General features: G+C 68.4%; 60 protein-coding genes and 14 pseudogenes (1 of these 74 running past the window's edge). 20 read left to right on the forward strand and 54 right to left on the reverse strand.

The genetic code is table 11. The features are described from left to right. The first annotated feature begins 74 nt into the window (after positions 1-74). Positions 75-401: a hypothetical protein gene (locus G7085_RS24375; protein WP_231979256.1), complete on the forward strand. Its 327-nt coding sequence runs from the start codon at positions 75-77 to the stop codon at positions 399-401. A 1-nt stretch (position 402) separates the two neighbouring features. Here the strand turns inward: G7085_RS24375 and G7085_RS05555 are convergent, their stop codons facing one another. The 16 genes from G7085_RS05555 to G7085_RS05615 form a co-directional block, all read right to left on the reverse strand. Then, positions 403-609, reverse strand: a complete 207-nt coding sequence (locus G7085_RS05555) for a hypothetical protein (protein WP_197510215.1) — start codon at positions 607-609, stop codon at positions 403-405. After that, positions 609-1,475 carry a glycosyltransferase gene (locus G7085_RS05560; RefSeq protein WP_197510216.1) on the reverse strand — a complete coding sequence of 289 codons (867 nt, stop codon included), beginning with the start codon at positions 1,473-1,475 and terminating at the stop codon, positions 609-611. The genes G7085_RS05555 and G7085_RS05560 overlap by 1 nt, the downstream gene beginning before the upstream one ends. Before the next feature lie 52 nt (positions 1,476-1,527). Next, positions 1,528-1,824: a hypothetical protein gene (locus tag G7085_RS05565; protein ID WP_197510217.1), complete on the reverse strand. Its 297-nt coding sequence runs from the start codon at positions 1,822-1,824 to the stop codon at positions 1,528-1,530. Between the two features lie 8 nt (positions 1,825-1,832). Beyond that, positions 1,833-1,955, reverse strand: coding sequence for a hypothetical protein (locus tag G7085_RS29555; protein ID WP_269451781.1), 123 nt, complete (start codon positions 1,953-1,955; stop codon positions 1,833-1,835). Beyond that, positions 1,952-2,392: a hypothetical protein gene (locus G7085_RS05570; protein ID WP_197510218.1), complete on the reverse strand. Its 441-nt coding sequence runs from the start codon at positions 2,390-2,392 to the stop codon at positions 1,952-1,954. Before G7085_RS05570 ends, G7085_RS29555 begins: the two co-directional genes overlap by 4 nt. After that, positions 2,392-2,913, reverse strand: coding sequence for a hypothetical protein (locus G7085_RS05575; protein ID WP_197510219.1), 522 nt, complete (start codon positions 2,911-2,913; stop codon positions 2,392-2,394). The genes G7085_RS05570 and G7085_RS05575 overlap by 1 nt, the downstream gene beginning before the upstream one ends. 58 nt (positions 2,914-2,971) lie before the next feature. Continuing rightward, positions 2,972-3,091 (reverse strand): hypothetical protein, encoded by a 120-nt coding sequence (locus tag G7085_RS34225; RefSeq protein ID WP_408647061.1) that lies wholly within the window; start codon positions 3,089-3,091, stop codon positions 2,972-2,974. Beyond that, a complete protein-coding gene (locus G7085_RS05580; RefSeq protein ID WP_269451782.1) occupies positions 3,088-3,516 on the reverse strand; it encodes a Gfo/Idh/MocA family protein in 429 nt (142 codons plus the stop codon). The genes G7085_RS34225 and G7085_RS05580 overlap by 4 nt, the downstream gene beginning before the upstream one ends. 179 nt (positions 3,517-3,695) lie before the next feature. Beyond that, positions 3,696-4,706 carry a DUF1972 domain-containing protein gene (locus G7085_RS05590; RefSeq protein ID WP_197510222.1) on the reverse strand — a complete coding sequence of 337 codons (1,011 nt, stop codon included), beginning with the start codon at positions 4,704-4,706 and terminating at the stop codon, positions 3,696-3,698. A 23-nt stretch (positions 4,707-4,729) separates the two neighbouring features. Further along, positions 4,730-5,251: an adenylyltransferase/cytidyltransferase family protein gene (locus G7085_RS05595; RefSeq protein WP_331715491.1), complete on the reverse strand. Its 522-nt coding sequence runs from the start codon at positions 5,249-5,251 to the stop codon at positions 4,730-4,732. 415 nt (positions 5,252-5,666) lie between these two features. Then, the gene (locus tag G7085_RS24380; RefSeq protein ID WP_331715492.1) at positions 5,667-6,059 is read right to left on the reverse strand and encodes an ABC transporter permease subunit; all 393 of its coding nucleotides are present in this window, start codon (positions 6,057-6,059) and stop codon (positions 5,667-5,669) included. Positions 6,060-6,182: 123 nt separating this feature from the next. Then, a complete protein-coding gene (locus G7085_RS24385) occupies positions 6,183-6,551 on the reverse strand; it encodes a hypothetical protein (RefSeq protein WP_231979257.1) in 369 nt (122 codons plus the stop codon). After that, entirely contained in the window at positions 6,551-7,183 is a 633-nt protein-coding gene (locus G7085_RS24390) for an ABC transporter permease subunit (RefSeq protein WP_331715493.1), read from the reverse strand. Before G7085_RS24390 ends, G7085_RS24385 begins: the two co-directional genes overlap by 1 nt. Continuing rightward, entirely contained in the window at positions 7,072-8,118 is a 1,047-nt protein-coding gene (locus G7085_RS32105) for a hypothetical protein (protein ID WP_331715494.1), read from the reverse strand. The genes G7085_RS24390 and G7085_RS32105 overlap by 112 nt, the downstream gene beginning before the upstream one ends. 85 nt (positions 8,119-8,203) lie before the next feature. After that, positions 8,204-8,905, reverse strand: a complete 702-nt coding sequence (locus G7085_RS05610) for a sugar ABC transporter substrate-binding protein (RefSeq protein WP_197510223.1) — start codon at positions 8,903-8,905, stop codon at positions 8,204-8,206. After that, positions 8,878-9,459, reverse strand: coding sequence for a sugar ABC transporter substrate-binding protein (locus tag G7085_RS05615; RefSeq protein WP_197510224.1), 582 nt, complete (start codon positions 9,457-9,459; stop codon positions 8,878-8,880). Before G7085_RS05615 ends, G7085_RS05610 begins: the two co-directional genes overlap by 28 nt. A 246-nt stretch (positions 9,460-9,705) precedes the next feature. On the opposite strand from G7085_RS05615, the gene G7085_RS24400 reads away from it, so the two are divergent. From G7085_RS24400 to G7085_RS05630, 3 genes are all read left to right on the forward strand, one after another. Next, on the forward strand, positions 9,706-9,867 hold the full coding sequence (locus G7085_RS24400) for a LacI family DNA-binding transcriptional regulator (RefSeq protein WP_231979259.1): 162 nt from the start codon (positions 9,706-9,708) through the stop codon (positions 9,865-9,867). A gap of 243 nt (positions 9,868-10,110) precedes the next feature. Next, positions 10,111-10,680, forward strand: a complete 570-nt coding sequence (locus G7085_RS24405; protein ID WP_331715495.1) for a substrate-binding domain-containing protein — start codon at positions 10,111-10,113, stop codon at positions 10,678-10,680. Positions 10,681-10,875: 195 nt separating this feature from the next. Then, the gene (locus G7085_RS05630) at positions 10,876-11,139 is read left to right on the forward strand and encodes an HPr family phosphocarrier protein (RefSeq protein ID WP_197510226.1); all 264 of its coding nucleotides are present in this window, start codon (positions 10,876-10,878) and stop codon (positions 11,137-11,139) included. A 31-nt stretch (positions 11,140-11,170) separates the two neighbouring features. Here the strand turns inward: G7085_RS05630 and G7085_RS24410 are convergent, their stop codons facing one another. From G7085_RS24410 to G7085_RS34230, 3 genes and pseudogenes are all read right to left on the reverse strand, one after another. Then, on the reverse strand, positions 11,171-11,653 hold the full coding sequence (locus G7085_RS24410; RefSeq protein ID WP_331716050.1) for a hypothetical protein: 483 nt from the start codon (positions 11,651-11,653) through the stop codon (positions 11,171-11,173). A 6-nt stretch (positions 11,654-11,659) separates the two neighbouring features. Then, positions 11,660-11,891: pseudogene (locus G7085_RS32110) on the reverse strand (lyase family protein); the annotation flags it as partial. Positions 11,892-12,000: 109 nt separating this feature from the next. Then, positions 12,001-12,620, reverse strand: a pseudogene (locus G7085_RS34230) (lyase family protein); the annotation flags it as partial. 52 nt (positions 12,621-12,672) lie between these two features. On the opposite strand from G7085_RS34230, the gene G7085_RS05640 reads away from it, so the two are divergent. Further along, positions 12,673-12,933 (forward strand): NUDIX domain-containing protein, encoded by a 261-nt coding sequence (locus G7085_RS05640; protein ID WP_197510227.1) that lies wholly within the window; start codon positions 12,673-12,675, stop codon positions 12,931-12,933. 157 nt (positions 12,934-13,090) lie between these two features. On the opposite strand, the gene G7085_RS29560 is transcribed toward G7085_RS05640, so the two are convergent. The 6 genes and pseudogenes from G7085_RS29560 to G7085_RS24455 all read right to left on the reverse strand — a co-directional run bounded on the left by G7085_RS29560 (position 13,091) and on the right by G7085_RS24455 (position 16,899). Next, a complete protein-coding gene (locus G7085_RS29560) occupies positions 13,091-13,909 on the reverse strand; it encodes a glycoside hydrolase family 76 protein (protein ID WP_197510228.1) in 819 nt (272 codons plus the stop codon). 187 nt (positions 13,910-14,096) lie between these two features. After that, positions 14,097-15,421: pseudogene (locus G7085_RS34235) on the reverse strand (M20/M25/M40 family metallo-hydrolase). 31 nt (positions 15,422-15,452) lie between these two features. After that, complete coding sequence (locus G7085_RS29565; protein ID WP_269451784.1) at positions 15,453-15,797, reverse strand: sugar transferase; 345 nt, start codon at positions 15,795-15,797, stop codon at positions 15,453-15,455. 163 nt (positions 15,798-15,960) lie between these two features. Then, positions 15,961-16,080, reverse strand: a pseudogene (locus tag G7085_RS32125) (hypothetical protein); the annotation flags it as partial. Continuing rightward, positions 16,053-16,292 carry a nucleoside-diphosphate sugar epimerase/dehydratase gene (locus tag G7085_RS24450; RefSeq protein ID WP_231979265.1) on the reverse strand — a complete coding sequence of 80 codons (240 nt, stop codon included), beginning with the start codon at positions 16,290-16,292 and terminating at the stop codon, positions 16,053-16,055. The gene G7085_RS24450 and the pseudogene G7085_RS32125, both read right to left, overlap by 28 nt. Positions 16,293-16,329: 37 nt before the next feature. Further along, complete coding sequence (locus tag G7085_RS24455) at positions 16,330-16,899, reverse strand: hypothetical protein (protein ID WP_231979266.1); 570 nt, start codon at positions 16,897-16,899, stop codon at positions 16,330-16,332. A gap of 706 nt (positions 16,900-17,605) precedes the next feature. Between G7085_RS24455 and G7085_RS34240 the strand changes: the two genes are divergently transcribed. Together G7085_RS34240 and G7085_RS24465 are read left to right on the forward strand one after the other, a co-directional pair. Then, positions 17,606-17,977 carry an FIG domain-containing protein gene (locus G7085_RS34240; RefSeq protein ID WP_231979267.1) on the forward strand — a complete coding sequence of 124 codons (372 nt, stop codon included), beginning with the start codon at positions 17,606-17,608 and terminating at the stop codon, positions 17,975-17,977. Next, the gene (locus tag G7085_RS24465) at positions 17,908-18,201 is read left to right on the forward strand and encodes an inositol monophosphatase family protein (protein ID WP_269452042.1); all 294 of its coding nucleotides are present in this window, start codon (positions 17,908-17,910) and stop codon (positions 18,199-18,201) included. Before G7085_RS34240 ends, G7085_RS24465 begins: the two co-directional genes overlap by 70 nt. Positions 18,202-18,228: 27 nt before the next feature. On the opposite strand, the pseudogene purL reads toward G7085_RS24465, so the two are convergent. Next, positions 18,229-20,482 (reverse strand): annotated as a pseudogene (gene purL, locus G7085_RS05665) (phosphoribosylformylglycinamidine synthase subunit PurL). Between the two features lie 340 nt (positions 20,483-20,822). On the opposite strand from purL, the gene G7085_RS05670 reads away from it, so the two are divergent. The 3 genes and pseudogenes from G7085_RS05670 to G7085_RS05680 all read left to right on the forward strand — a co-directional run bounded on the left by G7085_RS05670 (position 20,823) and on the right by G7085_RS05680 (position 24,226). After that, positions 20,823-21,437: a hypothetical protein gene (locus G7085_RS05670; protein ID WP_197510229.1), complete on the forward strand. Its 615-nt coding sequence runs from the start codon at positions 20,823-20,825 to the stop codon at positions 21,435-21,437. Beyond that, positions 21,370-23,370, forward strand: a pseudogene (locus G7085_RS34245) (S8 family serine peptidase); the annotation flags it as partial. The gene G7085_RS05670 and the pseudogene G7085_RS34245, both read left to right, overlap by 68 nt. 79 nt (positions 23,371-23,449) lie before the next feature. After that, on the forward strand, positions 23,450-24,226 hold the full coding sequence (locus G7085_RS05680) for an HAD-IIA family hydrolase (protein ID WP_197510231.1): 777 nt from the start codon (positions 23,450-23,452) through the stop codon (positions 24,224-24,226). Positions 24,227-24,233: 7 nt separating this feature from the next. On the opposite strand, the gene G7085_RS34250 is transcribed toward G7085_RS05680, so the two are convergent. The 7 genes and pseudogenes from G7085_RS34250 to purS all read right to left on the reverse strand — a co-directional run bounded on the left by G7085_RS34250 (position 24,234) and on the right by purS (position 28,931). Then, on the reverse strand, positions 24,234-24,935 hold the full coding sequence (locus G7085_RS34250) for an ERAP1-like C-terminal domain-containing protein (RefSeq protein WP_408647179.1): 702 nt from the start codon (positions 24,933-24,935) through the stop codon (positions 24,234-24,236). Then, positions 24,869-26,716 (reverse strand): annotated as a pseudogene (gene pepN, locus G7085_RS05690) (aminopeptidase N); the annotation flags it as partial. The pseudogene pepN and the gene G7085_RS34250, both read right to left, overlap by 67 nt. Before the next feature lie 196 nt (positions 26,717-26,912). After that, positions 26,913-27,044: a sunset domain-containing protein gene (locus G7085_RS36215; protein ID WP_456300410.1), complete on the reverse strand. Its 132-nt coding sequence runs from the start codon at positions 27,042-27,044 to the stop codon at positions 26,913-26,915. Positions 27,045-27,162: 118 nt separating this feature from the next. Continuing rightward, positions 27,163-27,366 (reverse strand): hypothetical protein, encoded by a 204-nt coding sequence (locus G7085_RS05695; RefSeq protein WP_197510233.1) that lies wholly within the window; start codon positions 27,364-27,366, stop codon positions 27,163-27,165. Positions 27,367-27,459: 93 nt separating this feature from the next. Beyond that, on the reverse strand, positions 27,460-27,714 hold the full coding sequence (locus tag G7085_RS05700) for a hypothetical protein (protein ID WP_197510234.1): 255 nt from the start codon (positions 27,712-27,714) through the stop codon (positions 27,460-27,462). A gap of 312 nt (positions 27,715-28,026) precedes the next feature. Further along, positions 28,027-28,692, reverse strand: a pseudogene (gene purQ / locus G7085_RS05705) (phosphoribosylformylglycinamidine synthase subunit PurQ). Beyond that, positions 28,692-28,931, reverse strand: a complete 240-nt coding sequence (gene purS, locus G7085_RS05710) for a phosphoribosylformylglycinamidine synthase subunit PurS (RefSeq protein ID WP_197510235.1) — start codon at positions 28,929-28,931, stop codon at positions 28,692-28,694. The pseudogene purQ and the gene purS overlap by 1 nt, the downstream one beginning before the upstream one ends. Before the next feature lie 137 nt (positions 28,932-29,068). Between purS and G7085_RS05715 the strand changes: the two genes are divergently transcribed. Beyond that, positions 29,069-30,130 (forward strand): pyridoxal phosphate-dependent aminotransferase, encoded by a 1,062-nt coding sequence (locus tag G7085_RS05715; protein ID WP_231979269.1) that lies wholly within the window; start codon positions 29,069-29,071, stop codon positions 30,128-30,130. 45 nt (positions 30,131-30,175) lie between these two features. Here G7085_RS05715 and G7085_RS05720 read toward each other — a convergent pair whose 3' ends face one another. The 3 genes from G7085_RS05720 to G7085_RS05730 all read right to left on the reverse strand — a co-directional run bounded on the left by G7085_RS05720 (position 30,176) and on the right by G7085_RS05730 (position 32,652). After that, positions 30,176-31,123, reverse strand: coding sequence for a hypothetical protein (locus G7085_RS05720; protein ID WP_197510236.1), 948 nt, complete (start codon positions 31,121-31,123; stop codon positions 30,176-30,178). Positions 31,124-31,188: 65 nt separating this feature from the next. Continuing rightward, positions 31,189-31,779 (reverse strand): DNA-3-methyladenine glycosylase, encoded by a 591-nt coding sequence (locus G7085_RS05725; protein WP_197510237.1) that lies wholly within the window; start codon positions 31,777-31,779, stop codon positions 31,189-31,191. A gap of 24 nt (positions 31,780-31,803) precedes the next feature. Continuing rightward, positions 31,804-32,652, reverse strand: a complete 849-nt coding sequence (locus G7085_RS05730; protein WP_231979270.1) for an aminotransferase class IV — start codon at positions 32,650-32,652, stop codon at positions 31,804-31,806. 90 nt (positions 32,653-32,742) lie between these two features. On the opposite strand from G7085_RS05730, the gene G7085_RS05735 reads away from it, so the two are divergent. The 3 genes from G7085_RS05735 (at position 32,743) to G7085_RS05745 (ending at position 34,144) form a co-directional block, all read left to right on the forward strand. Further along, on the forward strand, positions 32,743-33,009 hold the full coding sequence (locus G7085_RS05735) for a hypothetical protein (RefSeq protein ID WP_197510239.1): 267 nt from the start codon (positions 32,743-32,745) through the stop codon (positions 33,007-33,009). An 8-nt stretch (positions 33,010-33,017) separates the two neighbouring features. Then, complete coding sequence (locus tag G7085_RS05740; RefSeq protein WP_197510240.1) at positions 33,018-33,323, forward strand: hypothetical protein; 306 nt, start codon at positions 33,018-33,020, stop codon at positions 33,321-33,323. 191 nt (positions 33,324-33,514) lie between these two features. After that, positions 33,515-34,144, forward strand: coding sequence for a glutamine amidotransferase (locus tag G7085_RS05745; RefSeq protein WP_331715497.1), 630 nt, complete (start codon positions 33,515-33,517; stop codon positions 34,142-34,144). Positions 34,145-34,196: 52 nt separating this feature from the next. On the opposite strand, the gene G7085_RS05750 is transcribed toward G7085_RS05745, so the two are convergent. From G7085_RS05750 to G7085_RS05775, 6 genes and pseudogenes are all read right to left on the reverse strand, one after another. Further along, complete coding sequence (locus tag G7085_RS05750; protein WP_231979272.1) at positions 34,197-34,622, reverse strand: RpiB/LacA/LacB family sugar-phosphate isomerase; 426 nt, start codon at positions 34,620-34,622, stop codon at positions 34,197-34,199. A 142-nt stretch (positions 34,623-34,764) separates the two neighbouring features. After that, positions 34,765-35,808, reverse strand: coding sequence for an ABC transporter permease (locus tag G7085_RS05755; protein ID WP_197510241.1), 1,044 nt, complete (start codon positions 35,806-35,808; stop codon positions 34,765-34,767). Between the two features lie 11 nt (positions 35,809-35,819). After that, positions 35,820-36,779 carry an ABC transporter permease gene (locus G7085_RS05760; RefSeq protein WP_331715498.1) on the reverse strand — a complete coding sequence of 320 codons (960 nt, stop codon included), beginning with the start codon at positions 36,777-36,779 and terminating at the stop codon, positions 35,820-35,822. Further along, entirely contained in the window at positions 36,776-37,216 is a 441-nt protein-coding gene (locus G7085_RS05765) for an ATP-binding cassette domain-containing protein (RefSeq protein ID WP_197510242.1), read from the reverse strand. The genes G7085_RS05760 and G7085_RS05765 overlap by 4 nt, the downstream gene beginning before the upstream one ends. Further along, entirely contained in the window at positions 37,192-38,340 is a 1,149-nt protein-coding gene (locus G7085_RS36220) for an ATP-binding cassette domain-containing protein (RefSeq protein WP_197510243.1), read from the reverse strand. Before G7085_RS36220 ends, G7085_RS05765 begins: the two co-directional genes overlap by 25 nt. Before the next feature lie 70 nt (positions 38,341-38,410). Beyond that, positions 38,411-39,465, reverse strand: a pseudogene (locus G7085_RS05775) (substrate-binding domain-containing protein). A gap of 196 nt (positions 39,466-39,661) precedes the next feature. On the opposite strand from G7085_RS05775, the gene G7085_RS05780 reads away from it, so the two are divergent. The 3 genes and pseudogenes from G7085_RS05780 to G7085_RS05795 all read left to right on the forward strand — a co-directional run bounded on the left by G7085_RS05780 (position 39,662) and on the right by G7085_RS05795 (position 42,643). Next, entirely contained in the window at positions 39,662-39,925 is a 264-nt protein-coding gene (locus G7085_RS05780; RefSeq protein WP_197510245.1) for a LacI family DNA-binding transcriptional regulator, read from the forward strand. Positions 39,926-39,969: 44 nt separating this feature from the next. Next, positions 39,970-40,637, forward strand: a pseudogene (locus G7085_RS32130) (LacI family DNA-binding transcriptional regulator). Between the two features lie 338 nt (positions 40,638-40,975). Next, the gene (locus tag G7085_RS05795) at positions 40,976-42,643 is read left to right on the forward strand and encodes an HNH endonuclease signature motif containing protein (RefSeq protein WP_197510248.1); all 1,668 of its coding nucleotides are present in this window, start codon (positions 40,976-40,978) and stop codon (positions 42,641-42,643) included. A 789-nt stretch (positions 42,644-43,432) separates the two neighbouring features. Here G7085_RS05795 and G7085_RS05800 read toward each other — a convergent pair. The 12 genes and pseudogenes from G7085_RS05800 to G7085_RS05840 form a co-directional block, all read right to left on the reverse strand. Then, positions 43,433-44,289: pseudogene (locus tag G7085_RS05800) on the reverse strand (phosphoribosylaminoimidazolesuccinocarboxamide synthase); the annotation flags it as partial. 4 nt (positions 44,290-44,293) lie between these two features. After that, positions 44,294-44,980, reverse strand: coding sequence for a sirohydrochlorin chelatase (locus G7085_RS05805; RefSeq protein WP_231979274.1), 687 nt, complete (start codon positions 44,978-44,980; stop codon positions 44,294-44,296). A gap of 299 nt (positions 44,981-45,279) precedes the next feature. Then, on the reverse strand, positions 45,280-46,839 hold the full coding sequence (locus G7085_RS05810) for a GTP-binding protein (RefSeq protein ID WP_197510250.1): 1,560 nt from the start codon (positions 46,837-46,839) through the stop codon (positions 45,280-45,282). Continuing rightward, positions 46,839-47,741, reverse strand: coding sequence for a sulfate adenylyltransferase subunit CysD (cysD, locus tag G7085_RS05815; RefSeq protein WP_231979275.1), 903 nt, complete (start codon positions 47,739-47,741; stop codon positions 46,839-46,841). Before cysD ends, G7085_RS05810 begins: the two co-directional genes overlap by 1 nt. Next, a complete protein-coding gene (locus G7085_RS05820; protein WP_331715499.1) occupies positions 47,738-48,241 on the reverse strand; it encodes a phosphoadenylyl-sulfate reductase in 504 nt (167 codons plus the stop codon). Before G7085_RS05820 ends, cysD begins: the two co-directional genes overlap by 4 nt. Next, entirely contained in the window at positions 48,142-48,453 is a 312-nt protein-coding gene (locus G7085_RS32135; RefSeq protein ID WP_331715500.1) for an adenine nucleotide alpha hydrolase family protein, read from the reverse strand. The genes G7085_RS05820 and G7085_RS32135 overlap by 100 nt, the downstream gene beginning before the upstream one ends. After that, complete coding sequence (locus tag G7085_RS05825) at positions 48,450-48,626, reverse strand: hypothetical protein (RefSeq protein ID WP_197510252.1); 177 nt, start codon at positions 48,624-48,626, stop codon at positions 48,450-48,452. The genes G7085_RS32135 and G7085_RS05825 overlap by 4 nt, the downstream gene beginning before the upstream one ends. After that, positions 48,623-49,396: a nitrite/sulfite reductase gene (locus tag G7085_RS32140; protein WP_331715933.1), complete on the reverse strand. Its 774-nt coding sequence runs from the start codon at positions 49,394-49,396 to the stop codon at positions 48,623-48,625. The genes G7085_RS05825 and G7085_RS32140 overlap by 4 nt, the downstream gene beginning before the upstream one ends. Beyond that, positions 49,397-49,650, reverse strand: a pseudogene (locus G7085_RS32145) (nitrite/sulfite reductase); the annotation flags it as partial. 239 nt (positions 49,651-49,889) lie between these two features. Continuing rightward, positions 49,890-50,087 (reverse strand): annotated as a pseudogene (locus tag G7085_RS32150) (hypothetical protein); the annotation flags it as partial. A gap of 337 nt (positions 50,088-50,424) precedes the next feature. After that, on the reverse strand, positions 50,425-50,799 hold the full coding sequence (locus tag G7085_RS05835) for a pilus assembly protein TadG-related protein (protein WP_197510253.1): 375 nt from the start codon (positions 50,797-50,799) through the stop codon (positions 50,425-50,427). Positions 50,800-50,956: 157 nt separating this feature from the next. Then, complete coding sequence (locus G7085_RS05840; protein WP_197510254.1) at positions 50,957-51,496, reverse strand: hypothetical protein; 540 nt, start codon at positions 51,494-51,496, stop codon at positions 50,957-50,959. A gap of 1,223 nt (positions 51,497-52,719) precedes the next feature. Between G7085_RS05840 and G7085_RS05845 the strand changes: the two are divergent. From G7085_RS05845 to G7085_RS05860, 3 genes and pseudogenes are all read left to right on the forward strand, one after another. Further along, positions 52,720-53,443, forward strand: a pseudogene (locus G7085_RS05845) (amino acid ABC transporter ATP-binding protein). A gap of 298 nt (positions 53,444-53,741) precedes the next feature. Beyond that, the gene (locus tag G7085_RS24490) at positions 53,742-54,323 is read left to right on the forward strand and encodes a transporter substrate-binding domain-containing protein (protein ID WP_331715501.1); all 582 of its coding nucleotides are present in this window, start codon (positions 53,742-53,744) and stop codon (positions 54,321-54,323) included. Between the two features lie 22 nt (positions 54,324-54,345). Further along, positions 54,346-54,605, forward strand: the 5' end (the start) of a protein-coding gene (locus tag G7085_RS05860; protein ID WP_197510257.1) for an ABC transporter permease subunit. It continues 772 nt past the right edge of the window; only the first 260 of its 1,032 coding nucleotides appear in the window; it begins with the start codon at positions 54,346-54,348; the stop codon falls past the right edge of the window.

A 54,605-nucleotide genomic window follows, 5' to 3' on the forward strand; every position in this document is an offset into this window, starting at 1 on the left:
ATCGACTCGTTCAAGATCGCGACGCTGCACCTGGCGGTGCTGATCGGCATGTACCGCTTCACCGACCTGGCGCAATGGTGGTACCTCGTGCCGCTGCTGTTCGCCGCCGTCTATGTGGTGCACTTCTTCGGTTTCCTCCTCACGGAGTTGCTGACCCGCATCGCAGGCCTGCGCCTCGGCCGGCCGCATGCGGCGGCCCGCGGGGCTCGACGCTGGCCTCCCTGCTCAAGCTGCCGACCGACTACGGCATCCTCGCCGTCTCGTTCCTCCTGCTGGCCTGGCCCGGCGTGTTCGCCTGGGTCTACCTGTTCCTCGCCGTCGCGAACGCCGGCTACACGCTGCTCGTGCTGCCCGTGTGGATGCGTCGACTCCGCGCGTTGGACGCCGACCTGGCGCGCTGACTCACGGTTCGCTCAGACCCAACGCCTCAACCAGGTCGCTGCGGTAGCGCCGCCGCGAGTAGAGCTCTGCCACCCGCGTCGCATCTCCGGCCGCGCGGGACGTGTACTCCGCCCAGTCGTCCAGGATGCTCACGATCCCATCGGCGACGGCCGTCGCGTCACCTGGCGGCACCACGATGCGGCTCGTGACCGACTCGGTCGCCTCCATCAGCCCCGGATCCCGCTCACAATCAGCGGCCTGGCGCTGAGCGCTGCCTCCACCGCGGTGTTGCCGAACGACTCGTCCAGCACGGAGGGGACGATGACCAGGTCCGCATCCTCCAGGAAGCCCCAGACGTCGGCCTGGAATCCGTGGAAGCGGACCTTCCCGTCGAGGCCGGACTCCGCGACCTGCTGTCTCAGGGTCGACTCGTAGCCCTCGTTACCCGGAAAGACCGCACCCACGAGGTCCACCGAGACGTCGCGCCCACGTTCGGAGAGGATCCGCGCCGCCTCCAGCACCACGTGTGGCCCCTTCCTGTGGGAGAGCCGGCCCACGTAGAGCACCCGGGCCGGTGGCGCCGGAACGACACGGGCCGGGGCGAGGGCGGGTGGGCCCACCACCGCGTTGTGGACCACACTCGTGCGTCGCGCAACCGAGGGCGCCGCCCCACGCAGGACGTCGAGCGTCACCCGCGAGTTGGCCACCACCCGCTGGCAGAGCATCAGGGGTCGATAGAGCGCCGCCCGGAGGACGCGTGAGGTCATGGCCTCAGCCTCGTGCACGTGGCACACGACCCGCCGCCGGGCGACGCGGGCCAGTACGAACCACAACGGCGCGGTGACCGTGTTGACCAGGATCACCGCGGGCGAGACCTTCCTCACGAGGCGCCACATCGGCCCCAACCCGCCAACGACTCCCCAACCAACTGGACAAGTCCCTGGGGAGAGCAGCCCCCGGCGCACCACGGGAACCGGCAGTTCGATGACCGTCGCCCCACATGGGTCATCTCCCGGATGAGGGCCCGGGCCCGGGACGGTCACCACAACCCGGAAACCAGCGTCCACCAGCGCGCGTGCGCTCTCGAGCGCCATCCGGTCGGAGCCGTACAGGTCGGCCCCGGGTTGGCGATCAGGACCGTAGTGGTCATCGGTCCACCCAGTACCTGTCGACCAGTTCGCGCGTGCTGCGGATGTTCCTGCGCGACGAGGCGCCGAACACGATGGCCTCGATGTTCGGCTGCTCGCACACCCAGGAGATGGCCTCGTCGGGCGGGATGGCGCCGGACGCGAAGACGGACATCGCCACGGCCCGGAAGTCGTGGGTCTCCAGCGCCTTCCGGTACGCGTCCATGCCGCCGGACATCCGGAACCCGATCCTGTTGATGTTGGAGCAGATCAGCGGACTCTCCAGTCCGCGCCGCGCAAGCACCCCGGCGAGCATCGGAAGGTTCATCGTGATGAAACCCGGCTCCGCCCGTACTTCGACCGGACATGGTCGGCGAAGATCGTGAAGGCCTCGTCGAACCCCATCCCGAGGAGCAGGTCCGTGACGACGTTCTGCAGCCAGATCACCGGGGTCGGGAGCCCTCGAACATCTTCATCTCGGCGTCGATGAGAAGCGTGACGACACCCTCGATGTCCTTGCCGACCAGGGAGGAGGTGCCACGCATGGCGGCATCCACGAAGCCCGATCCCGGCAGGAAGCGCTTGAGCGCGCCCATCATTCCGTCGGTGGTCACGGCATTTGCGTACTTGTGCGCATACGGCATGCCGGGGAACAGTGTGAACTCCGGGTACTCGTCACGGTGGTCGAGGAAGTACCTGGCCACCTCGCCGATGCGGTCATGGGTGGTGCACATGAACGTCCTGACGCCCTCGTCGTAGGCGTCGCGCAGGACGTCGATGACGGCGTCGTTGCGCTGGAACCTCATCTGCTGGTGCCGCGCCTTCTCCTCCGACATGTGGTTGACACCGAAGAACTGATTGTCACCGAAGAGCAGCCGATCCATCACCCGGCCTCCTTCCCGCTGAAGGCCCGCGCCGCGTCGCGGACGCGGGAGCCGAGTGTGCGTTTCGTCGGTGCCGCCACGGGTTGCGCCCCTGCCAGGTGGACCGCCGGGCCGCGTCGCGAATCCTCGATCATGGTCTCGATGAGTTTGTCCGTCTCGACCGCCGACTCGAACGTGTTGATCCCGTCAGGCCTGCCCGAACCGACCCGCTCGACGAAGTGCGCCAGTTGGGCCGTGTACTCCTCGCCCCGCAGGTAGAAGTCCACCGGTTCGGTCAGCTCGGTGGTGTACCGGACGTTCCAGCCGCTCTGGTAGCCGGGAGGAAGGGTGGCGTCGTCGCGCAGGTAGACCTGGATCTCCTGGCGGTCGGCGAAGATCCGGCCGCGGGTGCCCCACAGCGTGATCCTGGTGGTCATCTTCCGGACGGACTCGTCCGACCAGTTGACCGACACGGACACCGTCTTCCCTCCCGGGTAGTAGAGGGTGGAGCTGACCTCGTCGTCGATCTCGGCCGAGAACACCCGGTTCAGCACCGTCCCCCGACGCCCTCGGGCTGCCCCAGATACCAGTTGATCAGGTTCAGGGGTGTGCGGCGTAGTCGTAGAGGCAGCCACCGCCCTCAGCGCTCCTACTGCGCCACGTTCCACCCTGCGGCTTCAGCACCACGGGGCCGTAGGCCTCTGCAAGGCCGTGGGTCACCTCACCGATGGCTCCAGCGGCCAGGAGCCGCTTGACCTCGGCGAACGCCCCGACGAACCGGTTGTGGTAGCCGACCTGCGTGACGAGTCCCGCGACCGCGCCAGATCCACCAGCTCGTCCCCGTCCACCGCGCGCAGCGTGAACGGTTTCTCGCAGAAGACGGAGACATCCGCCTCCAGCAACTGCCTGACCATCGGGTAGTGCAGCCTCGAAGGCGTGGCGACGACGGCGGCGTCGGGTCGCTCCTTCTCCAACAGCTTCCCGATCGACGGGTAGGTGTTGAGTCCGGTGTACTTCTTCAGCACACCGAGCAGATACCCGGTCGAGTCCACGATGCCGACCACTTCGACGCCGGGCAATGCCCGCACCATCGACAGATGGGAGATCCCCATCTTCCCAAGGCCTACCACTGCCACCTTCACCATGATTGCCCCCTCCAAGGCAGATGATCCCCCGATTCACCGACCGCGGACCCTGTCCAGCAGTTCGCGGTACTGCTCGCCGACCTGCTCCCAGGTCAGTCCTGACCGGTAGCGGCTCCGCGCGGCCTCGCTCATCGCGGCCAGGCCGCGCCGTGACCCGAGGATCGCGTCAAGTCTGTCAGCTACGTCATCGGCCGTTGCGAAGAACGCCTGATCGGGTCCGGCTGTCCACCGGTTGTAGGCGTTGTCGTGGGCGAGCACGGGATTACCAGCCCCGAGCGCCTCCACCAGGGACGGGTTGGTGCCCCCGACCGTGTGACCGTGCAGATACAGCGCGCTGTGGAACCGCAGCGGCTGCACCACGTCGGGGTCGAAGATGGCGCCGAGGAAGACGACCTCGTCCGAGGCGGCCTCCACCACCGCCCGGTGGTAGCCGTCCTCCTCCGGGCGGTAGTCACCGAGCAGCGCCAGACGGTAGCCGCGTGGCCTGCGGGAGAACCCTCCACGATCTCGAGGATCGAGTTCTCGGGGATGGGCCGACAGATCAACGTGAGATAACCACCGGGTTCGAGCCCGAGGGCCCGCACCGGGGCCTCGTCGGCCTCGAGCACCTCGTCGGCACCGTAGGCGATCATCGTGATCTTGCGGCGCGGCGCCCGCGACCACAGGTACTTCTCGATCTCGGGATGGTCGGCGATGAGGTGGTTCCCGAAGAGCGCCGCGAAGCGCTCGTTGATGTAGAGGATCGCCTGCCTGGTGAAGCCCCACCTCGAGCGTGACCACTCGATGCCGTCCATGTTGATGACCATGGGGATGCGACGCAGCCGCTGCCAGATGTTGAAGATCCCGGTGTTGTACCCGAACACGAGGTTCACGTCACGGTGCCGGCCTGCGTGCCGCACGCAGATCAGGTCGAACAGGGAGGTTCCCCGCCATCCGGGCAGGTCCACCGCCACATTGACCCGTTCGATGCCGCGCCACACGTCGTAGGTGATGGGGCCCCTGCCCGGCACCTGACAGTAGATGACCACCCGCCATCCCCGTTCCAGCAGGTGCAGCCCCACCTTCTCGGCCGCCGTCTCGAAACCGCCGTAGTTCGCGGGCACCCCGTGGGTGCCGAGGATCCGGACGGTGGGTCGGGAGTCTGCGACCCCGGGATCGGGCCGTGCGGCCACGGGGTGCTCGGTTGTCATGCAGTGGTGCCCTTCGGTGAGACTCAGCGGCCCGCGAGGATCTGCCGGAGCGCGGTCGAGGAGGTGTGTTTCGTGTACGGGAAGTAGCGCACGGACGCACCGACGCTGGCCATCTCCTGCTCGAGCAGGTTCCCCTTGTCCGTGCCCATCCAGTCGTCGCCCTTGAAGAGGACGTCGAACCGGACGCGGTCCCAGACGTCGAGCTTGCTGGTCGAGAAGTCGACCACGACGGCGTCGACGATGCCGACGGCCGCCACCACCTGTACCCGTTCCTCGAGGCTGACCATCGGCAGGTGACCCTTCGCGGTGAACAGTTCCTCATCCGTGACGACGCCCACCACGAGCCGGTCGCACAGCTGGCGCGCCCGCTTCAGGATGTTCAGGTGCCCGATGTGGAACCTGTCCCACGCCCCCGGCACGTAGCCGAGCACCCCGCCGGAGGCCGTGGGCACCGTCTGCACCCAGTCTCCCAGCGGCACGGCGTGCGGCGTGAGGAGCCGGTCGACCCGTGCCGGCCCCACGCCGATGTCCGACCTCGCGAACACGACGTCCCTCGGACCGCGCCGCAACGCGTCGCGGGGATCGAAGATGGCGGCGTCCGCGACCTCACGCAGCGCGCCGGCGATCTCGAGTCGCTCATGCGCCGGGACAACGGGCTCCGCCCCGAGTGCTCACGGACCGCCTCGTCCGAGAGGACCCTGACCTCCAGGCGCTCGGACGCCGCGGCGGCCTGCCGGACGACATCCACGTCGCCGCCGTTGACAAGGTCGAAGGTTGACAGCAGAAATGCAGTACCCACTTGCACGATTCCCCTAAGGTGCAACGAGTTACCGATCCCGAGGGATCTATCGGGTCACTCTGGCACACCCCACCCGACGGTGAAAGGGGTTCGCGATATTGCCGCGGAGACGCGGCGGCGGTCGGGACCGAATGGCCCCGACCGCCGCCGGTTCGCCCCGGCTACCCCTTCACGCCGCCCGCGGTCAGCCCCGAGACGATGTACTTCTGCAGGTACATGAACAGCAGGATGATCGGGATCGCGGCGATCACCGCACCCGCGGCGAAGAGTGCCCACGGGGCGTTGCGCTCGTCCGAGCCCCATACGTACAGGCCGACCGCGAGGGTGTAGTCCTCGGGGCGCGGCAGCACGATCCTCGCGAGGATGAACTCCCCGTAGGAACTGACGAAGCTCAGCAGGCCCACCACGGCGAGGATCGGCGTCACCAGCCGCATCACGATGCCCCAGAAGATCTGGGCGTGCGTCGCGCCGTCGATCCGGGCGGCCTCGTCGATCTCCATCGGAATGGTGTTGAAGAACCCGTACATGAGGAACGTGTTCGCCCGAGGGCCCACCGAGGTAGACGCAGATCAGCGCGAGGTTCGATCCAAGCCCGAGCGCCGGGAAGATCTTGCCCAGCGTCAGCACCAGGAGGAAGATCGCGACGAACGCCAGCATCTGCGGGAACATCTGGATGATCAGCAGCGCGGTGAGGCCACCGCGGCGCCCCGTGAACCGGAACCGGCTGAACGCGTAGGCGGCCCCGCCGCCATCAGGACGGTGCCGATCGCGGTGGTTGTGCTGACGATGAAGGAGTTGAGCATCCACCGCGGGAAGTTGGATGCCATCAGGGACGCGTAGTGCTCCCCTGTGAAGGCGCTGAACAGTTCGGTGGAGCCGGTCAGCGTCCCCACCGGATTGACCGAGGCGGACAGCACGTAGAGCAGCGGGAAGACCGCGAACACGATGACCACGATCGCAAACACGTGCTTCCAGCCGACCTCGCTCCACCAGCGCGTCCCGCGCAGCCGGGTGTCGTTCTGACCATTTCCGGGTTTCCTGGCCATCACATGATCTCCTCTAGCTTGCGGGTCTGCCGGAAGCCGATCCACGAGATCAGGCCGACGATGACGAAGATGAGGATCGACATGGCGCTCGCCAGGCCGTACTGCTTGTTGCCTCCCTCGAACGCAACCGCGTAGACGATCGAGATGAGGATGTCGGTCTCACCGACGGGAACGGGGGCGCCCGGATAGTTGGGGCCACCACCGGTGAGCATGTAGATCAGGGAGAAGTTGTTGAAGTTGAACGCGAAGCTCGAGATCAGCAGCGGTGCCACCGAGACGAGCAGCAACGGCAGCGTGATGGAGAAGAAGCGGCGCAGCGGCCCCGCTCCGTCCATGATGGCCGCCTCCGTCAGCTCGCCCGGGATCGACTGCAGGGCCCCGGTGCACACGAGGAACATGTACGGGAACCCGAGCCACAGGTTGACCAGCAGGATGGAGATCTTGGCGAGGTTGCCGTCACCCAGCCAGTTGATGTCCGCCCCGCCGAGGATCACCTGGTTGAGATAGCCGAACTCGCGGTTCAGCAGGCCACGCCACACCAGCGCCGCGAGGAAGGCCGGGAAGGCGTACGGCAGGATGAAGAGAGCCCGGTAGAGCGTCCGGCCCTTGACGCGGGGGTCGTTGAACACCACGGCGAGGACCATGCCCATCGCGAAGGTGGTCGCCACCGATGCGATCGCGAACACGAAGGTCCACACCAGCGCCTTGAGGAAGGGTTCGGCCAACCGCGAGTCGGTGAACATGCGGGTGAAGTTCTCCGCCCGACCAGCACCCGCCACCCGGGGGTGAGCGTCGAGCCGTCATCGGCGACGAAGAGGCCCTTCGCGGGATCGGCCCGGTACACCTTGCCGTCTGCATCGGTGAAGGTGTCGGTTGCCGCGTCGTGACTGAGCAGCGACTTCGCAACGTAGGCCATGGAGGCGTTGTCGGTGCGGAGCCAACCGTCGGCGGGGTTGTCGGTCATGCTGACGCGAAGGCCGAGCACCTCGTCCTGGCGCTCCTGGATCTCCGCGAGCGTCAGCACGGTTGCGCCGTCGACCCCGGTCACCCGGTCGCCGTCGGTGGTCGCGTCCACGGGTGTGAGCGGCGTCTGGGCGTCGCCCGCCACGGCCTCCCCGTCGAGGACGATCGCGAAGGCGATCTCCCCGTTGCGTTCGAGCACGGCCACCGGATAGGTCGGCGTCCCCTCGACGCGCCGGTCGGAGGTCTTCATGATCTGGGTGATGGCCGCGGCCTTGTCGTCGTTGTGCCCGTCGCCGTAGTTGGTGAACGCCACGTAGGCGGTGTTCAGCATCACGTAGACCTGGAACACGACGAGGAACACCAGCCCCGGCACGAGATATTTCGCCGGGATGGCGCGCTTCGAGAAGTAGACGAAATCGACGACGATCAGGCCCACGACGAGGAAGGCCAGGACGGCCCACTCCTGTTGCCCGTAGCTCGCCAGTATCCCGTAGATGCCGAACGCGTTGACCAGCATCATGAGGACGAGCTTCACGTAGAAGCCCGGGCGCGCGATATCGCGGGCGTGGGAGAGCCTCGGGGCCGTTCGGGTCGGAGTGCTCACGGATTGTCCCTTCGCTTCATTGCGACGGCTGAGGGTTGCGGACGATCCCTCGCCCGCAACCCTCAGTCTAATCAGAGGTCAGCGCTCAGATGGCGTCATTGATGTTCTTGACCATGGCCTGCCACGCGGCGACCGGCTCCGCGGTCCCGTCGATGATGCTGAGCTGCGCCCCGCCCCAGAACGTCCACACCGCGCCCATGGCCGCGATGGCCGGCATCGGCTGGCCGTCCTTGCCCGCCTCGGCGAAGCCCTTCAGGATCACGTCGTCGACCTTGGCCGCCGACTCGGTGAGCGCGGGCTCACGGCCGCCGAGCTCGTACAGCTTGTCCTGCGCCTCGGGAGTGGTCATGTACTCGAGGAACTGGTTGGCGAGCAGCGTGTTCTCGGACTTCGAGGAGAGGTAGACACCCTGGACCCCGAGGAACGGGGCGGACGGCTTGCCACCGGCAGACGGGACGGCCAGCACTGTGACGTCGAGCCCGGCCTTCTGGAAGTCGGCGATGTTCCACGGGCCGGTGACGATGTAGGGCGTCTTCTGATCGATGAACGCCTGCTTCGCCTGGGCACCGTCGAGCGAGGCGGACACGACCTTGGCGTCGGCCATCTTCTTCAGGTAGACGGCGAAGGCCTCGCCCTCGGGGCCGGCCATGCCGAGCTCGGTGGTGTATCCACCTGCCGCGTCGGTCTTGAACACAGTGGCACCGAACGACGACTGGACCGGGTACAGGTGGTAGGCATCACCGCTGGGGCCCTGCTGGATCACGGCCGGGAACTCGGCGCCCTGCACGGCCTGCCCTGGGCGATCAGCTCGTCGAAGGTGGCCGGGGTGTCCTTGACCATGCCGTTGTTGCGGACGAGGCCGATGTTCTCGACCGCGTAAGGCACGCCGTACAGCTGGCCGTCGAACGTGAAGCCCTGGATCGCGAGCTTGTTGAAGCCGTCGACCGCGTCGCCGATCTCGACCGGCGCGACGACGCCGTTCTTCTGGAAGTCACCGACCCAGTCGTGGGCGCCGACCACGAGGTCGGGTCCCTCACCCGTCGGGGCCTGCGCGATGAAGTCGGTCTTGAGGTCGGCCGTCGGCTTCTGCACGACGTCGAGCGTCACGCCGCTCGCGGCCTGGAACGCGGTTCCGATCTCCTTGAAGGCATCGATCCGGGTCTCATCGACCCACACCGTCAGGCTGCCGGCGGCGGCGGGCGTGCTGGGCGGAGCCGTGGCGCTCGACTGTGGGCTCGTCGCCCCACCCGTGGGCGTCGCGGTCGGGGTGCCGCCACCGCTGCAGGCGGCAAGGGAGAGGGTCAGCCCGGCCGCTGCGACGGCAATGAGGCTCTTACGCATGTGGTTCTCCTTAGGGATCCGGGTCGCTTCGGTGCCACCCGCGTACTTCGATAGCGTAATGAAATCCGCAATCGATGCAAGCGTTTTGCATAACAACTCGGTAACGACAGCGACAGATACCGAACAGACGACGGCTTCGGAGGCATCATTGCAAGAATCCTGCAAAACTCTTGCACGATGTCAAGGGTTCTGGGAGCATGACCGGAGAAGCTCACGAGAAGGGGAGGCGCCGTGATCCCACCACGGATGCGGTTGGCGGACATCGCCGAGATCGCGGGCGTCTCGACCGCGACGGTCTCACGGGTCTTCAACAGCAAACCGGGTGTCGCCGAAGCGACGCGGGCCAGTGTGCTGGCCGCGATGGAGACCCTCGGCTACCCTCGACCGCATCCGAGCGCGAGGGTCTGATCGCCGTCATCGTCCCGGAACTCGGCAACCCCACCTTCGCTGCCTTCGCCCACGAACTGTCGCTGCAACTGGCCGCGGCCGGGCAACACATGCTGCTCTGCTCGTCAGGTCCGGGGGAACCACCGAGGAGCAGTATCTCGACACCCTGCTCGGCGTCGAGGTGGCTGGGCTGCTGTCGGTCTCCGGCTCCCTCGCCGACCAGCTGGCCACCCCACGCACTATCAGCAACTGATCTCGGCGGGAGTGCCAGCCGTCTTCATCAACTCCCACGACCACCGCGTCGACGCCGCCTTCTTCTCGTGCTCCGACGCCGAGGCCATCGCCTCCTCCGTGGCGCATCTGCGCTCCCTCGGCCACACCCGCATCGGGCTGGCCGTCGGGCAGCAGCGCTACCAGCCCACCCGGCGCAAGATCGAGGCGTTCCTCGACCAGGGTCTTCCCCGGGAGAGCATCGTGTCGACCATCTTCAGCGTCGAGGGCGGCCAGGCCGCGGGTGGAAGGCTGCTCGACGCCGGCCACACGGCCATCATCTGCGGGTCCGATGTGATGGCGCTCGGCGTCATCCGTGAGGCACGCTCACGCGGCCTCTCAGTGCCGCAGGACCTCTCGGTCGTCGGTTATGACGACTCCCCACTGATGGCGTTCACCGACCCCGCCCTCACCACGGTGCGACAGCCCGTGCGCGCCATGTGCAAGGCGGCCGTCGACACGCTGCTCGCGAGCATCGGCGGCACCCGGACCGACAACACCGAGATCCTCTTCCATCCCGACCTGATCATCCGCCAGTCGACGGGGCCGCTCCGCAGGCCCTGACCCGGTGACGGTCGTCCCCGCTGCCTCCGCGGAACGTCCCGAGGCGCCCATCGGCCCCCCACCTCACGGGGCAGGGAGCCGTCGGACGACCACCCGGCCTGCCCAAAGGCGGGTCTGACCAATTGGGGTGGGCGGCTATGCTTGACCTCGGCAGAGCGGGGCAGCGGAGCCACGCGGAGCAGTAAGGAGCACAGGATGCCGTCCAAAGTTGCAGTCGTCGGCTCGAGGATCGGTCTCCACGCACGCCCCGCAGCGGTGATCGCGTCAGCCGCGTCAGAGTTCGAAGATGAGATCACGTTGTCCGTGGGCGGTGCGGACGGGCACGGCGTCGACGCCACCTCGTCGCTGCTCATCATGACGCTCGGGGCGGAACTGGGTGTCGAGGTCACCGTCGAGTCCGAGAACAGGGACGCGGTCGATCAGATCGCCGCCCTCATCGAGCAGGACCTCGACGGCTGACCCTGGTCAGGCCCGGTCGCTCCGATCGGCCTCATCCAGCGCCGCCTCCACCCTGGCGATGGCCTCGGGTGTGAGCGCGGGGAGCGGCCCCGTGTCGAACAGGCCGCCCGACAGCGTCGTCGGATCGAGCATCGCGTCGAGTTCGTCCTCCCCACCAGGTCCTCACCCAGCACAAGGTCGCGGATCGACTCCCCTCATGCAGGGCACGCTTGGCCAACCGGGCGGCGGCCGCGTACCCGATCCGCGGCGTCAGCGCCGTGACCACGCCCACCGACGCCTCCACGTTGCCGCGGAGCCGCTCCTGATTGGCGGTGATCCCATCGACGCAGTTGATCCGCAGCGTCCTGATCGCACGGCGGAGCCAGGTCGCGTTCTGCAGCAGGACGTGCGCCATCACCGGCTCGAACGCGTTGAGTTGCAGCTGGCCGGCCTCGGATGCCATCGACACGGTGATGTCAGCGCCGGCGATGATGAACGCGACCTGGTTCACGGCCTCGGGAATCACCGGGTTCACCTTCCCGGGCATGATCGAGCTGCCGGCCTGCTTCTCGGGAGGTTGATCTCCCCAGCCCCACCTGTGGGCCGGAGCTCAGCAGCCGCAGGTCGTTGCAGATCTTCGACAACCGCATCGCGGTGCGTTTGAGCACCGAGGACACCGAGATGAACACCCCCGTGTCGCTGGTGGCCTCGATCAGATCCCTCGCGTTGTCCAACTGCTCGAGCCCGGTGACGGCGCGCAGGTGCCTGAGCACTGCCGGGCGTAGTCCGGCGGCGCCGTGATGCCCGTCCCGATCGCGGTGGCCCCAGGTTCAGCCGCCAGAGCAGCTGGCGGACGTCCTCGAGCCGGTCGATGTCGTCCCCGACCGTGGTGGCGAACCCCCAGAACTCCTGGCCGAGCGTCATCGGCACCGCATCCTGCAGCTGGGTGCGGCCGACCTTGAGCACCTCCCGGAACTCGCGGCCCTTGGCCGCGAACGAGTTGCGCAGCAGGCGCATCTCCTGGATCACGCGCAGCAGCGAGTAGACGAGGCTCAGTTTCACCGCGCTCGGGTAGGTGTCGTTGGTCGACTGCGACCGGTTGACGTGGTCGTTCGGAGACAGGAAGTCGTAGTCGCCGAACGGCCGTCCCGCCAGTTCGAGCCCGCGGTTGGCGATCACCTCGTTGAAGTTCATGTTCGTCGAGGTGCCCGCCCACCCTGGATCACGCCGACGACGAACTGGTCGGTCAGCCCACCGTCGATGATGTCCTGCGCCGCCCGGTCGATCAGTTCGGCGCGCTCGCCGTCGAGCACGCCGATCTCCCTGTTTGCCCGTGCCGCTGCCTGCTTCACCTGGGCGTAGGCGACCAGGAGGTCCGGGTAGACGCTGATCTCACGCCTGCTGATCCGGAAGTTCTGCATCGCCCGCGCGGTGTTGATGCCCCAGTACACGCCGTCCGGGATCTCGAGTTCGCCGAGGGAGTCCCTCTCGATTCGTGCCATGGCGACACGCTACCCATCGACGCCCCGCACCGCGTCTGATTAGCTGGAGTGCATGGAGATCGAGCTGGTGGCATGGGCGATCGTGCGCGACGGGGTCGGGCGGGTGCTGCTGGGCAGGCGCGCAGGCACCGGTCGCGGCGAGGGATTGTGGAACCTGCCGGGCGGCCACGTCGGGATGGGCGAGCCGGTCGCCGCCGCCGCGGCCCGCGAGGCGGCCGAGGAGGTCGGGGTCACGATCATCCCCGCCGACCTCGATGTGGTGGGCGTCGAGCGGTGGGAGCAAGGGGCTCTGGCGGGTTCAGCATCTTCCTGAGCGCCTCACGGTGGGAGGGGACGCCGGCCGCACTGGAGAACACCTCGGAGGTCGGGTGGTTCGCACCTGATGCGATTCCCGCCGACTGCCTGCCCTGGCTGCCCTTCGCGCTCGGCCTGCACCTGCGCGACCACGTGATGTGGGCGGAGACGCTCGGTCAGCCGGTGCCGCGCGCGACGCAGGCCGCCGCCTCCAGCGCCATCCAGGCCTGAAGCTGGGTCGACAACTCGACCGTCCAACGGTGCTCATGCACACCGAGCGTGGTGTCCTGTGGGAAGACCGTCACGGATCTCCCCTGACGGAGGCGTCGCTCCCTACCTCGCCAGAGGTTGTCCGCGGTCGCGGTGACGAGCTCTCCAGCGGTCGAGCGTGCCTTCCCCGACAGTCGGCGGTCGGTGGCCGCGAGCGCGAGGTAGCGCGTCAGGATGCCGGTGAACAACCCGCCGTCGCCTCCGCGGTGTGTGATGAGCACGCGGGACTCCCCGTGGGTTAGGCGCCGCGCGACGACGGCGACGTGCCGCTCCGCGGCCTCCAGGTTGGCGTCGTCGCCCAACTCGAGCATGGTGCCGAGGGCAGGGCCCTGGTTGTACGTGAAGACCCACCCGTTGACCTCCGGTACCCCGTCCACGAGCCTGATGCCATCGCGGAACAGGCCGTCTTCGTCCGCGAGCACCGTGCGCAACCAGCCCAGAAGCCGGGCCGCCGTGAGGTCATCGCCCTCGCGCGCCAGGAACAGCGAGATCGGGCCGGTGGCAGCGGTGGCCTTGTACCTGCGGTCGGTGCGCCAGAACGAGCCGCCGCCGAAATCGTCGGTGATGCCCCGCTCCAGCACGCGACGCAGCCGCACGCGCCCCGATCCGGCCCGCTGTGCCGCGAGCGACAGCCATGCCATGTCGTCGAAGTAGCGGTTGCGGAACCGGAAGCCGTTGCAGACGTAGATGCCCGCGAGTTGGCGCCGGATGAGCCGATCGTCCACCAGCCGGGAGCCGCGCAGGCGCGCGTCAACGAGATTGTCGAGCAGGTGCGCCTGCCACCAGTAGATCCAGCGGCCGACCGGGCTGGCAGGCCGCCGGACCGCCCGAGCCGCAGGTACGGCACGGGAAGCGGTCGCTGGTGGAACGCCTCGAGGACGGATCGGGCAGCCTCGTCGGCGCGGGCCCCGATCACCGCGCCAGGTTGCGCAGCAGCAATGCCTCCGAGAGGGTCGCCTTGTGCAGGTCGGCGAGTTCGAGCGACTCGTCGATCCCGTGCATCCGGGAGGTGGGGTCGACCACCGCGGTGAGCAGGAACACGGCATCCGGGTTCAGTTCGGCGAACTCGGCCACGATGGGATGGAGCCACCCGTTCCGATCTGGACGGCCTCGACGCCGAAACCCTCACGCAGGGCGGCAAGCGCCGCCGTGGCACGGTCACCGCTGAGATCGATCCGGGTGCCCGCGCCGCCCTGCCCGGCCTCGACCTCCACCCTGGCACCCCAGGGGGCGTTGCTGAGCAGGTGCTCGCGGAGCGCGGCGGACGCGTTCTCGGCGGTGTCGCCGGGTGCGATGCGGACGCTCACCTTGGCGCGGGCGGTCGCGATGAGGGTGTTCGAGGCGTCCCGCACCGGCGTGGCGTCGATGGCAAGCACGGAGGCGGACGGCTTGGTCCACATCCGCGCAGATGCCATGCCGTCGCCGATCCACTCGACGCCCTCCAGGATGCCGGTCTCCTCGCGGAGGCGCTCCTCGTCGTACTCGACGTCCGGATCGGGCGCGCTCACGAGCCCTTGATGGCGACGTTGCCGCGGTCGTCGTGCAGGGTGGCGAGTAGCCTCGACATGACGGTCAGCGCATCGGGGACGACACCTCCGAACTGGCCGGAGTGGAGGCCGGTCTCCAGCGTCGACACGGTCACGACGGCGTCGACGACACCGCGGAGCGTGGTGGTGAGGGCGGGCTCTCCGACCTTCCAGTTCACGGCGTCAGCGATCACGAAGACGTCGGCGACGAGCTCGCTGCCGTACCTCTCGAGGAGCTTGCCCATGCTCGGTGAGCCGATCTCCTCCTCACCCTCGATGAAGACCTTCACCCCGACCGGAGGCCTGCCTCCGAACGCGCGGAGCGCTCCGAGGTGCGCTGCGATGCCGCCCTTGTCATCGGCCGATCCGCGCGCCCACATCCGCCCGTCGCGGACATCGGAGGCGAACGCGGGTGAGGTCCACTGTCCGGGTCACCCGTGGGCTGCACGTCGTAGTGGGCGTAGAGCAGCACGGTCGGCTGACCCTCGGGTGCCGGGAAGTGGCCGAAGACGGCGGGGTTGCCCCGCCGGCCTCCAGCAGCGTCACCTCAGGGCATCCGGCGCCCTTCAGCAGCTCGACGACCAGGTCGGCGGCCGCGAGCACGTCGTCTGCGTGCTCGGGCTGCGACGAGATCGACCGGATGCTGATCAACCGCTTGAGGTCGGTGAGGACGGAGGGCATGACGTCATTGACTGCATCGTGGAGACTCATGTCCACCACACTATCCCCGCACCATCAGCTGTCAGTAGGCACCCCGCGAGCTCAGGACCGCGCGGGCCGTGCGCCCGATGATGACCACGTCCTGCATCATCGACCAGTTGTCCACGTAGTAGATGTCCAGTCGCACCGTCTCATCCCACGGCAGGTCGGAGCGACCCGAAACCTGCCACAGGCCGGTCAGGCCGGGACGCACGTCAAGCCTGCGCACCGCATCCCGGTCGTAGGCCGCGACTTCTCGCGGCAGCGCCGGCCGGGGCCCGACGAGGCTCATGTCGCCCCGCAGGACGTTCAGGAACTGTGGCAGTTCGTCGATGGAGAACCGGCGGATGAACTGGCCGACCTTCGTGATCCGCGGGTCGCGCGCCATCTTGAACAGCAGGCCGGCGCCCTCGTTCAGCCCTCGAGCGCGGCCTTGCGCGCCTCAGCATCCGGAACCATCGAGCGCATCTTGAAGCACTCGAACTCGCGGCCCAGCGCCCGACGCGGACCTGCTTGAAGAAGATCGGGCCGCCGTCTTCCAGCTTGATCGCGACCGCGGCGATCGCGACGATCGGCGCGCTGGCGATGATGAGCAGGAACGACCCGACGATGTCGAACAGCCGCTTGTTCCACTTGGAGGCCTTCACCGCCTGCGGGCGGGCGACGTGCACCAGCGGAAGCCCCCGACCGGCCGCGTGATCAACCTCCCCGCGGAGATGTCACTGAGGGCGGGCACCACGATCATCTGCGTCGAGTGGCGTTCGAGTTCCCACGCGATCCGACGGAAGTGCTGGCCGTCCGGGAACGATCCCTCCGCGAAGATGACGGCCTGGAACGGCGTCTCCCGGGCGAGGGTCGCAACGTCATCGACTCCCCCGAGCACGGGCAGCCCCTCCGGGTCTCACGAACGTCCGCGTTCGTCAGCGCGCCGACGACGCGGTAGCCGAGCCACTTCTCGCGCCGCAGCACGCGGGCGATCGAGTCGATGTGCCTGGGTGACCCGCGACGATGACCTGGGAGCTGACGACACCCAGCTCACGGAGCTTCGAGAACGTCCTGCGGCGGGCGAACCGCAGCAGGAGCAGCATCGGGATACCGAGCCCGAAGCTCACGAGGAAGAAGGCCCTGGACAGCGGCACGTCCAGGAGATAGCAGCCGATGCCGACGGCGCCGGCCAGGCTGAGCGACGCCGAAGCGACGCGACGGTACTCGTCGTAACCCGTCTGCAGGTGCGGCAGCGAGTAGGCCCCAGCCAATGCCAGGAACACCAACCAGGCAAGCGGGATCGTGGCGAACACCCATCCCGGCAGGGTCGCGCTCTGCGATCGCGCCGCGACCACCACCGAGGTCGACACGACGAGCGCAACCATGAGCAGGTCGGTCAGGGCGATCAAGGTGCGCTGCCGCGCAGGGTTTCCCTGCACGAGTTCCGCGAGCGCCACCTCAAACCGTCGGTGTGGCGCTCCTACTGCAATGTCCGTTGCGGTCATGGCAACGTCCTCCCCTGGCGAGCTGCCATGGGACCCCCAGCCTCACGCGCCTCCGCCGTTCGCCACATCCTGACATCTGGGGGATCAGCCACCAGAGATCGGTGCGATCGACAACATCCTCTCCGGCGTGTCGGATCCTCCGAGGGGTCTTCCTGCCTGCTGCGTCACCGCCCGGCACGGCGCCCCGACCGGAAGTTTCCGGGCCTTGCCCTCGGCAGCGCTCGGGCGCATACTTGGCCTCACCTTTCAGCACTGCATCACGAACGGGGAACCTGATGCGTAGGGCGCGGGTGGTTGTCGAGTCATCGATGACTCCGCTGCGCCGCTGGGGCCTGCACCACCACGCGCCCGCGACCGCGCGGCGGGTCGGTGCCAACCATCCATCCCCTACCCATGATCGGCCCGCGCTCTGTTCCTGTACCAGGACCCTTCCGGACAGGGCGCGGGCCCTCCAACACCACCGATGACCCGGGTTGTGCTCACCACCACACCGACCGCGGGTGATGCCGAGTCACGGGCACCGGACAAGGAGGGCTGACGATGTCGCTGCAGGGGGACCACGATCTGGCCGCCTCACTTGCCGACGGCGCAGGAAGGCTGCTCGTCGGCCTGCGTCGGACCTCCCGGACGCCGTTGCCTCCGGTGCTGAGGAGTCGAGGGCATATCTGGTGCGGAGGCTCGGCGAGGAGCGCCCGGCGACGCGGTCTTGAGTGAAGAGTCCGAGGATGACCGCGCGCGGCTTGCCGCAGACCGGGTGTGGATCGTTGCCCCGCTCGACGGGACCCGCGAGTACGGAGAGCACGAGACCGACCATGCGTGGCGCACTGACTTCGCGGTACAGGTTGCGCTCTGGAGTCGTGCGGGAGGGTTGACCGCCGCGGCGGTCGCGCTGCCTGGACGCCACCTCCTGTACCGCTCCGACACAGTGACCACACCACCCCGGTCCCACCGCCGCGGCGCGCTGCGGATCGCCGTCAGCCGCTCGCGGCCCCGGCCCTCGTCACGTCGCTGTCCGAGGAGCTTCCGCTCGAGGTGGTTCCGATGGGATCGACAGGGGCCAAGGCGATGGCAGTGCTGACCGGCGAGGTCGACATCTATCTGCACGCCGGCGGCCTGTACGAGTGGCACTCGGCCGCCGCCGTCACCGTCGCACGGGCCGGTGGGCTGCACACCAGCCGGATCGACGGGTCGAAGCTGACCTACAACCGTGAGTCGTCGTGGCTGCCCGATCTGCTGATCTGCCGTCGCGAGTTGGCGGCCACCCTGCTCGGACAACTGCACCGGCTGGAGGAGTCCCACTGACCCGATCGCGGAAGCGGCCGGCCCGGATCAGGCCAGGGCGTCCGGAAGGGGCGCGTGCCAGGTGGAGTGCGCCTCGTCCAGCGCAACGCTCAGCAAACCGACGAACTCGAGTTCCTCGTCACCGGTGACCTCGCCGATCCGGGCGGCGGGCACGCCCCGTTCGGCGCACAACGCCTCGAACGCGGCGACCGAGGAACCGGGGAGCGACACGACCGCCCGCGCGGCCGACTCGGAGAAGAGGGCCACCGTCGGGTCGTCGCCCGGCAGGGTGACGGCGAAGCCGACACCGTTGCGGAAGGCCGACTCGGCCAGCGCCACGGCGAGGCCACCCTCACTGACGTCGTGTGCCGAGGTGAGCAGCCCCTGGCGGGCGCTCTCGACCATCACGCCCGCGAGTGCCTTCTCGGCGGCCAGGTCGACCTTCGGCGGCATGCCACCGAGATGCCCGTCGGCTGTGGCGGCCTCCCAGATCGATCCGGAGAGCTCCTCGCGGGTCTCACCGAGCAGGTAGATCGCGTCGCCCGCATGCGTGAAGCCGCTGCGGATGCGGGTGGCGACGTCGTCGATCACGCCGAGCACACCGACCGTCGGGGTCGGCAGGATCGGGGTGGACGCCGTCTGGTTGTAGAGGGAGACGTTGCCGCCCGTGACGGGAACGCCGAGCTCGCGGCAACCGTCGACGAGACCGATGACCGCCTCCGAGAACTGCCACATCACCTCGGGATCCTCCGGCGAGCCGAAGTTGAGGCAGTCGGTGATCGCGACCGGCTCCGCGCCGGTGACGGCCACGTTGCGGTAGGACTCGGCCAGTGACAGCTGCGCGCCGAGGTACGGGTTGAGGTAGGAGAAGCGCGAGTTGGCGTCGAGCGACAGGGCGATACCGAGCCCGGTCTCCTCGTCGATGCGCAGCATGCCGGAATCCTCCGGCTGCGCGAGCACCGAGTTGCCGCGCACGTAGCGGTCGTACTGCTGCGTGACCCACGTCTTGTCCGCCACGTTCGGGTGGGACAGGACGGCGGTCAGTGCGGCGCGGAGCCCATCGGCGGAGTTGTCCCTGGGCAGGGCCTCAGCCGGATCGGCGTTGACGTCGTCGAGCCAGGCGGGCGGTGGTAGGGACGGTTGTAGACGGGGCCTTCATGCGCGACCGTCTTCGGGTCGACGTCGACGATGGTCTCGCCGTGCCACTGGATGATCAGGCGGTCGCCCTCGATGACCTCGCCGACCACGGTGGCCAGCACGTCCCACTTGGCGCAGATCTCCATGAAACGCTCGACGTTGGCGGGCTCGACGACCGCCATCATGCGCTCCTGCGACTCGCTCATCAGGATCTCTTCGGGCGCGAGGTTCGGGTCGCGCAGCGGCACGAGGTCGAGGTTGACGAACATGCCACCGTCACCGGCGGAGGCCAACTCCGAGGTGGCGCAGGAGATGCCCGCCGCGCCGAAGTCCTGGATCCCGTTGACGATGCCCGCGCGGAACAGTTCGAGGGTGCACTCGATGAGCAGCTTCTCCATGAAGGGGTCACCCACCTGGACGCTGGGCCGCTTGGCGGGCCGGTCTCGTCGAAGGTCTCGGAGGCGAGGATGGAGGCGCCGCCGATGCCGTCGCCGCCGGTGGCCGCGCCGAAGAGGATCACCTGGTTGCCGACTCCGGAGGCGTGCGCGAGGTGGAGGTCCTCGTGGCGAAGGACGCCGACGCAGAGCGCGTTGACGAGTGGGTTGCCGAGGTAGGAGGGATCGAACTGGACCTCGCCGCCGATATTGGGCAGACCGAGGCAGTTACCGTAGCCGCCGACGCCCGCGACCACGCCCGGCAGGACGCGGCGGGTGTCCGCCTCGTGCAGGGGGCCGAAGCGCAGCGAGTCCATCACACCGATCGGACGGGCACCCATCGCGAGGATGTCGCGCACGATGCCTCCGACGCCGGTCGCGGCGCCCTGGTACGGCTCGACGTAGGACGGGTGGTTGTGCGACTCCGCCTTGAACGTGACGGCGTAGCCCTGGCCGATGTCGACCACTCCCGCGTTCTCGCCGATGCCCGCGAGCAGGGGCCCGCGCGGGGTCTCCTGCGACAGCGCTCCGAACTTCTTCAGGTGCACCTTGGAGGACTTGTAGGAGCAGTGCTCCGACCACATCACGGAGTACATGGCGAGCTCGGCGGAGGTGGGTCGCCGGCCGAGGATCTCACGGATCCTGGCGTACTCGTCGTCCTTGACGCCTAGCGCCGCGTAGGGCTGCTCAAGCTCAGGGGTCTGGGTCGCGTGTTCAACGGTGTCTGCCACGGTGCCAAATCTACCGTCTACCACCCTTGGGACGATTCGCAGCCACTTCCGTTGCACCGCCACCCGATTCGGGTCACGTCGCCCATGTCATTTTCCGGGATCGGGCATCCGCGACCCACGCTGCTGGCAGAGTGCGCCCATGCGTGTCGACACCGCCGTCGCACCACCCGGGAGGAGCATCCATGTCACATCCACGCCACAGACGACCCATCCGAGCAATCGGGACGGGGCTGCTGGCCGCCGCGCTGTGCCTCGGCACCGTGGGCACCTCAGCCGCCGACACCACACTGCCGGATCCGATCGCACCCGGCCCATCCCTACGGCACCGTCAATCGACGACATGCTGGGGTCGATCGGGGACGGGGTCGTCACCAACCGCTGGCTCGTCGAGATCCAGGGCAGTCCCCGGATCAAGGGCGGCAGCAGCGACAAGGTGAAGAAGGCCCAGGACAAGGCCATCGCCGCGGCAAAGGCGGACGGAGCACGGCTCACCGTCAACCGCAGCTACAGCAGCACCTGGAACGGGGTGTCGGTCACCGCTGACCTCGCCAGCGCGAAGAAGTTGGCCAGGGCGGCCGGCGTCGCGGGGGTCTACCCCGTCATCACGGTCGCACGCCCCCAGGAGTCGTCGACCAGGCCGAACGTCAACACCGCCAGGGGTATGACCGGCGCCGACGTCGTCAACCAGGAACTCGGCTTCACCGGTAAGGGATCAAGGTCGGCGTCATCGACACCGGCATCGACTACAACCACCCCGACTTCGGGGCTCCGGCGTCAACGACCAGACGGCCGACTTCCCCGGCACCCGGGTCAGGTACGGCTGGGACTTCGTCGGGGACGCCTACAACGCCGACAGCGCCGACCCTGCCGAGAACACACCGAAGCCCGACCGGTGGCCGGACGACTGCCAGGGACACGGCTCGCACGTCGCGGGCATCGTGGGCGCAGACGGTGAGGTCACAGGCGTGGCCCCCGGCGTCGATCTCGGCGCCTACCGCGTCTTCGGCTGCGGCGAGCAGGCCAGCAGCGACAGCGAAGTGATCATGCAGGCCATGGAGCGCGCCTACGCCGACGGCATGGACGTGATCAACATGAGCCTCGGCGCCTCCTTCCAGACCTGGCCCAGCTACCCGACCGCCGTCATCGCCGACCGCCTCGTGGCGGCAGGCGTCACGATGGTCGTGTCCGCAGGCAACTCCGGCGCGGCCGGCCTCTTCTCGGGAGGCGCACCGGGCGTCGCGCACGACGTCATCACCGTCGGCTCGGTCGACAACGTCGCGTTCATGGCGTCCTACGTGACCAGTGCAGCAGGCGCCGAGTTCCCGTTCCTCGGCTCCGCGGGCGCCCCCGACCCGACCGGCGGCGTCACCATGAACCTGACTGCGGCCAATCCCGTGACGGCGTGTGCCCCGGCCACCATCCCGGCCGCCGCGGGCGCCAACCAGGCGCTGCTGATCAGCCGCGGCGACTGCTCCTTCCACGAGAAGACCCTGAACACACAGGCCGCCGGCTACTCGGCGGCGCTGATCTACAACAACGTCGACGGCGTCATCAACATGACCGTGGAGGGCGACACGCCCATCACGATTCCTGCGGTCAGCCTGCTGAAGGTCGACGGTGCCGCGCTCCTCAAGGAGATCGCGGCCGCCGGATCCACGACGATCACCTTCTCGGAGGCGCCGAAGCGGTTCGACAACCCGACCGGCGGCTACCAGTCCGACTTCAGTTCCTACGGCCTCGCCGCCGATCTCGACCTCAAGCCCGACGTGTCCGCCCCGGGCGGCAGCATCTACTCGACCTACCCGCTCGAGCGCGGCAGTTACACCACCTTGGGCGGCACGTCGATGTCGTCGCCGCACGTCGCCGGAGCGGCGGCCCTCCTGCTGGAGGCCGACCCATCCCTGACACCCTTCGAGGTCCGCACCGCGCTGACCAACACGGCCAACCAGATCGGCTTCAGCCTCGCGCCCGGCACACCGTACCTCGAGCCCGTCTTCCGGCAGGGCGGCGGCCTCATCGACATCCCGCAGGCCATCACCTCGAAGACGTCGGTGTCGCCGCAGAAGATCTCGCTCGGCGAGGGCGAGGCCGGACCTGTCACCACCACCCTGACCGTCACCAACACCTCGGATCGGCCGGTCACCTACGCCATCGGCGCACGGCACGGGATCGCGACCTACGGCCCCGCCTCGGACGAGTTCGACTTCTACACCGTCAAGGCCGATGTCCGGGTCTCGGCGACCGAGGTCACGGTCCCCGCGCACGGCACCGCGAAGGTCGCCGTGCAGATCGGCGAGGACTTCGGAGTGGACGGCGCCCTGTACGGCGGCTGGATCACCCTGAAGTCCGCAGACGACGAGCTCACCGTCCCCTTCGCGGGGCTCTCCGGCGACTACCAGGCCCTGACTGCGCTGCAGTTCGCGGCCATGACCTTCGCCGAGGATGGGGAGCTCTTCCTCGCCGACGACTTCCAGGAGTACTCGATGGTGGGTGAGGACCTCCCGTACCTGGCGTTCTTCCTCTCCTACCCCGTCTCGGAGCTGTACGTCGACGTCTACAAGGCCAACCCCGACGGCTCGAAGGGTGCACGGGTGCACAGCAACTTCGTGAACTACGCCACCGAACTCGACATGGGGCGCACGGAGGGACTCGTCACCCTCGCCTGGGACGGCACCTTCCAAGGCAACAACGGCGGCAACGGCAAGCTGCGCCGGGTCGCCGACGGCGACTACATCCTCGAGGCCCGCGTCCTGAAGGCGCTCGGCGATGCGTCGAACCCGGCCCACTGGGAGACCTGGACCGGTAGCCCGATCACGATCAGCTACGGCGAGGGCGCCGCCACCAGCACCGGTAACGGCCCGGCGCCCAAGCCGAAGGGCAAGGGCTGATCCACACCCGGATGCGGAGGGAGGCCCCCACAATCCGGGTGGGGCCTCCCTCTGAACCGGATGCTCTACGGTGAAGGCCATGCGAACCCGAAGCGACATCAGGTGCTGGCTCACCGACATGGACGGCGTCCTCGTCCACGACTCCCGGCCGCTGCCGGGCGCCCCTGAACTGATCGACCAGTGGACGCGCGACGAGACGCCGTTCCTGGTGCTCACCAACAACTCGAGCTTCACCCCACGCGACCTCTCCGTGCGGCTGCGCGACTCCGGGCTGGACGTGCCGGAGGAGCGGATCTGGACCTCCGCCATGGCCACCGCGCAGTTCCTGGCCGAACAGAAGCCCGGCGGCTCCTGCTACGTGGTCGGCGAGGCCGGCCTGATCACCGCCCTGTACGAGAAGGGGATGATCATGACCGACCACACCCCCGACTTCGTCGTGGTCGGCGAGACCCGCACCTACTCGTTCGAGTCCATCACCACCGTGATCCGGCTGATCAACAGCGGGTCGCGCTTCATCGTCACCAATCCCGACGCGACCGGCCCTGCCCTCGACGGTGTCGTGCCCGCCACCGGGGCGGTGGCAGCTCTCATCACGAAGGCCACCGGCAAGGAGCCGTACGTCGTGGGCAAGCCGAACCCCATGATGTTCCGCTCGGCGCTGAACAAGATCGGCGCCCACTCCGAGACCACCGGCATGATCGGCGACCGGATGGACACCGACATCGTCGCGGGCATCGAGGCCGGCCTGCACACGGTGCTCGTGCTCACCGGCATCTCGACGCCCGAGACGGTCGAACAGTTCCCCTTCCGCCCGAACGAGACCCTGCAGGGCGTGTACGAGCTGCTCGAAGGCTGAGCCCGCGTCAGGCCCGCGCGGAGCGGGCCCGCACCGCGACCTCCGCCTCGTGCACGCCCTCCTTGACGAGTCGGCGCAGGGTGGCCGGTGCGGCCGGGTTGGCCGCCAGCCAGTCGGCGCCCGCCACGTGGTCGTCGTCGGGGAAGCCGCCGCGCACCAGCCGCATCGCGATCTCGATGGGGTGGTCGTGCCAGACGGAAAGCAGCGAGTCGAAGTACGGCTCCCGCCAGGGGGCCCGCAGGCCCGCCTGTCCCGCGGCGTTGAACCCGGCCAGCAGCGCGTCGACATTCTCGTTGGTCTCGCCCCCGGCCGTGTGCGCGCGGCGCCACGCCTCCGCTTTGACCTCCGCCGACGGCCGGGCAGCCCAGCAACGCAGCCGTGCCACCCTGCCCGCGGCGGTGTCGTCTGTGGCCAGCACCGCGTCGAGCTCGGCGTCGGTGGCGGTGCCCTGGGTGGAGAGGCTCTCCCAGGCGAGCCAGGTGAGATCGACGGAACCCTCCAACCCGGCCACCGCGCCGTCGGCAAGCAGCCACCGGACGTCCTCGGGCGCAAGGGCCGCGGCCCGCAGGTACGCCTTGGCCCAGAGCAGCTGAGCAGCCGACCCCTCCCCGCCGCGAGCAGGGCGGAGCGTGAGCCGTCGCGCCAGCGCGCGGCCAGCCCGGGCACGTCGGCCTCGGGCGTGTAGCGGCCCACCGCCGTCTGGGCCCAGGTGAGCACCGAGGCGAGCAGCCCACTTTGCGTCTCCCCCGCACGGAGCACCGCCTCGACGAAGTCGGCCGACGTCAGACGGCCGGCCCGCAGCTCGGTCCAGAGCGCCGTCCAGGCCACCGCGCGCGCGAGGGGCTCAAGCTCGCCGATGTGGTGGAGCAGCACGGCGGCCCCGTCGAGGGCGACGGCGGCGAAGGTCTGGTCGAGGTCGTTCACCAGCACGAGGTCGGGGGCAGGGGTGCCGGCGGGGACGTCGACCGCCGTGAGGTCTCCGACGATCAGCACGTCGAGGCGCTGCGACAGGGTGAGCCGCCCGTCTACGAGTCGGTAGAGACCGACGGTGGTCGCGTGCGGGCGCTCTGCTCCGTCCGGGTCGCTCCGTTCGATCGCGAGCTCCGCGACCGTGCCGTCGTCGTCGAGTACGAGGCGGGGACGCAGCGTGTCGTGGCCGGACGTCTCGAGCCAGGCACCGATCCAGCCGGAGAGGTCGCGCTCGGTCTCGGCGTCGAGGGCCTCGACGAAGTCGTTCAGGGAGGCCGCCCCGAAGGCGTGGGCGGCGAAGTAGCGGCGCGCGCCGGCGAGGAACGCGTCGAGGCCGACGTAGTGGACGAGCTGGGTCAGCGCCGACGAACCCTTGGAGTAGGTGATCCGGTCGAAGTTGGTCTTGGCCGCCTCAAGGTCGTCGATGCGGGCCACGATCGGGTGTGTGGTGGGCATCGAGTCGGCGAGGTACGCGCCGACCTTGCGGCCGGTGGCGAAGTTGACCCACCCCTCGTCGAAGCCGTTGGCCTCGACCGAGACGTGGCTGCCCATGAACTCGGCGAAGCTCTCCTTCAGCCACAGGTCTCCCCACCAGCGGCAGGTGACGAGATCGCCGAACCACATGTGGCTCATCTCGTGCACAAGGGTGTTCGCCCGGGCCTGCAGCTGCGCGGGGGTGGCGGGAGAGCGGAACAGGTACGCCTCGGTGAAGGTGACGAGGCCCGGGTTCTCCATGGCCCCGAGGTTGTACTCAGGAACGAAGATCTGGTCGTATTTCGCGCCCCACGGGTAGGACCCGAAGTTGGCGGTGAACCAGGCCATGGCTTCGGTGGTGAGGCGGAACAGCTCGTCCGCGTCGAGGTGGCGGGCGAGGCTCTGCCTGCAGAGCAGGCCGTACTCCATGCCGTCGACCGTGCGCGCCTCGCGGTGGTACGGGCCGGCACAGAGGCAGGTGATGTAGGTCGACAGGGTGCGGGTGGGCTCGAAGTCGACGCGCACCACGCCGTCGGCAACCACCGTGCGGAGGGCCTCGGGCTGGTTGGAGCCGAACCACCAGGCCTCGGGGCCTGTCATCGAGAACGTGAATGGCGCGCGCAGGTCGGGCTGCTCGAAGTTCGGGAACACGCGGCGCGCGTCGGCCGGCTCGTACTGGGTGTAGAGGTAGGTCTGGCCGTCGGCGGGGTCGACGAACCTGTGCAGCCCCTCGCCGGTGCGCGAGTAGATGGCGGTGGCCTCGACGCGCACCATCGCACGTCGGGCAGGCAGCCCGGTCAGCGCGATGCGGGCGCCGTCGAAGTTCACGTCCCGGGGCTCACCGTCGACGGTGACGCGCTGGACGGAGTCGCCGAGGAAGTCGAGCCACGTGTCACCCTCGGCGGTCAGCTCGATCTCGCAGACCACGGGATAGGTGGCCACATCCGGGTCAACGGCGTGGCGCACGTCGACGTCGACGCGGTACGAGTGGAGGGTGACCGCCGCGGCGCGGGCCGCGGTCTCGAGCTGGGTGAGGTTGGCTGACATGCCTCCATCCAACCACCAGGTGCGGTGGAGCGCCCACGGGGTCTGCGGGGTGTGCCCTCCCCGGCCGCTGCGACGGTGTGGCCGCCACCGGCCCCACCTCAATGGGATGCGGGTGGCTGGGAGCGGCTGGCGCTCTGCGTCGGGGGAAGGGGAAACCCGCCCGGGGTCGCTCCCGGGCGGGTCTGGTGCAGCTGGGTCAGACCTTGGCCTTGCGGTAGCCGGCCGCCTTGGCAGCGCTCTCCTTGGCGAAGCACTCCTCAGGCTTGGTCTTGCTGTAGTAGCGCTGGCCGGGCATGTGGTAGATGCCGGAGTTGGCGTTGCCCTTGATGGGGTAGCCCGCGGGGCAGTTGTACCCGAGCCCGGGACGCTGCTCGGCTTGCTCGGCGGCGTCGTCGGCTTCGGCTTCGGCTTCGACGCACCCGGCTTGCTGGCGGGGGTCAGCGGGATCAGGGCGCCGGGGGTCGGCACGTCGCTGCGCGGAGGGCGGCTGCCGGGATGCCGGTGACCGGAGGAATCGTGGAACTCGAGAAGCGGACCATCGAGTTGAACACCTCCATCTCCTTCTGCGTGACGACGCCGCCCTTCTCCGAGGCCACCGTGGCCTGGATGTAGTTGCGGCAGGCGCCGGTGCCGGTGTTGGGGTGTCGCACTCGGTGCGCCAGCTGCGGCCGTCGGCGGCGGTCCAGCTTCCGGTGTTGCCGAGCGGGTTGGTCGCCCAGTTCGCGCGGGGGATGCCAGGTAGCTCAGGTTGTTGAAGACCCAGTCGTTCTGCTTGTACCAGCGACCGCCCTTCTGGACGACCTTGGTGCCGTAGATGTCAGTCGTGCAGCGGACGACCGTGGTGGAGTAGGTGGTGCAGTCGGTCTTCCAGTACCGGTCGCTGACCAGGTGGACGCCCGGGGTGGCGTAGACGTCGGGGCCGCGTTCGCGACCCCGGTGGGGATGAGCCAGGAGGCGATCAGCGCGATGCCGACCGCCGCTACCCGGATGAGCTTCATTGGTGTTTACTCCCTTGTGAGGTGCCTTGCCGTTGGCCAGAGTGTGCCAGAGATCGCCGGCGACACGCTTGCCGGGCTGACGAGGCGCAATGCGTCAGGCGAAGCGCACCATGGTGTTGAACAGCCAGCGGGTCCCGGGTGCGCCCACCTCCCGCCTTCGGCGTAGCCACGATCACCCTCGCCTGTGTGCAGCTACGCCATCCGTTCCTGCCGGTCGGGGCCGTGTCACACTCGGTGCGCCCGACGACAATCGACAGCCACAGACGAGGACGCGTGCCCAGGGGCACGCGTCCTGACCGGTCTACCGGGAGTTCAGCGGGTGAGGAACCGCAGGGCGGACTCGAAGAACCGCAGCCCGTCGACCGTCGGCGCGGTCAGCGCCTCGACGTTGTGCTCGGGATGCGGCATCAGCCCGACGACGTTGCCGCGTTCGTTGGTGATGCCCGCGATGTCGTTGGCCGAGCCGTTCGGGTTGTCGAGGTAGCGGAACACGACCTGGTCGTTGTCCTCGAGCTTCTTCAGCGTCTCGGGGAGGCCTGGTAGTTCCCCTCCCGTTCTTCAGCGTGATGGTGATCTCGTCGCCCTTGGTGAAGGCGCACGTCCAGGTGGTGTCAACGGTCTCTACGCGCAGGCGCTCATCGCGGCAGATGAACTGCTGACCCGCGTTGCGGATCATGGCGCCCTCGAGGAGGTGGGCCTCGCAGAGCACCTGGAAGCCGTTGCAGATGCCGAGCACCGGCATGCCCTTCCTGGCCGCGTCGATCACGGTCGACATCACCGGGCTGAACCGGGCAATGGCCCCGCAGCGCAGGTAGTCACCGTAGGAGAAGCCGCCGGGCAGGATGATCGCGTCGACCCCGTCGACGGAGTCGGACCCGTGCCACAGAGCGACCGGCTCGGCACCGGCGATCCTGACGGCGCGCAGCGCATCCTGGTCGTCGAGCGACCCGGGAAGGTGACGACGCCGATGCGTGCCATCAGTCGGTCACCACTTCGTAGGACTCGATGACGGTGTTGGCGAACAGCGTGTCGGCCGCCTGACCGATCTGCTCGAGGACCTCGGGCGTCACGTCGCCCTCGACCTCGACCTCGAAGCGCTTGCCCTGGCGGACGGAGAGGCCCTGGAAGCCGAGGCGCTTGAGCGCGCCGGTGACGGCCTTACCCTGCGGGTCAAGGATCTCGGGCTTGGGCATGACGTTGACAACGACGCGTGGCATGGGGCCACTCTATCCGCGCAGGCGAGGAATCTCATCCATGAGCCCCCGCAACGGACACGGGTGGACCCGCGATTCGCCCCGCGGCGTAGCCTCATGCCATGGTCTCCCATCGCTCACAGATACCCCCGTTCGAGGTGATGACCATCCTCGACCGGGTGGCACGGATGCGGGCGGAGGGACGCGATGTGATCTCCCTCTGCGCAGGCGAACCCGCGGGCGGTGCACCGGCCGTGGTGAACAGGGCCGCCGCCGAACTCCATGCGGCGGGCACCCCGTTCGGCTACACCCCGGCGCTCGGTATCCGGCCGCTCCGGGAGGCTCTGGCCGGGCACTACCGGCGCTGGTACGGAGTCGAGGTCGACCCGGAACGCATCGCGGTGACCACCGGATCCTCGGGTGGCTTTCTGCTCGCCTTCCTCGCCGCCTTCGACGCGGGCGACCGGGTCGCCCTTGCCCGCCCCGGATATCCCGCCTACCGCAACATCCTCGCGTCGCTCGGCTGCGAGGTGGTCGACCTCGACTGCGGGCCGGAGGTGAGGTTCCAGCCCACGGTCGAACTGCTCGAGGCTGCCCACCGCGAAGCGCCGCTGGCCGGGTTGATCCTCGCCTCCCCCGCCAACCCCACGGGCACCATGGTCAGCCGGGCCGAGCTCGCGGCGCTGACCTCATGGTGCCGGGCCAACGACGTGCTGCTGGTCAGCGACGAGATCTACCACGGAGTGACCTACGACGGGTCACGAGGCACCACGGCGCTGGAGTTCGGGCCCGAACCGGTGGTGGTGTCGTCGTTCAGCAAATACTGGGGCATGACAGGCTGGCGCATCGGCTGGCTCGTGCTCCCTCCCCACCTGGTCGATGCCGTTGACGCCCTCGCGGGCAACCTCGCCCTGTGCCCGCCCGCGCCTGCCCAGCACGCCGCGCTGGAGGCGTTCACCCCCGAGTCGTACGCGGAGTGCGACAGGGCCGTCGCGGAGTTCACCGAGGCCCGTTCCCTGCTGCTCGCGTCGAGGGAACGACTCGGGTGGGGTGTGGCTGCACCCGCCGACGGCGCGTTCTACTACTACGCCGACCTCGGTGACCAACTCTCCCGCTACCCCGACTCATCGGCCTACGCGGCGGCGCTGCTCGACGCCACGGGCGTGGCAGTGACGCCCGGGCGCGACTTCGACGCCGTCCACGGGACAGGGCGGTGCGGATAAGCTTCGCGGCGGGCGCGGAGGCGATCGCGGAGGCGATCGAGCGGATCACACGATTTCAGGCGGTCGGCTGGCAGGGAGCCGCTCCTGCCGAACGGTCTCCGTCACCCAGAACGTGGTGAACAGCGCGATCTCCCACCATTCGAGCAGGATCACGAACCGGCCGGGCGCGAAGAGCGCCGACACCACCCAAGCCACGAGCGGGCCGGCCACCATCGCGACGAAGATCACCTGGTAGGCCTTCACCCACACCAGTGCCGCCGGAGCGACGCGCTCGCGCCCGTTGACGGCGGCCTTGCGGGGCCAGCCGTGGCACCACACGCCGACGGCCAGGGCAGCGATGAAGAAGATCGCCGCCATGTCGTGGATCCGGAGCCTTCCGAGGAACGGAATGTCGCGCAGCAGCGGCACGGAACGCAGCCCGTCCATGGTGACGTCCTCGGGTGCAGGCACCCAGACCTGCCACAGGACGAGCGCCTGGAGCGCGATCAGTGTGGCGAACGTCACGGTCACGAATGTCACCGTCACCTTGTCCGCCGCGAGGAGTTTCTGCACGCGGGTGGTGCTCCTCACCTCGCGCACCACGAGGGCGACGGCGATAACGCCGAACAGGGTGAGGCTGAACCGGAGCGACCAGACGAGATCGGACGGGCTGGTGCCGCCGGGCGAGAGCTCGAGCCCGGCCTTGAGCGCCTGGATGTTGTCCACGAGTCCGGTCGGGATCAGCGCGACGAGCACCGCGTAGAACCCGGCCCCGTTGAAGTTGTAGTCCTCGAGCGCGGTGGATCCCTGGTAGGCGACGAGCAGCGCCGCCTCGGCGACCAGCACGCCGACGAAGATGTCACGCACCGGGCCGCCGTAGTAGGCGCTGATGGACCCCTCGAGATGCCCCTGCACGATGGCGGTGCCGACGGTGACGATGAACAGCACCCCGGGTAGCAGGGCGAGCAGCCAGCGGAGGCTCGAATATGTGAGCCGGTAGGCATCTGTGACCATGTCTTCCACCCCTCAAGCGGAGCGTATGACCGCGCCTCACCCCGGGAGGCGGAACGCCCGATCCGCTACCTCGACACGGTGGGGTCGCCCGCGATCCAGAACCGCAGCGGAAAGTCCGTCGCCTTTCCCAGGCCGATCCGTGGCCCGGCCGCGATGACGGGCTCGGGCCCGGTGCGGGGCACGAGCGTGATCCCGGTGCTGCCATCCAGCGGGGCGCCTGCGTCGGCGAGGACGATCCCGAGGGCGACGGTGAGCCGGGCCGGCCCCGCGGCCAGGTCGGAGTCGACACGGGTGCGGCCCCTGGCCGAGCGCCGCGCCCGTGCAGTGGCGACGCCGTCGATCACCTCCCCCGCCCGAATCAGCACCCCGGTGGGCGTGCCGTCCACGGCGACCACGACGTTGAAGCAGGTGTGGAGCCCCATGTGGCGGTAGACGTAGGCGTGCAGCGGCGGGCCGAACATGGGGGCGTTGCGGGCCGAGGGGCCCCGGTAGGCGTGCGAGCCGGGATCGTACCCGCCCCCGTATGCCTCCACCTCCGTGATGCGCAGCGTCACCGACACCTCGTCCCGCACGGTGGTGAGCGTGCCGCCGAGGAGGCCCTCGCCCGCGCCGCCACCCGGTCGAGCAGCGCGTGCGCCTCCGGGGCAGGTCGGCAAAGGTGGCGTCGACCGGGACGAGGCTCATGCCCCGGGCACCTCCAGGAGCCGCTTCAGGTCGGCGTCGAGCGGCGAGGCCTGCAGCGGCTCGCCGTCGAGGTGCGTGATGCGGGCGAGGATGCGGCCCGAGGACAGCAGCCATGCGCCACGGCAGCGCCCGAAGTCGGACGTGTCGAGCGGGGCGAAGCGCATGGTAAGCCCCGCGCCCGTCGCGGCCTTCTCCAGGTCGTCGACGGTGATGGAGCGCAGGATCCCCTCCTGTGCGGGGGTGACGAGTTCGCCGTCGATGTCGAGCACCACCGATGACGTCGGCCCCTCGAGCAGCCCGCCTGCGGGGGTGGTGAACACCACGTCGTCGGCCCCGTTGGAGACGGCGTACCGCTTGGCTGCCATGTTGATGCCGTAGGAGAGCGACTTGGCGCCGGGAAGCAGCCAGGGCAGGTCGGCGATGCCGGTGCCGTCGAAGCCACGGTCGAGCAGGAGGACGCGGACCCCGTCGGTGCGCTGCCTGCGGGAGCCCTCGTCGAGCGGGGCGGCCATCACCCACCCGTTGGGGATGTCGATCCCCTCGGCACCGCGGGTGTGGATCATGCGGAGCACCACCTCCGGGTCGCTCCCCCAGTCCCAGGCCGCGAGGACGGCGTCGACGGCGCGGACGAAGCCCTCACGATCGGGGTCGGGAAGTTGCAGCAGGCCGGCCGAGACGGCGAGCCGGTCGAGGTGGGCATCGAGGTCGCGGGCGTCCCCGTCCACCGCGAGGAGGGCGTCGAACACGCCGTCGCCGCGGACCACACCCTGGTCGTCGGCGCGGACGATGGGTTGGGAGGGATCGATCAGGGTTCCGTCGAGCAGTGCGACCATCTTGATTGCCATGCCTCATCGTAGGCCCCGGCCGCGGTGGAAGGGCCCGACCCCTGGTCGCCCGGCCCTCTACGCTTGGGAACCGCACCTGAGGAGGCACCCATGAGCAACCAGGACTGGAACGGACCCCAGGGCCACCGGCCAGCCGGCCGTGGCCCGCGCGTCGGCCTGATCGTCGGCGGGACGCTCGTGCTGGTCGCCCTGATCGCGCTCGCCGTCTTCCTGGCCACGCGCGCCGGCACCACGGCCGATCCCTCGCCGACCCCGGCGCTCCCTGCCACCTCCGCCCCTGCCACGACCGCGCCCTCCCCGTGGTCTCCGAGCCCGGCACCGGGTCGTCGCCAGACGCCGGTGCGTGGCCCGAGCTGAGCGCCGACGTGCTTCCCGCCACGGTCGGCGAGTGGACGCTTGATGAGGCGCTGCTCTTCTACGGCCGCGGCGGCGACGCCATCTATCCGGCCTCTGCCGGTTCCAACCATCCGGTCGCGAGCTTCGCCGACTTCCTCGACAAGCCCGCATTCTCCGGCGACCGGGTCGTGTGCGGCACGGACTCCGACTCCGCCCCGACCTGCTACATCCAGACCGGCGACCTCGGCGTGGTGCTGGTCAGCGATCCGGCGGCCCTGGTGTCGGTCGACGACCTCGCCGCCTTCGCCGACGCCTTCGCCGCCCAGGTGGGCTAGGAGCACACCGCACGCGGTCCGATAGCCTTGGGGGCCACCCGTCGCGACGAGGCGACGGCGGTAACAAGGAGTAGATACATGGCCAAGGTCCTGCTGGCCGGCGAATCCTGGATCAGTGCGGTCACCGACCACAAGGGATACGACGCCTTCCCCACACCCAGGTCCACATCGGGTGCGCCGAACTCTTGAAGGTGCTCGGCGCAGCCGGCCATGAGGTGACGCACCTGCGGAGCCACGATGTGGCCGTCGACTTCCCGTTGACCCTGGAGCAGCTGGACGCGTACGACGTCGTCATCCTCTCGGACATCGGCGCCAACAGCCTCCTGCTTCCGCCGCAGGTCTTCGAGGAGGGGCGCCGCGCACCCAACCGCCTGAAGCTGCTGCGCGAGTGGGTCCATGGCGGCGGTGGGCTCATGATGGCGGGCGGCTACCTCAGCTTCCAGGGCTTCCAGGCGAAGGCCAACTACCACGACACCGCCGTCGAGGAGGTCCTCCCCGTGACGATCCTCCCTACGACGACAGGGTCGAGACCCGGAGGGGGTCGAGGGCACCCTCACCGGCACGGACCACTTCGTCACCCGCGGCCTCGACGCTACGTGGCCGCCATCCTCGGCTACCAGAAGCTGGCCGCCCGGGGCGACGCGATCGTGTTGGCCGAGGTGGAGGGCCGGCCCCTGCTCGCTGTGCGCAGCGTCGGCGAGGGCCGCACTCTCGCCTACGCGTCGGACATCTCACCCCACTGGGCGCCGCAGGAGTTCATGGCCTGGCCGGGCTACGCGGCCCTGTTCGGCAACGCCGTCAGCTGGCTCGCCGGCGCCTGAGGCGACGGAACGAGGGGTGGGTGGCGGCTGCCACCCACCCTCGTTCCGTGCGTCAGAAGGCGAGGCCCTCAGGCTCCGGGCCGAGCACCACTGTGCCCGGGTTGACGACCTGGAACCCGTTGGCCTTGTAGGCCTCGTAGTCGAAGTTCTCGGTCTCGTCGAAGCCGAGCTTGTGGTAGTCGTAGAAGCCTTCCCAGTCCTCGTAGCCGTCGCCGAGGCTGGTCTCGAGGAACGCCTCGGCCATGGCCTGACCCAGGCGGGGTCCGGTCCAGAAACCGCCCATCGCGAGCACGTTGCAGCCGTTGGCCGAGGCCGCCCGCTTCGCGGCGGGCACCGACTCGGCAACGGCGGCGTGGACGTGCGGCAGCTTGCTGGCCGCCACGTGGATACCCATGCCGGTGCCGCAGAAGGCGAGCGCCTTCTCGAACTCGCCCTCGGCGATCTTCGCACCGACCATGAACCCCGCGCGGTGGTACATGGGGCGGTGTCCTTGTCGGGGGTCAGGTCGGTCACCTCCCAGCCCTTCGCGACCAGGTGCACCTTCACGTGCTCCTTCAGCGGGAAGCCCGCAAAATCTGCCGCGACGACGACGTGCTTGTCTTTCGTGGTCAGCATGTCGATCACTCCTTGTTCTTCTTGAAGCGCTTGAGGAAACCGCCGCCGAGGTTCGACGTGCTGATCACCGTCAGCAGCGTCGCACCCCAGATCAGCGGCAGGTAGAAGTTGCTCACCTGCGGGAACATGTTGAGACCCGACTGGAGGATCTGCAGCACCGTGATCGCGAGCACCACCCCGAGGAGGCGGCCGCTGCCGCCGAGCGGGCTGACGCCGCCGAGCACCACGATCAGCACCGTCAGAAGCGTGTAGGTGCTGCCGTAGTCGGCCTTCGCCGAGTTGTAGTTGGCCATCATGACAAGTCCCGCGACCCCGGCGCAGAGGCCGGACAGGGCGTAGGTGCGGATCAGCAGGCTCGTCGAGTTGAGGCCGCTGAACTTGGCCGCGGTCGCGTTGCTGCCGAGCATGTAGAGCTTCGCTCCGAAGGTGGTCCTCGCCAGCAGGAAGCCGATGACGAGTGCCACCACGATGAAGATGATCAACTGCATGGGCACCTTGCCGACCTTGCCGCCCAGCGTCGCGCTGAACACGGGAGGCAGGCCGCTGAGCGGCTTGCCTCCGGTGATCACGATGGCGATACCGGTGAACAGTTCGAGGGTGCCGAGCGTCACCAGGATGGCCGGGATCTTGACCTTCGCCACGAGGAAGCCGTTGAAAGCCCCGGCGAGCGTGCCGAGCCCCACCGAGAGCAGGATCCCGACCAACATGGCGGTGGTCTGATCGCCGGTCGACGCCCCGGAGGGCGCCATCGACAGCATCACCGAGGCCGACGCGATCGCCGTCATGTTGGCGATGCCGACCGTTGAGAGGTCGATGCCGCCGGTGATCATGGTGAGCATCACACCGAGCGCCATCAGGCCGAACTCGGGGAACGCGACGCCCATCGACTGCCAGGTGGATACCCGGAGGAACGCACCGCCCCGCGTGATCATGAAGAACAGCAGCAGTGCGGCCAGGATGACGACGAGACGCACGATCTGCGGATCGAGGTCCTTGAGGAATGTCCGCTTCTCGGCCTTGGCCGTGGGAGTGGTAGTGGAGGTGGTCATGAACGGTCCTTTCACTCCGCCACCAGGCGCTGACGACGGCGCCTTCTGGTGATCTGGACGGCCGAGATCCCGGTGCCGACGATGATCAGCATGCCGAGTGCGGCGCGCTGCCAGAAGGTCGGGATGCCCAGCAGGATCATGCTGTTCTGGACGATGACGATGAGCAGCGTGCCGAGCATCACGCCGGTGAGCGACCCGGTGCCGCCCGTGATGGCCGCACCGCCCAGCACGACGGCGGCGATGACGAGCATCTCACTACCGAGCAGGTTCGTCGGGTGCATCTGGCCCATCGAGGTGGTGCGGACGAAGCCGCCGAGGGCGGCGATGACGCCCACCATGACATAGAGCCAGAACTTGATGCTGCGCACCTTGAAGCCCGCGCGCAGCGCGGACGACTCGTCGCCGCCGAGCGCGAAGATGGCGCGACCGAACATCGTGTACCGCATGATGAGGAACACGATCACCAGCACGGCGATCAGCAGCAGGAACGACAGCGGCAGCGACGACGTCAGCCCCGACTGCTGGTTCTTCGCGGTGAACAGCGCGGTGCGCCCGAACGCCTCCATCGACGCTGGCAGCGCCGGGATCTGCACGGACGAGAGCGCGCCCTGCATGACGCCGGAGAACACGTTGGCCGTGCCGAGCGTGATGATCAGCGTCGGAATGGCGAGCCGCGAGGTGAACAGGCCGTTGAAGGCGCCGAGCAGGGCACCCAGCGCCATGACCGCCAGCAGCGGCACGATCACCGGTCCCTGGAAGTCGCTGTCCACCAGCACGCGCGTCACGGCGTACACCGCAAGCGAGGCGAGCGCCGGGAACGACACATCGATGCCGCCGGAGACGATCACCATGTAGGCGCCGATGCCGAACAGCCCCGGCACCACCATCGCGTTGGCGAGGTCGACCAGGTTGTTCGGGGTGAAGAACTGGCCGCTACGGATCTGGATCACGACGCACAGGGCGACGATCACCAGGAACAGGTAGAACTCGTTCGAGCGGAAGAGCTTGTGGATGAGCCCTGCACGTCAGGCCACCTCCCGGAGATCGATCCGCCGGTGATCCGGGCGGACATCTCGTGCTCCGTGATGCCCGCGGGGTCGATCTCGTCGGTGATCCGCCCGTCCTTGAGGAGCAGGACCCGGTTGGAGACCTGGAGAAGTTCCGGAATGTCGTCGGTGATCACGATGATGCCCATGCCCTTGTCGGCCAGCTCCTTCAGGATGAGATGGATGTCACGCTTCGAGCCGATGTCGACACCGACCGTCGGGCCGTTGAGGATCAGCACGTCGGGCTCGGTCGCGAGCCACTTCGCGATGACGACCCGCTGCTGATTTCCGCCGGACAGCGTGTTGACGGCGTTGGCCGGCCTCCGGGTGGCGATCTTCAGCTCGTCGACCCAGCGCGACACCTCGGCGGCGCGCCGCGACCGGACGAGCACCCGCCACGGCTGAGGTCGTCCAGCTCGGAGATCACAATGTTGTCGGCGATCGAGCGCTCCAGCATCAGCCCCTCGGTGAGCCGGTCCTCCGGCACGTAGGCGATCCCGCGTCGAGCGCGTCGCGGATCCCCTTCAGTTTCACGGCCTTGCCGCCCACGCTGATCTGCCCCTGGTCGCTGGGGAACACACCGAACAGTGTGAGCGCGAGCTCGGTGCGGCCCGAGCCGAGCAGGCCGGTGATGCCGAGCACCTCGCCGCGGCGCAGGGTGAAGCTGACGTCCTCGAAGGCGTCCGTCAGGCCGAGGCCGCTGACTTCGAGCACAGCCTCCCCAGTTCACCGGAGGGGCGGTCGAGCTGTCGTCGTAGTCGCGGCCGGTCATGTACTCGGCGAACTTCTTGTGGTCGAGCTCCTCCGGCAGCGTAGTGACGACGACCCGGCCGTTGCGGATGATGGTGAATCGCTCGCTGATCTCGAAGACCTCTTCGAGCTTGTGGCTGACGAACAGGATCGCGATGCCGCGGGACTGCAGATCGGCGACCACCCGGAACAGGGCCTCGACCTCACGGTGGGTGAGGGCGGTGGTCGGCTCGTCCATGATGAGCAGCTTCGGCTCGGTGATGAGCGCGCGTGAGATGGCGACGAGCTGCTTGTCTGCGACGGAAAGGTCGCCGACGCGGGCGTCGAGGTCGACCTTGAAGTTGATCTTGGCCACGGCCTGCTCGGCGATGGCCCGCATGCGCTTCCAGTTGACCAGCTTGCGTCCGTTGGACACCTCGCCGGTCAGCGCAAGGTTCTCGGCGACCGTCAGGTTCGGGAAGATCGAGAAGTCCTGGTAGATCACCTGGACCCCGTTGTTGATCGCTTCAATCGGCGTCAGCTTCGCGTACGAGGTGCCGCCCATCACGATCTCGCCACCGGCGTCCGGGTCGTAGACGCCCGAGATGACCTTGATCATGGTGGACTTGCCCGAGCCGTTCTCGCCCGCGAGGCAGTGCACCTCACCGGGGTAGATGTCGAAATCGACACTGTCGAGGGCCTTTACACCCGCGAACGACTTGCTGATCCCACGCAGGGACAGAAAGGGTTCAGTCATGAATCTTCCTCATCGGGGGATGGCTGCGCTCGGGGCCGCCTCTGGGCAGAGGCGACCCGAGCGGTTGGACTCAGAAGCCGAAGCTGTCGACGTTGTCCTTGGTGATCACGATCCAGCCTGCACCCTCGAGCACCTTGTCGCTGCCCTCGGCGAACTGGACCTCTTCGTAGCCGGTGACGGCCAGGTTGATCGGGGCCTTGATCTCCTCGCCCTTGAGCACCTTGACCGCCAGGGAGGCCATCGCCTCGCCCGCATCGGCCGGATCCCACAGCGTGAGGGCGTGCACGAGGCCCTTCTCGAGGATCGCCTTGTTGGCCTCAGGCATTCCGGTACCCGCGGTGAAGACCTTGCCCTGCAGGCCGAGCTCCTCGATCGCACGGGCGACGCCGGGGCGTCGAACGACGAGGTGCCCATGATGCCCTTGAGCTCGGGGTACTTCTTGAGGAGCTCCTTGGCCTTCTGGTATGCGACCTCGCCGTCGTCCTGCGACTCCACGCGCGGCTCGGCCTCGAGCAGCTTGAGGTTCGGGTACTTCTCCTTGGCGTGCGCGACGCCGCCGTCGGCCCACTCGTTGTGGGAGGCGTTCGTGACGTGGCCCACCATCGTGGTGTACACGCCCTCTTCACCCATGGCCTCGGCGAGGTTGTCCATGATGAAGCCACCGTAGGCCGAGTTGTTGAAGGCCTCGAGGTCGTACAGGGTGTTCTCCTGCGAGGCGCCCTCGTGGGTGATGACGGTGATACCGGCGTCCATGGCCTCCTTGAGGACGGGCTCGAGTGCACCCGGGTCGACCGGGACGACACACAGGGCGTCGACCTTCTGGGCGATCAGGTCGCGGATGACCTGGGCCTGCTGGGTGGCGTCGGTCTCGGCCGGGCCCTTCTGGTACACGTTGAACCCGGAGGATTCGGCGAACCTCTTGACGCCGACCTCCATGCGGACGAACCACGGGTTGGTGGAGTCCTTCGGCACGACGGCGATGTTGAACTTCTTGTCACCGCCAGCGCCACCGGCGCTGGACGAGGATCCGGGGGCGGTGGGGGTCGTGTCATCGACACAGGCGGTCAGGCCAACGGCCGCCGCGATGGCGATGCCGTTGATCTTGATGAAGAGACGCCGCTCCATTGTGGTTGTCCTTTCGAGACCCGGTGGTGGTAACCGGGCACCCTCGCCCGATTAAAGCGCTTCAAAAGCGTTACCGGAGAGACTACTCTGATTCCAGGAGAGCGCAACAGGCGCCGTCCGAACGATATACATCCGTGACATTTCGGAGGCGGCGATGCCGGGTAGGGAGCGACCGAGAGCGGTCCGGATGACGGACGTGGCCGCGGCTGCCGGCGTCTCGATCGGGACCGTGTCCAACTCGCTGAACCATCCCGAGCGCGTGGTGCCTGACACCCGCGCAAGGGTCCTGGCGGCCGTCGAAGCGCTCGGCTTCATGCCCAACCAGCAGGCACGGATCCTCACCGGCGCGCGCGGCAGCACCATCGGACTCGTCATCGTCGACCTCACGAGCCCCTTCTTCATGGAGCTCGCCCACGCCGTCGAACAGGCCGCCTCCGGGCCGGCCACATGTTCATGCTGACGACCTCCGAGAACGAGCGTTCCCGCGAGAGCCAGCGCCTGCAGATGCTGGCGGCGCAGCGCGTGGTCGGCGCGCTGGTGACACCCTCGGGCGGCGGAACCCCATCGACTGAGCAGGAGGCGGGGGTCCCGCTCGTCCTGATCGACTACGAGAGCCCCGAGCATCCCTGCTCGGTGGTGGTCGACCACGTCGACGGTGGCAGGCAGGCGGCGCGGCACCTGATCGGCCTCGGTCACACCGACCTGGCCTTCGTGGGCGGCCTGCCCGATCTGCGCCAGTTCGAGCAACGCATCGCCGGCATCCGGGAGGAGATGGCCGCGGCGGGCCTCGACCCGACGGCCCTGCGGGTGCTGCGCTCCGAGGGCATCGGCGTCGCCTCCGGAGAGCACTCCGCGGACGAACTTCTGGCCTCGGGCCCCACTGCACAGGGATCCTCTGCGGCAACGACATGCTCGCGTTCGGCCTGTACCGACGGTTCACGAGGGCCGGGGTCCGGGTTCCCGAAGACGTTGCGGTGGTCGGCTACGACGACATCGACTTCGCGGCCAACTGGATCGTCCCGTTGACGACGGTGCGGCAGCCGACGAGGGAGATGGGCCGGATGGCGGCCCAGTTACTGTTCGAGCACGCGTCCGGCGGGGAGCATGTGCATCGTCGCATCGTGCTCAGGCCCGAGCTGGTGGTGCGCCGCTCCAGCGGGGCCCTCGACTGACCCGCCCCACCAGCACCCTCTACCGACGCCGCCCACCTGACAGCTCTGCACTGCCGGGCCCATGGAGAGATGGGCAAGTCCGATTGGCCAAGCAGATCAGGCCAGGATCGAGGCTCTGATCGGGGCGTCCTGGCTGCAGGGCCGAACGGTTGAGCACGCCTTGGCCGCTGCCCCGGCACCATACGGTGCTATTCAAACAGGACGGACCTACTGCCCGCCAGAGACCCTACGGGCTGCAGAAAACACCTCGAACCTTCGGACAACACACGTAGCCATACCGACAACACCAGCTCGCTCAAACGCTTTGAATCAGCAAACGAACGCGCTAGAGTAGGTCCATGTCGGACACCCTTTTCCAGAGCACCCGCGATGAAGCCATCGCGCGGCTGGAACAAGGCCTGCAGCTGTGGAACTCCACCGGATCCGACACCCTCGAATCGCCCCAGCATGAACTCGAGCAGCTGGCGCGGCTCAACGCGCTGATCGACCAGCTGCTCGCGACCCGCTCCCTTGCGGTCTCCGACGCGGACCGGCGCAGGGTCGCGGAGACGGTGACGGGGCTGACGATGGTGATCTGGTTGAAGTCGACCCGGCGGGCGACAAAGGCCGAAGCAACGGGGATCATCTTCGCCGGCCACGACCTTGCCGCACATCCCGAGGTCGGGCGGGCGGCTGTGGACGGGACGGTCTCGACCAGGCAGGCCGCGTGTATCACCGCGATGCTCGACGATCTACCGTCCCGTTTGACTGTGGAGCAGCAGGGCAGGGCGGCGGAGTTCCTGGTCGCGAAGGCGGCCCGGCTCGATACCAACGCCCTGAAAAGGCTCGCCGGTGAAGCGCTGGACGTCGCGGACCCGGCCGAGTCGGAGGCTGATGCGGCGGAGCGGGAACAGGCCCGTCTCGAGGCGCAGCAGCGTCGCGCGGAACGGAACCGGGCGTTCCGGTACCACTACGACGACGGATCGCTCCATTTCTCCGGCCAGGTCCCCGCCGTCGACGGTGCCGAGCTCGTGCGGCTGGTCGAGGCGCGGGTCGAGGCCGAGAAGCGTGCCACCCGTGACGATCGACGCTCGACAGGCGTGGGGCGGCCTGAGGTGACTCCGGAGCAGCGGGCGGCGGACGCGTTCATGGCGATCATCCGCGGACATGTCGCTGCGGGTGGTGCGCGGGTGGCGCAGGACCGGGCCCGGGTCGTGGTCCACCTCGACGAAGAGACGCTGCGGCGTCGGGTTGAGCAGGCAGGAGTGCTGCCGTCGGGGCAGAAGATCCCCGCAGGCGAGTTGCGGCGCCTGTGCTGCGACGCTGACCTGACCGCCGTGGTCCTCGGGTCCGCCTCTGAGGTGTTGGATCTGGGCCGGACGCGGCGGCTGGTCTCCGATGAGATCCGCCTCGCGCTCAGCATCCGCGACCGCGGCTGTGCGTTCCCCGGCTGCGACGCGGCCGATCACGAATGCGAAGCCCACCATGTGGTTCCGTGGTGGGATGGCGGCCCGACCTGCCTGGGGAACCTGGTCCTGCTGTGTCCGAAACACCACAAACTGGTCGAACCACCCCGGATGCACCACCCACCAGGCAGACCCCAGACCGAATCTCTGGGCGGGACCCTGCCGGGAGCGATGGGAAGTCCGGATCGATCAGCACGGGATGCCGGCGTTCCTTCCCCGGCACGGCTCGACCCCGACCGAACCCCGATCCCGGGGCACGGCAACCTGCCCTCACGGCCTGACCCGAGAACCCGTTCGCCGTGGCCGGGTCTGCGGTCATCTCCAGAGGTTTCGGCACGGGCTGCGGCGCTTCGCGCCTTTGCCCGGCTCAACCGGCGGCGGTGGGCTGCAGCGCTCCGCGCCCTTGCCCGGCTCAACCGGCGGGAAGCACGGGCTGCGCCGCTGCCCGGTGGCGGTGGGGTCTGCGGACCTGGGACCCGGCAGCGAGACTCCCCGGCGTCGACCGGTCCGTCGTTACTGCCAAGAATCCGACCACCGCGAAGTCGGGGACAGGCCAGGTGAACCCGTGCAACGCCAGACCTGCTGGCCCGATTGGCCGTGGCCGGGTCTGCGGTTGACTCGCGAGGTTTCGGCACGGGCTGCGGCGCTGCCCGGTGGCGGTGGGGTCTGCGGACCTGGGACCCGGCAGCGAGACTCCCCGGCGTCGACCGGTCCGTCGTTGCTGCCAAGAATCCGTCGACTGCTCAGGTGGCCCGGCAGCGCAGCCGAACGAGCGCCGTCGCCAAAACGCCTTGTGGTCGAGCCCCTGCCCGTCGACGGGAGTGGCTTCGACACGGGCGGCGTCCGTTCCTCGCCGCCGGCCCGGCTCAACCGACTGCTGTTGGCCGACCCCGACGATCAGCCCGACCCGGCGCGGACCACCACCGCAGCAGGAAGCGCGGGCACAGCAGGAGGCGCGGGCACAGGAGGAAGCCCAACCACAGCAGTCGGTACAGCAGAAAAGCCCGACCACAGCAGTCGGTTGAGCCGGCCCCGCGCGGAGCGCCGGGCCGTGCCGAAACCACTCCCGACCCGGCGCAGAGACCCGAGCAGAGCCCACCTGACAGCGGTTGAGTGCCAGCCCGTCGCCTGGGGTGTTTCATCACCAACCGCCCGACGGCGACCCTTGACAACACCAAGCAGCATCACGGGCCAGCGAACCCGTTCCACGCCCCGGCCCGGCTCAACCGACTGCGACAGGCCGACCCCGACGAGCACACCCGACCCCGCCCAGGAACCCGAGCACAGCAAGACCCCGGGCGCAGCAGGAAGCCCAACGCTCAGGCGGGACCGTCAGACGCCGAACTCAGAGCCCGTCAGCCGGCGGTAAGCCTCGAGGTAGCGATCGCGGGTGGCCGTCACGACGGCCTCTGGCAGCGCCGGGGGCGGCGTGTCGGACGCCTTGTCCCAACCCGATTCGTGGGCGAGCCAGTCGCGCACGTACTGCTTGTCGAAGCTCGGGATCGCCCCGCCCGGCACCCACGCCTCCGCGTCCCAGAAGCGGGACGAGTCGGGCGTCAGCACCTCATCGCCGAGCACGAGGGTGCCGTCGGCGCGGTGGCCGAACTCGAACTTGGTGTCGGCCAGGATGATGCCGCGCCCCGCCGCGATCCGTTCCGCGTCGGAGTACAGCCGGAGGGTCACATCACGCAGTTCGGCGGCGAGCTCGGCGCCGTGGAGCCGCTCGATCGTGGCGAAGTCGACGTTCTCGTCGTGCTCGCCCAGCTTCGCCTTGATGGCGGGGGTGAAGATCGGTTCGGGCAGCTTGTCGCCGTCGCGCAGCCCGGCGGGCAGCGAGATCCCACAGACGGTGCCGCTCTCGCGGTACTCGGCCCAGCCCGAGCCGGTCAGGTAGCCGCGGGCGACGCACTCAACCTCGACCATCTCGAGCGACTCGACAACCGTCGCGCGGCCCGCGACAGCTTCAGGCACCTGCGTCGAGATGACGTGATTGGGCACGTCGAGCTGCTCGAACCACCAGAGGGACAGCTGTGTCAGGATCGCCCCTTGTCGGGGATCGGGGTCGTCAGCACGAAATCGAAGGCAGAGATGTTGTCGGTGGCCACCATCAGGATGGCGGGCTCGCCGTCTGACGTCACGTCGTACAGCTCACGCACCTTCCCTGCATGTCGGAGGGGAAGGTTGACAACATCACCGAACTGACTCACGGCCTCATCCTAAGGTGCGCGCGACGACGAGGTCTGCCAGCACCGATGTCCGGGCAAGCGCACCGGGCACCATCCGCACGCCGAGGGAGGCGCAACGGTCATCCATCCGGTCACGCAGGATGCCCTCCGCGACCATGAAGCTCACAGCGAGCACCCGCTCGTGGCCGCGCTGCAGCCGGGCGACCACGTCCTCCACGGCCTGGCCACCGTCGAGTGCGGCCACGTCCCAGGTACCCCATCCCTGACGCGGTGCGCTGTCGATGGTCTCGGAGACGGTGGCGACAGCTGCACTGTCGGACGAGCCAGCGGCGAACAGGACGACCGCGGTGTCGGGGTCGGCCTGCTGCCCGTCGGCCGCAAGGAGTTCGATGCACGCGTCAAGGAGGCGCTGGTCGGGGCCGAGCGTGGGAGCGAGCCGCACGTCAGCTCCCCCGACCCGCAGCCTCTCGACGGCCTGCGGCACGTCGACCCTCGAGTGGTAGGCGGGGGTGAGGAGCAGCGGCACCGCGACGGCCCGGCCGGACAGTTCAAGTGCGAGGGTGTCGGCCGACGGCTCGTGGTGATCGAGATAGCACGTGCCGACGGCCCGGCCGGCCCGCACCCGCGAGCGCACGGCATCGGTCAGCGCCTCAACGTCGCGGGCGTGACGCGGGTCGGGCGATCCATGGGCGATCAACACTATGTCCGGCATGCCACTACCTTAACCTGAGAATTTCCTGAGAACCCTTAGAATGGCAGATGGGCAGGTCAGAGCGACCCGGCGCGTCCATCCACCGGCCTGGTCCTCCGGAGCGGGAGCCGCCCCTCAACCAGCAGTACCCGGATCGCGTCGCGCACCGCCACCGCACGGCGCGGGTCTCCCCGCCCGTGACTGCCACCTCGATGCCGTCGGCCTCCCCTTCGCCACGGGCGACGGCCGGGTCCAGGCCGACGACCGCCGATGGTCGGCCCCGTTCACGCACCAGATCCTCGCGGCGGCCGCCTCCCACGCTACGAGCGCGTCGACCTCCCGCACCCCGTCGCGGTGTGAACCAGCCACGCGGGTTCGGGATCGGCGAGGTCGCCCTGCCGGTAGGCCCGCCGCGACCAGCGGACGCGGCCCGCGTCAACCAAGCCGGTGAGTCGGTCCGTGATCTGCGGCGCGATCACCTGCACGGCGGCCCCCGCGTCGACCAGGCCGCGCACCCGTCGGGTGGCGACGCAGCCGCCGCCCACCACGACGACGCGCCTGCCGGTGAGGTCGAGCGTCAGCGGATACATCAGATGGCCGCCCGGCGTACCGCTCGGGGCGTCGGCCATCCCGGCCGCGAGGGTCGCGCCGTCGGACTCGTCGATCAGGAGGAAGGCCCCCGTGCGGCGCAGGTCGTGGTAGTCGTCGATGGGCAGGGCGTCGGCCAGCTTGATGCGCACGCGTCCGATGTCGTTCAGGTCGAGCTGCCCGGTCGCCCGGCTGTACTCGACAGCTTCGATGTCGAGTTCGTCGAGGATCTCCTCCACCAACGCCCGGACGGTTCGGGTGCCCGCGCGGAGCAGGACGCGGTCGCGGGGACGGATGGGTCGCTCCGAGAGCACGCAGACCATCCCACTGACGGTGCGGGTGGTGTGCCCAGGTTGCTCCGCCGAGGCGATCAGGTCGCCGCGGGACACGTCGACATCGTCGGCCAACCGCAGGGTGACCGACTGCGGCGCGAACGCGCGGTTGAGCTCGATGACCGAGCCGTCCGCCTGCCCCAGATCGATCCCGGCGACCGTGGTGGTGCGGCCCGATGGCAGCACCGTCACGTCATCGCCGACGGCGACCGTGCCTGCCTGGATCCGGCCCGCGTAACCGCGGTAGTCGCGATGCCCCGGTGTCTGCGGTCGCAGAACGACCTGGACGGGGAGGCGCAGCGGCTGGGTCGCCGGATCGGTGCCGACGGGGACCGACTCCAGGTGTTCCAGCAGGGTCGGCCCCTCGTACCAGGCGGTGTTGCCGGAGCGGTCGACGACGTTGTCGCCGAGCAGCGCCGACAGCGGGACCGCCACCACGTCATCGATGTCGAAGCGAGCGGCGACGGCGCGCGTCTCGGCGACAATGGCGTCGAAGCGGCCGCGGTCCCAGTCGACCAGATCCATCTTGTTGACGGCGACCGCGACGTGCCGCACACCCAGCAGACCGGTGACGGCGAGGTGGCGACGCGTCTGCTCCACGACCCCGTGGCGGGCGTCGACAAGGATCAACGCGAGCTCCGCGGTCGACGCCCCGGTCACCATGTTGCGCGTGTACTGGACATGCCCGGGGGTGTCCGCGAGCACGTAGGAGCGGTTGGCCGTCGAGAAGTAGCGGTAGGCCACGTCGATGGTGATGCCCTGCTCGCGCTCGGCGCGGAGGCCGTCGGTGAGCAGCGCGAGGTCGGGTGCGGCCTGGCCGCGCTCCTCGGAGACGCGCGCGACGGCGTCCAACTGGTCGGCGAGCACCGACTTGGTGTCGTACAGGAGGCGTCCGACGAGCGTCGACTTGCCGTCGTCGACGGAGCCTGCGGTGGCGAGGCGCAGCAGATCGTGCGTCATCAGAAATACCCCTGCTTCTTGCGGTCTTCCATGGCCGCCTCGGAGAGGCGGTCGTCTGCGCGGGTGGCCCCGCGTTCGGTGATGCGGGAGGCCGCGACCTCGAGAATCACGCCGTCGACGTCGGACGCGTCGGATTCGACGGCGCCCGTGCAGGACATGTCGCCGACCGTGCGATAGCGAACGATCCTGCTCTCCACCTCCTCCGTCGGCTTCGGGCCGCCCCACTCACCGGCGGTCAGCCACATGCCGTCGCGGCGGAACACATCACGCTGATGGGCGTAGTAGAGGCTCGGCAGGGCGATGTTCTCACGCTCGATGTAGCGCCACACGTCGAGCTCGGTCCAGTTCGACAGCGGGAACACGCGCACATGCTCACCGACGGCGTGGCGCCCGTTGTACAGGTCCCACAGCTCGGGCCGCTGACGGCGCGGGTCCCAGGCCCCGAAGCTGTCGCGCAATGAGAAGACCCGCTCCTTGGCACGCGCCTTCTCCTCGTCGCGCCGTCCGCCTCCGAAGACCGCGTCGAAGCGGCCCACCTCGATCGCGTCGAGCAGGGGGACGGTCTGGAGGGGGTTGCGGGTACCGTCGGGTCGCTCCCTGAGGCGGCCGTCGTCGATGTAGTCCTGCACCTTCGCGACGTGGAGCCTCGCCCCGATCCGCGCGACGGTGTCGTCGCGGTAATGGAGCACCTCGGGGAAATTGTGGCCGGTGTCGACGTGCAGCAGCGCGAACGGCAGAGGCGCCGGCGCGAACGCCTTGAGCGCAAGGTGCAGCATCACCACCGAGTCCTTGCCACCGCTGAACAGGATGACGGGGCGCTCGAACTCGCCCTCCACCTCGCGGAAGATGTGGATCGCCTCCGACTCGAGATGGTCGAGGTGATCGAGGAAGTTGTCATTCATGTGTGGAGCCCGCATTCAGTCTTGTTCCTACCTGCCCATCGGCCCGCCCGGGCGTCCTCACCCTCGGCGACCGGCCGCGTGCACGGCTGGCATCCGATCGACGGGTAGCCCTGCTCACGGATCGGGTTGAGAAAGACGTCCTCCTCGAACGCGAAGCGCTCGACGTCGTCGTCATCCCAGGCGGCGATGGGGTTGATCTTGACCATCTGGCGCTTGTCGTCCCATCCGACCAGCGTGATGTCGGTGCGGGTCGGCGCATCCACCCGGCGCATTCCGGTAACCCAGGCCGCATGCCCGGAGATGGCCCGGTTCAGCGGCTCGACCTTGCGCAGCGCGCAGCAGCGGTCGGGGTCGCGCTCGTATAGTCGCGGACCGTGTCGCTCCGCCTGTTCGTCGACGCTCAGGAGCGGAAGGACGGTGCGCAGCCGGACGCGGCCCGCGTAATGGTCGCGGGTGGCGATGGTCTCCGGGAAGTGGAATCCGGTGTCGAGGAAGAACACGTCGAGCTCGGGGCCGACTGGGCGATGAGCTCGACCAGGACCTCGTCCCCCATGGACGACGCTGCGGTGACGTCGTCGCCGAAGGTGTCGCGCGCCCAGCGCAGCACCTCGCGGCTGAGTTCCACCTTGCCGAGGTGGCCCTGGTAGCGGGGGTCGGCCTCCAGTGCGGTGAACCGACCGGCGGCCTCGGCGGCCTGTTCGCGTGTCGTCATGTTGCCTCCTCCGATTCGCGGACCCGTCCTGGGATGCCCGCATCCTCGATGCGGTGCTGGGTGACGGTGAACACCCGTGCGCAGGCGACGCAGTGCCAGGCGCCGCGGGGTTCCTCGACGGGGCGGAGGTCCTCCTCCGCGCAGAAAGGGCAGTGGTAGATGACGGCGCTCATCGGAGGTCGTCCTCGTCGGCCCGGTGTGCCCAGTGGGCGAACGACTCGTCCCCCTCGCGCTGGGCCAGGAAGGTGCTTGCGAGGCGCTCGATGTAGTCGGGCAGGTCGGCCGCCGCCACCTTGAGCGCCCTCGTCTTGCGGGCCAGCTGCGCGCTGGCGCCGAGCTCACCGCCGAGGTGCACCTGGAACACCTCGGTGAGGTTGCCGTCGGCGTCGCTCTGAACCATGCCCTTGAGGCCGACGTCGGCGACCTGGGTGCGGGCGCAGGCATTGGGGCAGCCGTTGACGTGGACCGTGAACGGCACGTCGAAGTCGGGTAGGCGTGCCTCGAGTTCCTCGATGATCGTGCGGGCCCTGGCCTTGGTCTCAACCAGCGCGAGCTTGCAGTACTCGATGCCGGTGCAGGCGAGGACGCCGCGACGGAACTCGGAGGGTCGCGCGGGGAGCCCGAGCGCGTCGAGGTCGGAGATGAGGTCCTCGACCGCACCCTCGGGGACGTCGAGGACGAGCAGCTTCTGGTGCGGTGTAAGGCGGATGCGGCCCGACGCGTGGCGGGCGGCGAGGTCGGCGATCTCGGTGAGGCGGGTGCCGGAGACCCGGCCCGCGACCGGTGCCACACCAACCCAGAAGAGCCCGTCGTTCTGGGGGTGCACGCCGACGTGGTCGCGTCGCACGACCGTGGCGTCGGGCGCCGGGCCGTCGATCAGCGGCCGTCCGAGGTACTCGGTCTCGAGAACCTCACGGAACTTCTCGGGGCCCCAGTCGGCCATCAGAAACTTGAGGCGGGCGCGGTTGCGCAGGCGGCGGTAGCCGTAGTCGCGGAAGATCGAGACGACGCCCTTCCACACCTCCGGCACCTCGGCGAGCGGCACCCACGCGCCGAGTCGCTTGGCGAACATCGGGTTGGTGGAGAGCCCACCTGCGACCCAGAGATCGAAGCCGGGCCGTGCTCGGGATGGTCGACGCCGACGAACGACACATCATTGATCTCGTGGGCGATGTCCAGGTTCGGGCTTCCAGAGATCGCCGTCTTGAACTTGCGGGCAGGTTGGAGAACTCGGGGTTGCCGATGTACTTCTCGAGGATCTCCCGCACCGCCGGTGTACCGTCGACGATCTCGTTGGCTGCGATGCCTGCGACCGGGGAACCGAGAATCACGCGCGGCACGTCACCGCAGGCCTCAGCGGTGGTGAGACCGACGCCTTCGAGCCGACGCCAGATCTCCGGCACGTCCTCCACACGGATCCAGTGGAGTTGGATGTTCTGGCGGTCGCTGATGTCGGCGGTGTCGCGGGCGAACTCGGTGGAGATGCCCGCGATGGTGCGGAGCTGCTCGTTGCTGAGCGCTCCCCGTCGGAGCGGACCCGCATCATGAAGAACTCGTCGTCCAGTTCCTCGGGCGCCAGGCTGGCGGTCTTGCCGCCGTCGATCCCGGGACGGCGCTGCGTGTAGAGGCCCCACCAGCGCATCCTCCCCCGCAGATCGTCGGGCGCGATGGCCGCGAAACCCTCCTTCGAGTAGACCTCCTCGATGCGGGCGCGGACGTTGAGTCCGTCGTCGTCCTGCTTGAAGGCCTCGTTGCCGTTCAGAGGCGACTTGTCACCATCGGCCCAGGCTCCGGTGGCCTGATTCCTCACTGGACGTGCGGGTGCTTGTGTCATGACGGGTCCTCTTGTCGGTTATCTGCGACCAACCGGGGCACCCCCGTCGTCATTCCCTCAACTGGCCTCTGATCGCCGTGGGCGAAGTAGTATCGCGTTCAATCAAAGCGTGGATGACTAGCGGAAATGCACGCTGGTCAGGCCTCTTCCCCATTGAGGGTGCTGACTGCGGCAGCTGACGAGGCAACCTGGAAATCGATGGTCTGGACGCCTATCAGCCCGAGGAAGATGGTCGGGTATGCGCCCGAGATCGTGACCCGGGCGGTGGTCGCCCCGGTGACCTCGACGCTGGCCCTGTACCCGGCATCCGCAGCGAATGCCTGACCCGCGCGCCGGGCGGCGCCGACGTCCAGGCGGGGCCCGCCGTCGGTGATGATCACCTCGTGCGCAGCCGCCCGTGCGGCCTCGGCCGCGATGCTCCGCGCCTCCTGCTCGGCCTCGGCATGGCCTGAGAAGTCGACGCCCAGCCCCACCGTGATGATGAACGCGGGCATCGCGACTGCCGTCCACACCGAGAGGCTGACCCCACGTTCGTCGCGCCGGCGGCTTCTCACCGGTTCACCGACTGCATCTCGCCGACGATCACATCGGCGTCGCGGCTCAACGAGAATGGCAGCGACCCTGACCGGCCACCGCCCTGCCATTCGACGGCCCAGTCGGATGTCACCGTCACCGTGTAGCGGCCATCCTCCGCATAGACGTAGCCGCAGTCGGGTGAGGCCACGTTGCGCCCGCCGGTCGCCGCGGCACTCCAGGGTGTCCCTTGCCACAGGACACAGAGTCGCCGTTGCCCATCTCCCAGGTCAGGCCCGTCACCTTCGCCGTGAGGGTCACGCTCACACCCGCCTCCGAGATCGAATCGGAGACCGGCCCCCACTGCAAGGACGATGAGGGCGCGGCCCACAGCCAGGTGTGCCAGCCGACGTAGGCCATCCGTTGGGGCGAGTCGGCCCGCGGGAACATCCCGATCTCGGGCGCCTCGAAGTCGATGCTCGCGAGCAGTCGCCTGGCGAGCTCCTCGGGATCCGGGGCCTCAGGAGCCGACGGCAACCAGCGGAGCACGGTGCTCCAGGGGTCCGGGAGCCCGTCAAAACCGACCCGCGAACAGGCGTAGATGGCGCCCGATGACTGCCCACCCCAGGCGGGGTCGCCCCGCGGCGGCTGCGGCTCGGCCAGTCTGCACCAGGAGTCGGCGTAGTCACTCCACACGCCCAACGCCGTGGTGCATGAGATCACACGGCCCTGATACTCGCAGACTCTTAATGCCGTCCCAGTAACCGCTTGTCCACCTGAACTCCCCTGGTCGACTTCTTCGCCTGTGCCAGAACCGTCCTCGACCTCGATCTCCGTGACACACTTCGCCCGACGGGTATCCCAACTTGCGCACAGCTTCTTAGCCTCCGCCTGCTCTGCTATCCCCGATGCAGCGACACCCACAAGGAACGCAGCAACCAGGAGACAGCTGAGAAGCAACCTCGTCAGCATGTAACCGGCTCATTTCGGACTTGAGCGACCCGCCAACTCCCATCAGGCAGCAGCTGCAGGGTGCTCTCCTCAGTGAAGGTCCCGGAGGCTGGCACCTGTGTGCCGGTATCAACCTCGAAGAGCCGCAGGCCACCCCGATCCACGCAGTAGCTAACTACTGCGGTCCGTGGATCAGCACCTGATTCTCCAACAGCGACGGAAATGTCTCGAAAGGACAATCCTCCACCCGATCGGAGACGGTCCTCTCGAAAGCCCGCGATCCGCTCGATGATCAGGGAGGCCTCTTCGCCAGTCGTCACGTGCTGTGTCTCGTTCAGATCATTTGTGCCGAACGGGTCCGCTGCGAACTTCTCATAGACCCTCTGGTACTCCTGCCACCCGTGGATCACCGCGGCCGTGATCGGGTCCTCCGTCGGCAACGTCGCCGGATAGCTCGGAAAAGCCGTGGGCGTCGGACTGGGCGTGGGCGTCGGACTGGGCGACGGCGTCGGCGTGACGCTCGGCGAGGTACTCGTGACACTCGGGGTGGGGCTCGGAGGATCGGACGGCGCGCACCCGACCAGGGCCGAGGCGCACGCCAGCGCGATCAGGGAAGCGAGTCGACGCTGCATCCGGACCTCCTTTGGTCACCGGGGAGGCCATTCAACCAACCAAACCGCGCACTTCAAGCCCGAACTCCCAGATCTGTGGACAAACCCGGCGAGCCGGAGGCGTCCGCTCCCGGCACCGGAAGTCACAGCGATGAGGCATGCCAGGCGAACCTGAGCGTGAAGTCACGCACGGCAGAGAAGAAGCACGCGGATAGATCCCTCCCCGACTAGGGGTTTCAACCTGATCATCGGACATTTCACGCTGGTTACGTTCTTGCAACTTTCCACTACTCAACGGTCAATCGACCGTTTCCGCTGTTAGTGTTCCGACATGTCAACCACCCCACCGAGAGGCCCCTGGTCGAGGTCCGTGGCGTGAACAAGTTCTTCGGTGAACATCACGTCCTCAAAGACATCGACCTCGATGTCCAGCGCGGTGAGGTTGTCATCGTGATCGGACCGTCGGGCTCCGGCAAGTCGACCCTCTGCCGCTCGATCAACCGCCTGGAGACCATCACCTCAGGCGAGATCCACATCGACGGCAAACTCCTCCCGAGGAGGGAGGGCCCTCGCCCATCTGCGGAGCGAGGTGGGCATGGTTTTCCAGTCCTTCAATCTGTTCGCCCACAAGACCGTGCTCGAGAACGTGACGCTCGCGCCGACCCGTGTGCTCAAGATGTCGAAGGCGGACGCAAAGAAGCGTGCGATGGAACTCCTCACCCGCGTCGGCGTGGCCGACCACGCCAACAAGCTGCCCGCCCAACTCTCAGGCGGTCAGCAGCAACGCGTCGCCATCGCCAGGTCACTGGCAATGGATCCCAAGGTCATTCTGCTCGACGAACCGACGTCGGCCCTCGACCCAGAGATGATCAACGAGGTCCTCGACGTCATGATCGAACTCGCCCGAAGCGGCATGACAATGCTCGTCGTGACGCATGAGATGGGCTTCGCGAAGAAGGCCGCCGACCGGGTCGTCTTCATGAGCGACGGCGCCATCGTCGAGCAGGCGACCCCGGAGGAATTCTTCTCCAATCCCAAGACCGACCGAGCCAAGGACTTCCTGTCCAAGATCCTCGCCTGAACGCGAGAACCAGAAGGAGCAAACATGAAGCTCAGTAAGATCGCTGCCGGTACTCTCGCCCTCTTCACCGCCGTCGCATTGACGGCGTGCGGAGGCGACACCACCGGCCCGTCCACCGACTTCCCGAGGGAAGCACGATGGCCAAACTCAACTCGGCCCAGAAGATCACCATCGGCACCAAGTTCGATCAGCCATTGTTCGGCCTGATGGGGCCGGACGGCACGCCCGTCGGATTCGACGTCGAGATCGGCAAGCTCATCGCGAAGCGGCTGGGAATCCCGAAGACAAGATCGAATGGGTGGAGACGGTGTCGCAGAACCGTGAGCCGTTCATCCAGAACGGGCAGGTCGACATCGTCGTCGCCACCTACACGATCAACGACAAGCGCAAGGAAGTCATCGACTTCGCGGGCCCGTACTACATCGCGGGTCAGTCGTTCCTGGTGCCGAAGGGCAACCCTGCGGGCATCACGTCGACCGACACCATCGGCGACAACACCATCTGCACGGTGACCGGTTCGACTTCAGAGAAGAACATCAAGGAGTTCACCGACAAGGTGATCACCGTCGACAAGTACTCCGACTGCCTGGAGCCGATCCGCAGCGGCGACGCGCAGGCCCTCACCACCGACAACGTCATCCTGGCCGGCCTGGTCGACCAGAACGGTGACGAGTTCGAGGTGGTCGACTACACCTTCACCAAGGAGCCTTACGGCATCGGCCTGAAGAAGGGTGACGACGACTTCCGCGCCTTCATCAACGACACGCTCGAGGCGTCGTTCAAGGACGGAGCCTGGGCGAAGGCGTGGGAGAACACCGCGGGTAAGGTACTCCCGACCCCCGAGCCCCGACTGTCGACCGCTACTGACCACGTGATCTGACGACACCGAGAAGGAGGCGCGGATGGAGGCGGTATTCGCCAACCTGGACCAGTACTGGGCAGGCTTCAAGGTCACCCTCGAGCTACTGATCGTGGGTGGCATCGGCGCCCTCCTTCTCGGCATCGTCATCGCGCTGCTGCGCATCTCGCCCCTCGCAAGCCTCCGGGCCGTCGCGACTGGCTACACCGAACTTGTCCGCAACACCCCGCTCACCCTGGTGTTCTTCCTGATCATCGTGGTGCTGCCCACCCTTGACGTGCGGTTCAACTTCATGGTCGGCGC

The sequence above is a fragment of the Tessaracoccus coleopterorum genome (genome assembly GCF_011174705.1).
GTDB classification, from domain to species: domain Bacteria; phylum Actinomycetota; class Actinomycetes; order Propionibacteriales; family Propionibacteriaceae; genus Arachnia; species Arachnia coleopterorum.

Excerpts from the sequence above, each read along its gene's own strand:
- G7085_RS24375 (WP_231979256.1), top strand. The coding sequence starts at position 75 with ATGGTGGTACCTCGTGCCGCTGCTGTTCGCCGCCGTCTATGTGGTGCA.
- G7085_RS05555 (WP_197510215.1), bottom strand. The coding sequence starts at position 609 with ATGGAGGCGACCGAGTCGGTCACGAGCCGCATCGTGGTGCCGCCAGGT.
- G7085_RS05560 (WP_197510216.1), bottom strand. The coding sequence starts at position 1,475 with ATGGCGCTCGAGAGCGCACGCGCGCTGGTGGACGCTGGTTTCCGGGTT.
- G7085_RS05565 (WP_197510217.1), bottom strand. The coding sequence starts at position 1,824 with ATGCTCGCCGGGGTGCTTGCGCGGCGCGGACTGGAGAGTCCGCTGATC.
- G7085_RS05570 (WP_197510218.1), bottom strand. The coding sequence starts at position 2,392 with ATGGATCGGCTGCTCTTCGGTGACAATCAGTTCTTCGGTGTCAACCAC.
- G7085_RS05580 (WP_269451782.1), bottom strand. The coding sequence starts at position 3,516 with ATGGTGAAGGTGGCAGTGGTAGGCCTTGGGAAGATGGGGATCTCCCAT.
- G7085_RS05590 (WP_197510222.1), bottom strand. The coding sequence starts at position 4,706 with ATGACAACCGAGCACCCCGTGGCCGCACGGCCCGATCCCGGGGTCGCA.
- G7085_RS24385 (WP_231979257.1), bottom strand. The coding sequence starts at position 6,551 with ATGGCCAGGAAACCCGGAAATGGTCAGAACGACACCCGGCTGCGCGGG.
- G7085_RS05615 (WP_197510224.1), bottom strand. The coding sequence starts at position 9,459 with ATGCGTAAGAGCCTCATTGCCGTCGCAGCGGCCGGGCTGACCCTCTCC.
- G7085_RS24400 (WP_231979259.1), top strand. The coding sequence starts at position 9,706 with ATGCGGTTGGCGGACATCGCCGAGATCGCGGGCGTCTCGACCGCGACG.
- G7085_RS05630 (WP_197510226.1), top strand. The coding sequence starts at position 10,876 with ATGCCGTCCAAAGTTGCAGTCGTCGGCTCGAGGATCGGTCTCCACGCA.
- G7085_RS05640 (WP_197510227.1), top strand. The coding sequence starts at position 12,673 with ATGGAGATCGAGCTGGTGGCATGGGCGATCGTGCGCGACGGGGTCGGG.
- G7085_RS29565 (WP_269451784.1), bottom strand. The coding sequence starts at position 15,797 with ATGGCGCGCGACCCGCGGATCACGAAGGTCGGCCAGTTCATCCGCCGG.
- G7085_RS24455 (WP_231979266.1), bottom strand. The coding sequence starts at position 16,899 with ATGACCGCAACGGACATTGCAGTAGGAGCGCCACACCGACGGTTTGAG.
- G7085_RS05670 (WP_197510229.1), top strand. The coding sequence starts at position 20,823 with ATGCTGGGGTCGATCGGGGACGGGGTCGTCACCAACCGCTGGCTCGTC.
- G7085_RS05680 (WP_197510231.1), top strand. The coding sequence starts at position 23,450 with ATGCGAACCCGAAGCGACATCAGGTGCTGGCTCACCGACATGGACGGC.
- G7085_RS05700 (WP_197510234.1), bottom strand. The coding sequence starts at position 27,714 with ATGAAGCTCATCCGGGTAGCGGCGGTCGGCATCGCGCTGATCGCCTCC.
- purS (WP_197510235.1), bottom strand. The coding sequence starts at position 28,931 with ATGCCACGCGTCGTTGTCAACGTCATGCCCAAGCCCGAGATCCTTGAC.
- G7085_RS05715 (WP_231979269.1), top strand. The coding sequence starts at position 29,069 with ATGACCATCCTCGACCGGGTGGCACGGATGCGGGCGGAGGGACGCGAT.
- G7085_RS05720 (WP_197510236.1), bottom strand. The coding sequence starts at position 31,123 with ATGGTCACAGATGCCTACCGGCTCACATATTCGAGCCTCCGCTGGCTG.
- G7085_RS05730 (WP_231979270.1), bottom strand. The coding sequence starts at position 32,652 with ATGGCAATCAAGATGGTCGCACTGCTCGACGGAACCCTGATCGATCCC.
- G7085_RS05735 (WP_197510239.1), top strand. The coding sequence starts at position 32,743 with ATGAGCAACCAGGACTGGAACGGACCCCAGGGCCACCGGCCAGCCGGC.
- G7085_RS05750 (WP_231979272.1), bottom strand. The coding sequence starts at position 34,622 with ATGTACCACCGCGCGGGGTTCATGGTCGGTGCGAAGATCGCCGAGGGC.
- G7085_RS05755 (WP_197510241.1), bottom strand. The coding sequence starts at position 35,808 with ATGACCACCTCCACTACCACTCCCACGGCCAAGGCCGAGAAGCGGACA.
- G7085_RS36220 (WP_197510243.1), bottom strand. The coding sequence starts at position 38,340 with ATGACTGAACCCTTTCTGTCCCTGCGTGGGATCAGCAAGTCGTTCGCG.
- G7085_RS05795 (WP_197510248.1), top strand. The coding sequence starts at position 40,976 with ATGTCGGACACCCTTTTCCAGAGCACCCGCGATGAAGCCATCGCGCGG.
- G7085_RS05805 (WP_231979274.1), bottom strand. The coding sequence starts at position 44,980 with ATGCCGGACATAGTGTTGATCGCCCATGGATCGCCCGACCCGCGTCAC.
- G7085_RS05810 (WP_197510250.1), bottom strand. The coding sequence starts at position 46,839 with ATGACGCACGATCTGCTGCGCCTCGCCACCGCAGGCTCCGTCGACGAC.
- cysD (WP_231979275.1), bottom strand. The coding sequence starts at position 47,741 with ATGAATGACAACTTCCTCGATCACCTCGACCATCTCGAGTCGGAGGCG.
- G7085_RS32135 (WP_331715500.1), bottom strand. The coding sequence starts at position 48,453 with ATGACGACACGCGAACAGGCCGCCGAGGCCGCCGGTCGGTTCACCGCA.
- G7085_RS05825 (WP_197510252.1), bottom strand. The coding sequence starts at position 48,626 with ATGAGCGCCGTCATCTACCACTGCCCTTTCTGCGCGGAGGAGGACCTC.
- G7085_RS32140 (WP_331715933.1), bottom strand. The coding sequence starts at position 49,396 with ATGGCCGACTGGGGCCCCGAGAAGTTCCGTGAGGTTCTCGAGACCGAG.